This is a genomic window from Streptomyces sp. DSM 42067, from assembly GCF_055792885.1.
On record NZ_CM147706.1, the window covers coordinates 7,017,782 to 7,075,452 of the forward strand.

44 protein-coding genes (2 of these 44 running past the window's edge) are annotated in these 57,671 nt (G+C 70.1%); 15 read left to right on the forward strand and 29 right to left on the reverse strand.

Going from position 1 to position 57,671, the window contains the following annotated elements; all coding sequences use genetic code 11:
* From ACSMXV_RS31735 to ACSMXV_RS31770, 8 genes are all read left to right on the forward strand, one after another.
* Window positions 1–346, forward strand: partial view of a carbohydrate ABC transporter permease gene (locus ACSMXV_RS31735; RefSeq protein ID WP_473174573.1) — the 3' portion only. 593 nt of this gene lie to the left of the window's left edge; only the last 346 of its 939 coding nucleotides appear in the window; its start codon lies beyond the left edge, outside the window; it ends in the stop codon at window positions 344–346.
* Window positions 347–579: 233 nt separating this feature from the next.
* Entirely contained in the window at window positions 580–1,779 is a 1,200-nt protein-coding gene (locus ACSMXV_RS31740; RefSeq protein ID WP_181658626.1) for an ROK family transcriptional regulator, read from the forward strand.
* Between the two features lie 133 nt (window positions 1,780–1,912).
* Complete coding sequence (locus ACSMXV_RS31745) at window positions 1,913–3,019, forward strand: substrate-binding domain-containing protein (protein ID WP_473179117.1); 1,107 nt, start codon at window positions 1,913–1,915, stop codon at window positions 3,017–3,019.
* A 284-nt stretch (window positions 3,020–3,303) separates the two neighbouring features.
* Window positions 3,304–4,092 carry an ATP-binding cassette domain-containing protein gene (locus ACSMXV_RS31750; RefSeq protein ID WP_473174574.1) on the forward strand — a complete coding sequence of 263 codons (789 nt, stop codon included), beginning with the start codon at window positions 3,304–3,306 and terminating at the stop codon, window positions 4,090–4,092.
* Entirely contained in the window at window positions 4,089–5,390 is a 1,302-nt protein-coding gene (locus ACSMXV_RS31755; protein WP_473174575.1) for a sugar ABC transporter permease, read from the forward strand. Before ACSMXV_RS31750 ends, ACSMXV_RS31755 begins: the two co-directional genes overlap by 4 nt.
* 319 nt (window positions 5,391–5,709) lie before the next feature.
* Window positions 5,710–7,695, forward strand: a complete 1,986-nt coding sequence (gene dxs, locus ACSMXV_RS31760; protein WP_473174576.1) for a 1-deoxy-D-xylulose-5-phosphate synthase — start codon at window positions 5,710–5,712, stop codon at window positions 7,693–7,695.
* Window positions 7,696–7,864: 169 nt separating this feature from the next.
* Window positions 7,865–9,343, forward strand: a complete 1,479-nt coding sequence (locus ACSMXV_RS31765) for an amino acid permease (protein WP_473174577.1) — start codon at window positions 7,865–7,867, stop codon at window positions 9,341–9,343.
* 130 nt (window positions 9,344–9,473) lie between these two features.
* A complete protein-coding gene (locus tag ACSMXV_RS31770) occupies window positions 9,474–10,955 on the forward strand; it encodes an ArnT family glycosyltransferase (RefSeq protein ID WP_473174578.1) in 1,482 nt (493 codons plus the stop codon).
* Between the two features lie 21 nt (window positions 10,956–10,976).
* Here ACSMXV_RS31770 and ACSMXV_RS31775 read toward each other — a convergent pair whose 3' ends face one another.
* The gene (locus ACSMXV_RS31775; protein WP_473174579.1) at window positions 10,977–11,351 is read right to left on the reverse strand and encodes a PIN domain-containing protein; all 375 of its coding nucleotides are present in this window, start codon (window positions 11,349–11,351) and stop codon (window positions 10,977–10,979) included.
* A gap of 348 nt (window positions 11,352–11,699) precedes the next feature.
* Between ACSMXV_RS31775 and ACSMXV_RS31780 the strand changes: the two genes are divergently transcribed.
* Window positions 11,700–12,776, forward strand: a complete 1,077-nt coding sequence (locus ACSMXV_RS31780) for a DUF8189 domain-containing protein (protein WP_473174580.1) — start codon at window positions 11,700–11,702, stop codon at window positions 12,774–12,776.
* Window positions 12,777–12,895: 119 nt separating this feature from the next.
* Here the strand turns inward: ACSMXV_RS31780 and ACSMXV_RS31785 are convergent, their stop codons facing one another.
* Window positions 12,896–14,008 carry an LCP family protein gene (locus ACSMXV_RS31785; protein WP_473174581.1) on the reverse strand — a complete coding sequence of 371 codons (1,113 nt, stop codon included), beginning with the start codon at window positions 14,006–14,008 and terminating at the stop codon, window positions 12,896–12,898.
* Window positions 14,009–14,390: 382 nt separating this feature from the next.
* Here ACSMXV_RS31785 and ACSMXV_RS31790 point away from each other — a divergent pair, with 382 nt between their 5' ends.
* Window positions 14,391–18,467, forward strand: coding sequence for a CDP-glycerol glycerophosphotransferase family protein (locus tag ACSMXV_RS31790; RefSeq protein WP_473174582.1), 4,077 nt, complete (start codon window positions 14,391–14,393; stop codon window positions 18,465–18,467).
* 151 nt (window positions 18,468–18,618) lie between these two features.
* On the opposite strand, the gene ACSMXV_RS31795 is transcribed toward ACSMXV_RS31790, so the two are convergent.
* On the reverse strand, window positions 18,619–19,470 hold the full coding sequence (locus ACSMXV_RS31795) for an endonuclease/exonuclease/phosphatase family protein (protein ID WP_473174583.1): 852 nt from the start codon (window positions 19,468–19,470) through the stop codon (window positions 18,619–18,621).
* Window positions 19,471–19,661: 191 nt separating this feature from the next.
* On the opposite strand from ACSMXV_RS31795, the gene ACSMXV_RS31800 reads away from it, so the two are divergent.
* The gene (locus ACSMXV_RS31800) at window positions 19,662–21,179 is read left to right on the forward strand and encodes a hypothetical protein (RefSeq protein WP_473174584.1); all 1,518 of its coding nucleotides are present in this window, start codon (window positions 19,662–19,664) and stop codon (window positions 21,177–21,179) included.
* 78 nt (window positions 21,180–21,257) lie between these two features.
* Here ACSMXV_RS31800 and ACSMXV_RS31805 read toward each other — a convergent pair whose 3' ends face one another.
* The 11 genes from ACSMXV_RS31805 to ACSMXV_RS31855 form a co-directional block, all read right to left on the reverse strand.
* Window positions 21,258–23,387, reverse strand: a complete 2,130-nt coding sequence (locus ACSMXV_RS31805; RefSeq protein WP_473174585.1) for a 3-hydroxyacyl-CoA dehydrogenase NAD-binding domain-containing protein — start codon at window positions 23,385–23,387, stop codon at window positions 21,258–21,260.
* Entirely contained in the window at window positions 23,384–24,604 is a 1,221-nt protein-coding gene (locus tag ACSMXV_RS31810) for a thiolase family protein (protein ID WP_473174586.1), read from the reverse strand. Before ACSMXV_RS31810 ends, ACSMXV_RS31805 begins: the two co-directional genes overlap by 4 nt.
* Before the next feature lie 231 nt (window positions 24,605–24,835).
* Entirely contained in the window at window positions 24,836–26,284 is a 1,449-nt protein-coding gene (locus tag ACSMXV_RS31815) for an alkaline phosphatase PhoX (protein WP_473179118.1), read from the reverse strand.
* A 146-nt stretch (window positions 26,285–26,430) separates the two neighbouring features.
* Window positions 26,431–27,045: a response regulator transcription factor gene (locus ACSMXV_RS31820; protein ID WP_473174587.1), complete on the reverse strand. Its 615-nt coding sequence runs from the start codon at window positions 27,043–27,045 to the stop codon at window positions 26,431–26,433.
* Window positions 26,967–28,475 carry a HAMP domain-containing sensor histidine kinase gene (locus ACSMXV_RS31825; protein ID WP_473174588.1) on the reverse strand — a complete coding sequence of 503 codons (1,509 nt, stop codon included), beginning with the start codon at window positions 28,473–28,475 and terminating at the stop codon, window positions 26,967–26,969. The genes ACSMXV_RS31820 and ACSMXV_RS31825 overlap by 79 nt, the downstream gene beginning before the upstream one ends.
* 100 nt (window positions 28,476–28,575) lie before the next feature.
* Window positions 28,576–29,049: a hypothetical protein gene (locus ACSMXV_RS31830; protein ID WP_473174589.1), complete on the reverse strand. Its 474-nt coding sequence runs from the start codon at window positions 29,047–29,049 to the stop codon at window positions 28,576–28,578.
* Complete coding sequence (locus ACSMXV_RS31835; RefSeq protein WP_473174590.1) at window positions 29,046–31,370, reverse strand: SulP family inorganic anion transporter; 2,325 nt, start codon at window positions 31,368–31,370, stop codon at window positions 29,046–29,048. The genes ACSMXV_RS31830 and ACSMXV_RS31835 overlap by 4 nt, the downstream gene beginning before the upstream one ends.
* Window positions 31,371–31,648: 278 nt before the next feature.
* Window positions 31,649–34,117, reverse strand: coding sequence for a SpoIIE family protein phosphatase (locus ACSMXV_RS31840; RefSeq protein WP_473174591.1), 2,469 nt, complete (start codon window positions 34,115–34,117; stop codon window positions 31,649–31,651).
* Between the two features lie 225 nt (window positions 34,118–34,342).
* Entirely contained in the window at window positions 34,343–35,638 is a 1,296-nt protein-coding gene (locus ACSMXV_RS31845; protein ID WP_473174592.1) for an HRDC domain-containing protein, read from the reverse strand.
* 117 nt (window positions 35,639–35,755) lie between these two features.
* Complete coding sequence (locus ACSMXV_RS31850) at window positions 35,756–36,418, reverse strand: response regulator transcription factor (protein ID WP_030687574.1); 663 nt, start codon at window positions 36,416–36,418, stop codon at window positions 35,756–35,758.
* 486 nt (window positions 36,419–36,904) lie between these two features.
* Entirely contained in the window at window positions 36,905–37,564 is a 660-nt protein-coding gene (locus ACSMXV_RS31855; protein ID WP_473174593.1) for a DUF3000 domain-containing protein, read from the reverse strand.
* A gap of 185 nt (window positions 37,565–37,749) precedes the next feature.
* Here ACSMXV_RS31855 and hemE point away from each other — a divergent pair, with 185 nt between their 5' ends.
* The gene (hemE, locus tag ACSMXV_RS31860; protein WP_473174594.1) at window positions 37,750–38,868 is read left to right on the forward strand and encodes a uroporphyrinogen decarboxylase; all 1,119 of its coding nucleotides are present in this window, start codon (window positions 37,750–37,752) and stop codon (window positions 38,866–38,868) included.
* A 61-nt stretch (window positions 38,869–38,929) separates the two neighbouring features.
* On the opposite strand, the gene ACSMXV_RS31865 is transcribed toward hemE, so the two are convergent.
* Window positions 38,930–39,748, reverse strand: a complete 819-nt coding sequence (locus ACSMXV_RS31865) for a rhomboid family intramembrane serine protease (RefSeq protein ID WP_473174595.1) — start codon at window positions 39,746–39,748, stop codon at window positions 38,930–38,932.
* 142 nt (window positions 39,749–39,890) lie between these two features.
* Between ACSMXV_RS31865 and ACSMXV_RS31870 the strand changes: the two genes are divergently transcribed.
* Window positions 39,891–40,229 carry a hypothetical protein gene (locus ACSMXV_RS31870; RefSeq protein WP_473174596.1) on the forward strand — a complete coding sequence of 113 codons (339 nt, stop codon included), beginning with the start codon at window positions 39,891–39,893 and terminating at the stop codon, window positions 40,227–40,229.
* Window positions 40,230–40,369: 140 nt separating this feature from the next.
* Here ACSMXV_RS31870 and ACSMXV_RS31875 read toward each other — a convergent pair whose 3' ends face one another.
* Both ACSMXV_RS31875 and ACSMXV_RS31880 read right to left on the reverse strand, forming a co-directional pair.
* Window positions 40,370–41,746, reverse strand: coding sequence for an FAD-dependent oxidoreductase (locus ACSMXV_RS31875; protein ID WP_473174597.1), 1,377 nt, complete (start codon window positions 41,744–41,746; stop codon window positions 40,370–40,372).
* Between the two features lie 134 nt (window positions 41,747–41,880).
* The gene (locus ACSMXV_RS31880) at window positions 41,881–43,002 is read right to left on the reverse strand and encodes a DUF4349 domain-containing protein (RefSeq protein WP_473174598.1); all 1,122 of its coding nucleotides are present in this window, start codon (window positions 43,000–43,002) and stop codon (window positions 41,881–41,883) included.
* 159 nt (window positions 43,003–43,161) lie between these two features.
* On the opposite strand from ACSMXV_RS31880, the gene hemG reads away from it, so the two are divergent.
* Window positions 43,162–44,664 (forward strand): protoporphyrinogen oxidase, encoded by a 1,503-nt coding sequence (gene hemG / locus ACSMXV_RS31885; RefSeq protein WP_473174599.1) that lies wholly within the window; start codon window positions 43,162–43,164, stop codon window positions 44,662–44,664.
* Between the two features lie 4 nt (window positions 44,665–44,668).
* Window positions 44,669–45,415: a hydrogen peroxide-dependent heme synthase gene (hemQ, locus tag ACSMXV_RS31890; RefSeq protein ID WP_473174600.1), complete on the forward strand. Its 747-nt coding sequence runs from the start codon at window positions 44,669–44,671 to the stop codon at window positions 45,413–45,415.
* Window positions 45,416–45,486: 71 nt separating this feature from the next.
* On the opposite strand, the gene ACSMXV_RS31895 is transcribed toward hemQ, so the two are convergent.
* The 12 genes from ACSMXV_RS31895 to ACSMXV_RS31950 form a co-directional block, all read right to left on the reverse strand.
* Window positions 45,487–47,205, reverse strand: a complete 1,719-nt coding sequence (locus ACSMXV_RS31895) for an alpha/beta hydrolase (RefSeq protein WP_473174601.1) — start codon at window positions 47,203–47,205, stop codon at window positions 45,487–45,489.
* Window positions 47,206–47,365: 160 nt separating this feature from the next.
* Entirely contained in the window at window positions 47,366–48,205 is an 840-nt protein-coding gene (locus ACSMXV_RS31900) for a TIGR04222 domain-containing membrane protein (protein WP_473174602.1), read from the reverse strand.
* Between the two features lie 164 nt (window positions 48,206–48,369).
* Complete coding sequence (locus ACSMXV_RS31905; protein ID WP_473174603.1) at window positions 48,370–49,206, reverse strand: DUF4142 domain-containing protein; 837 nt, start codon at window positions 49,204–49,206, stop codon at window positions 48,370–48,372.
* 119 nt (window positions 49,207–49,325) lie between these two features.
* The gene (locus tag ACSMXV_RS31910; RefSeq protein WP_473174604.1) at window positions 49,326–50,351 is read right to left on the reverse strand and encodes a TIGR04222 domain-containing membrane protein; all 1,026 of its coding nucleotides are present in this window, start codon (window positions 50,349–50,351) and stop codon (window positions 49,326–49,328) included.
* A gap of 4 nt (window positions 50,352–50,355) precedes the next feature.
* Window positions 50,356–51,789, reverse strand: a complete 1,434-nt coding sequence (locus ACSMXV_RS31915; RefSeq protein ID WP_473174605.1) for a multinuclear nonheme iron-dependent oxidase — start codon at window positions 51,787–51,789, stop codon at window positions 50,356–50,358.
* 258 nt (window positions 51,790–52,047) lie between these two features.
* On the reverse strand, window positions 52,048–52,809 hold the full coding sequence (locus ACSMXV_RS31920) for a DUF4142 domain-containing protein (RefSeq protein WP_473179119.1): 762 nt from the start codon (window positions 52,807–52,809) through the stop codon (window positions 52,048–52,050).
* A gap of 225 nt (window positions 52,810–53,034) precedes the next feature.
* Window positions 53,035–53,742 (reverse strand): peptidyl-tRNA hydrolase, encoded by a 708-nt coding sequence (locus ACSMXV_RS31925; RefSeq protein ID WP_473179120.1) that lies wholly within the window; start codon window positions 53,740–53,742, stop codon window positions 53,035–53,037.
* 167 nt (window positions 53,743–53,909) lie between these two features.
* Window positions 53,910–54,137 carry a hypothetical protein gene (locus ACSMXV_RS31930; protein ID WP_473174606.1) on the reverse strand — a complete coding sequence of 76 codons (228 nt, stop codon included), beginning with the start codon at window positions 54,135–54,137 and terminating at the stop codon, window positions 53,910–53,912.
* Between the two features lie 48 nt (window positions 54,138–54,185).
* Entirely contained in the window at window positions 54,186–55,094 is a 909-nt protein-coding gene (locus ACSMXV_RS31935) for a polysaccharide deacetylase family protein (protein WP_473174607.1), read from the reverse strand.
* A gap of 213 nt (window positions 55,095–55,307) precedes the next feature.
* Complete coding sequence (locus tag ACSMXV_RS31940; protein WP_473174608.1) at window positions 55,308–55,577, reverse strand: DUF1876 domain-containing protein; 270 nt, start codon at window positions 55,575–55,577, stop codon at window positions 55,308–55,310.
* 254 nt (window positions 55,578–55,831) lie between these two features.
* Complete coding sequence (locus tag ACSMXV_RS31945; protein ID WP_473174609.1) at window positions 55,832–57,325, reverse strand: PhoX family protein; 1,494 nt, start codon at window positions 57,323–57,325, stop codon at window positions 55,832–55,834.
* 126 nt (window positions 57,326–57,451) lie between these two features.
* Window positions 57,452–57,671 carry the end of a slipin family protein gene (locus ACSMXV_RS31950; protein ID WP_473174610.1) on the reverse strand. Its footprint extends 824 nt past the window's final position, so only the last 220 of its 1,044 coding nucleotides appear in the window; its start codon lies off the right edge, out of view; it ends in the stop codon at window positions 57,452–57,454.

Consider the following 57,671-nt stretch of genomic DNA (forward strand, 5'->3'; position numbering starts at 1 on the left):
CCACGAAGCGGCCGTTATCGACGGGGCCTCGCACTCCCGGGTCTTCTTCCAGGTGATGCTGCCGATGGCCAAGCCCGGTCTGATCAGCGTCGGCATCTTCAATCTGCTCGGCCAGTGGAACCAGTACATCCTGCCGCTGGTCCTGATGCAGCAGCAGAGCGGCTTCGACCCGGACCGCTCGATGCTGACGCAGGGCCTGGTGCTGCTGAACCAGCAGCAGGGATATGCGGGCGACCTTCCGGTGATCTTCGCGGGTATGACGATCGCGATCCTGCCGGTCGTCGTGGTCTATCTGTCCTTCCAGCGACAGGTCCAGTCCGGCCTGACCGCGGGCACGCTGAAGTAGCCCCAGGCGACCGTCCCGACAGCCCCGGTCTCCAGGGAAGCCTGGAGGCCGGGGCCTCGGCCTGCCGTAAGACGGTCGCGCTTGGGAAGCGATTTCCGTCAAGGACTTGACTGCGGTAACCGGTTCAGCACAGCTTGGAGTTCACAACTTGTACGTGGCCCCGTTCACAGCTGCCGTGAACCGGGCCCTCGGGCGGCATCGCTGCCCGTCCTAGGGCAGGAGTGGATGGGTCGATGGAGACTCCGGGGTCGCAGTCGTCGCTGCACCGGGCCAATCTCGAGCGGGTCGTACGTGCCGTGCGGCTGGCCGGGTCGCTCACGCAGGCCGAGATCGCAAGGACGACGGGCCTGTCCGCAGCGACGGTCTCCAACATCGTGCGGGAGCTCAAGGAGGGCGGAACCGTCGAGGTCACGCCCACCTCGGCGGGCGGCCGTCGGGCGCGCAGCGTGTCCTTGAGCGGTGACGCCGGAATCGTCATCGGCGTCGACTTCGGGCATACGCACCTGCGCGTCGCGATCGGGAACCTCGCCCATCAGGTGCTGGCCGAGGAGTCCGAGCCGCTTGACGTGGACGCCTCCGCCGCGCAGGGCTTCGACCGGGCGGAAGAGCTGGTCAGCCGCCTGATCGTGGCCACGGGGGTCGACCGATCCAAGATCGCGGGCGTCGGACTCGGCGTGCCGGGACCGATCGACGTGGAGTCGGGCACGCTGGGCTCGACGGCCATCCTGCCGGGCTGGACCGGCACCAGACCCGCCGAGGAGCTGCGCGGACGGCTCGGTGTCCCGGTTCACGTCGACAACGACGCCAACCTGGGTGCGCTCGGCGAGTTGGTCTGGGGCAGCGGGCGCGGCGTGAAGGACCTCGCGTACATCAAGGTCTCGAGCGGTGTGGGCGCCGGCCTGGTGATCGACGGGAAGATCTACCGGGGTCCCGGCGGAACCGCGGGCGAAATTGGACATATCACTCTGGATGAGTCCGGCCCGGTCTGCCGCTGCGGCAACCGCGGCTGCCTGGAGACCTTCACGGCCGCCCGCTATGTGCTGCCGCTCCTCCAGCCCAGCCACGGCACGGATCTGACCATGGAAGGCGTCGTCAGGCTGGCGCGCGACGGCGACCCGGGCTGCCGACGCGTGATCGCCGACGTCGGGCGCCACATCGGCAGCGGCGTGGCCAACCTTTGCAACCTCTTGAACCCGTCCCGGGTGGTGCTCGGCGGCGATCTCGCCGAGGCCGGTGAGCTGGTGCTGGGTCCGATCCGGGAGTCCGTCCGTCGGTACGCGATCCCGAGTGCCGCGCGTCAACTCTCCATACGCCCGGGGGCCCTTGGCGGCCGGGCCGAGGTGCTCGGCGCCCTTGCGCTGGCGCTGAGCGAGATGGGCGATTCGACCCTTCTGGACGGCTCGCTCGCCGTGGCCACTCCTGCCTTCACTTAGTTCACGCATGGCACCGTTGTCATCTCGTTAAGGATTTACTCCTTGACGGCAACCGTTACCGCCGAGTTGACTTCGAGCACCTCGGCCGCAGCGACGCGGCCACGTCAGGGAGGTTTCTGAAGTGAACACGCGTATGCGTCGTGCCGCCGTTGCCATTGCCGCTTCCGCGATGGCCGTTTCGCTCGCCGCCTGTGGCAGCGCCAAGGAGTCCGGCGAGGGCAGCGACAAGGCCAGCAGCTCGGACAAGGGTGACGCGCTGAAGATAGGCCTGCTCCTTCCGGAGAACCAGACCGCGCGTTACGAGAAGTTCGACAAGCCGCTCATCGAGAAGAAGATCAGCGAGCTCACCAACGGCAAGGCGGAGGTCACGTACGCCAACGCCAAGCAGGACGCCACCACCCAGAACCAGCAGGTCGACACGATGATCACCAACAAGGTGGACGTGCTGATCCTGGATGCGGTGGACGCCAAGGCCATCGCCGGCTCCGTCAAGAAGGCCAAGGACGCCGGCATCCCCGTCGTCGCCTACGACCGCCTCGCCGAGGGCCCGATCGACGCCTACACCTCGTTCGACAACGTCCAGGTCGGCAAGGTCCAGGGCGAGGCTCTCCTCACGGCCCTGGGCGACAAGGCCGAGGACGGCAAGATCGTCATGATGAACGGTTCCGTCACCGACCCGAACGCCAAGCAGTTCAAGGACGGTGCCCACTCCGTGCTCGACGGCAAGGTCGACATCGGCAAGGAGTACGACACCAAGGAGTGGAAGCCGGAGAACGCCAACGCCAACATGGAGGGCGCGATCTCGGCACTCGGCAAGGGCAACATCGTCGGCGTCTACTCCGCCAACGACGGCATGGCGGGCGGCATCATCACCGCCCTGAAGGCCGCGGGCCTGTCCAAGCTCCCGCCGGTCACCGGCCAGGACGCCGAACTCGCCGGTGTGCAGCGCATCGTGGCGGGCGAGCAGTACATGAGCGTCTACAAGCCGTACGCCCCGGAGGCCGAGGCCGCCGCCGAGATGGCCGTCGCGCTCGCCAAGGGCGAGAAGCTCGACTCCATCGCCAAGGACACGGTCGACAGCCCGACCACCAAGGGCATCCCCTCGGTCCTGGTCGCCGTCACCTCGCTGACCAAGGACAACATCAAGGACACCGTCATCAAGGACGGCGTCTACACGGCCAACGAGATCTGCACGACCAAGTACAAGGCCGCCTGCGAGGAGCTCGGCCTCCTCGGCTGAGGCCCTTCTGAGGCCCTTCTGCGGTCTTCTCAGGCCCTTTTGAGTCCCCTTCAGGGGCCACTCCCGAGTCCTCCTTCCGAGATTTCCCTCTCCGAGTCCCTTTGCGCGTACGGGAGTTCATTCCAGAATTCCGGTACGGGCCTCGTAAGAGGGCTCCTTCAGGACTCGTACTGAAGCCGTCCGGCGCCCCGGTTCCACCACCCCCGCTGTTCCATCGGGGCGTCGGACGGCCCACCCCCCTTTCATTTCTGCACAACCTCCCGCCGGGTCAGGCGGCGAAGGAGATGGTTCACGTGTCCGCTACGCCTGTGCTGGCGTTGCGCGGGGTCTCCAAGCGGTTCGGTGCCGTTCAGGCGCTCACCGACGTAGAGCTCGAGGTCCACGCCGGCGAGGTGGTCGCCCTCGTCGGCGACAACGGCGCCGGAAAGTCCACGCTGGTCAAGACGATCGCCGGCGTGCACCCCATCGATGACGGCGTCATCGAGTGGGAAGGCCGTTCTGTTTCGATCAACAAGCCGCACGACGCCCAGAACCTGGGCATCGCGACCGTCTACCAGGACCTCGCGCTGTGCGACAACATCGACGTCGTCGGCAATCTCTTCCTCGGCCGCGAGATCAAGCGCCGCGGTGTCCTCAACGAGGTCGAGATGGAGCGCCGCGCCCGCGAGCTGCTCACGACGCTCTCGATCCGCATCCCCAGCGTGCGGATCCCGATCGCCTCGCTCTCCGGCGGTCAGCGCCAGACCGTGGCCATCGCCCGCTCGATGCTCGGGGAGCCCAAGCTGGTCATCCTCGACGAGCCCACCGCGGCCCTCGGCGTCGAGCAGACCGCGCAGGTCCTCGACCTGGTGGAGCGGCTGCGCGAGCGCGGTCACGCCGTGATCCTCATCAGCCACAACATGGCCGACGTCAAGGCCGTCGCCGACAAGGTGGCGGTGCTCCGGCTCGGCCGCAACAACGGCGTCTTCGAGGTCAAGAGCACCTCGCAGGAAGAGATCATCTCCGCCATCACGGGTGCCACGGACAACGCCGTGACCCGTCGTGCGGCGCGCAATGGGGAGGCTCAGAAGTGAGCATCGACAAGACCTCCGCGAACCCGGGTACGACCGCCGACCACGTCGTGGAGAACCCCGAGGCCGCCGCCGACGCCGTGACCGCCGTGGACCCCCGGCTGCTCGTGCGCGAACAGGGCCTCAAGGGCTACGTCACCGAGTTCAAGCGCAAGATGCGCGCCGGCGACCTGGGTTCCATACCCGTCGTCATCGGCCTGATCATCATCTGGGCCATCTTCCAGAGCCTGAACTCGAACTTCCTCTCGGCCGAGAACCTCAACAACATCGCCATCGCGATGGTCGCCACCGGCATGATGTCCGTGGGCATCATCTTCGTGCTGCTGCTCGGCGAGATCGATCTGTCCGTCGGCTCCGTCAGCGGTGTGTCCGGCGCGCTCATGGCGGTGCTCAGCGTCACGCACGGCGTGAACGAATGGCTGGCGGTGCTCGTCGCCATCGCCGGAGGCGCCCTCATCGGCGCCATCCATGGCTTCTTCTTCGCCCGCGTCGGCGCGCCCGCCTTCGCTGTCACCCTGGCCGGCCTGCTGTTCTGGCTCGGCTTCATGCTGCAGATCCTCGGTGACAACGGCACGATCAACATCGACTCCGAAGGTGTCGTGGGCCGGCTCACCACGTACTACTTCTCCGACATCGCGGCGGCCTACGGGCTCGCGACGGTCGCGGTCGTGGTGTTCTTCATCACCTCCTTCCTGGACAGCCGCCGCCGCGAGGCCGCGGGTGTGCCGTCGCGGCCGCTCAGCGAGATCGTGCTGCGCACGGCGGTCCTCGCGGTCATCGGCTTCTCCGCCGCCGCCATGTTCAACCAGTACAAGGGCCTGCCCCTGGCGCTGGTGCTGTTCGTCGCGGTGCTCGTGCTGACCGACTTCGTGCTGCGGCGCACCGCGTACGGGCGGAAGGTCTTCGCGCTCGGCGGCAGCGTCGAGGCGTCCCGTCGTGCCGGCATCAACGTCACCGCGGTGCGGATCTCGGTCTTCGCCATCGCCGGCACCTTCGCGGCCATCGGCGGTCTGTTCTGGGCTTCCAAGATCGCCGCGGCCAACCAGAGCGCCGGCGCCGGTGACCTGCTGATGAACGTCATCGCGGCGGCCGTCATCGGCGGCACGAGCCTCTTCGGCGGCCGCGGCCGCACCTGGAACGCGCTGCTCGGTGTCATGGTGATCACCTCGATCCAGTACGGCCTGGCCCTCGAGGGCATCGCCACGCCGATCCAGTACATGATCACCGGCGGTGTGCTTCTCGCCACGGTCGTCATCGACTCGGTGACCCGCAAGACGCAGAAGACGGCCGGCCGAGCGTAGTCGCTCCGCTGGGAGAGCCGGGAAAGTAGGGTCGTCCGTCGGCTGCGGGTCGGTTGTGGCTGGTCGCGCCCGCGCGGCGGAGCCGCATGATGTCACGGCCCCGCGCCCCTAAGGGGCGCAGCCCCTCGACCTGTGCCCGGCACCATTGTGGTGCCGGGCACAGCGGTGTCCGGTGCGCCCTCAAAACCGCGCTTTCCTGTCCCTCGTACGGCCGAGGGCGTGACGTACGACGCACGGCCCGGACGTCGGCGGGAACAGCGGAACATTAGACTCGTCAGGCCCGCGAAGGCTCGAACAGCTCTACTGCAAGGAGGCACGGGTGCCGCTGCTGACCCGCATCAGGGGACCGCGCGATCTGGACACGCTCAGCCCGGAGCAGCTGGACCAGCTGGCCGAGGAGATCCGGACGTTCCTCGTCGACGCGGTTGCCAAGACCGGCGGCCACCTCGGCCCCAACCTCGGCGTGGTCGAGCTCACCATCGCCCTGCACCGGGTCTTCGAATCCCCGAAGGACAAGGTGCTGTTCGACACGGGCCACCAGAGCTACGTGCACAAGCTGCTGACCGGTCGCCAGGACTTCTCCGGGCTGCGCACCAAGGGAGGCCTGTCCGGCTACCCGTCGCGCGCCGAGTCCGAGCACGACGTGATCGAGAACTCGCACGCCTCCACCGTGCTCGGCTGGGCCGACGGCCTGGCGAAGGCCAACGAGGTGCTGGGCAGGGACGACCACGTCGTCGCCGTGATCGGTGACGGCGCGCTGACCGGCGGTATGGCCTGGGAGGCGCTGAACAACATCGCGGACGCCAAGGATCGCCCGCTCGTCATCGTCGTCAACGACAACGAGCGCTCCTACGCGCCCACGATCGGCGGTCTCGCCAACCACCTCGCGACGCTGCGCACGACGGACGGTTACGAGCGTTTCCTGGCCCGCACCAGGGAGCTCCTCGAGCGCACCCCGGTCGTCGGCCGGCCGCTCTACGACACGCTGCACGGTGCCAAGAAGGGCCTGAAGGACTTCATCGCCCCGCAGGGCATGTTCGAGGACCTGGGCCTGAAGTACGTCGGCCCGATCGACGGCCATGACATCGCGGCGCTGGAGTCCGCGCTGTCCCGCGCCAAGCGGTTCGGCGGCCCGGTCATCGTGCACTGCCTCACCGAGAAGGGCCGCGGCTACAAGCCCGCCGTCGAGGACGAGGCCGACCGCTTCCACGCCGTCGGCGTCATCCACCCCGACACCGGACTGCCGATCTCTGCCGCCGGTCTCGACTGGACGTCCGTCTTCGGCGAGGAGATGGTCAAGCTCGGCCGGGAGCGCGAGGACATCGTCGCCATCACCGCGGCCATGCTGCAGCCGGTCGGCCTGAAGAAGTTCGCGGAGGAGTTCCCCGACCGCGTCTACGACGTCGGCATCGCCGAGCAGCACGGCGCCGTCTCGGCCGCGGGCCTCGCCACCGGCGGCCTGCACCCCGTCTTCGCGGTGTACGCCACCTTCCTCAACCGCGCCTTCGACCAGCTGCTGATGGACGTGGCCCTGCACAAGTGCGGCGTCACCTTCGTCCTGGACCGGGCCGGCATCACCGGCACCGACGGCGCCTCGCACAACGGTATGTGGGACATGTCGATCCTGCAGTGCGTGCCCGGAGTGCGGATCGCCGCGCCGCGCGACGCCGACCAGGTGCGCCTGCAGCTGCGCGAGGCGGTCGAGGTCGACGACGCGCCGACCGTCGTGCGCTACTCGAAGGGCGCCGTCGGCCCCGCCGTACAGGCCGTGGGCACGGTCGGCGGCATGGACGTGCTGCGCGCGGCGGGAACGGACCGGCCGGACGTGCTCCTCGTCTCCGTCGGCGCGCTCGCCCCCATGTGCCTGGAGGTCGCCGACCTGCTCGACAAGCAGGGCATCTCCACGACCGTCGTCGACCCGCGCTGGGTCAAGCCCATCGACGAGGCGCTGCCGCCGCTGGCCGAGCAGCACCGCGTCGTGGTGACGGTGGAGGACAACTCACGTGCGGGCGGCGTCGGTTCGGCGATCGCACAGGCCCTGCGCGACGCAGGCGTCGACCTGCCGCTGCGCGACTTCGGCATCCCGCCGCGCTTCCTCGACCACGCGTCGCGCAAGGAGGTCCTGGCCGAGATCGGGCTCACCGCCCCGGACATCGCGCGCCAGGTCACGGGCCTGGTCGCGAAGCTCGACGGCCCGTCCTCCCAGTCGCCACTCCGTTCGACCGGGAGCACCCCGGCCGCGCGCACGGCGACCGAGCGCACCGCTGCGGACGGGGTGGACTCGGTGGAGCCGGTGCGGGACTGATCCGCCGGATGCCTGTCTGCTGTTTCACCTGATTCACCGGCGAATGGGCCGGTCCCGCCCCTGCACGGGTGGTGGGACCGGCCCATTCGCATGAAACCGCCCACGACGTGGCATACGGACCGTACCCGCTCTCGACCGAGTCGAGGCGACAAGCGTGGGAGGTCCAGTCTTGTTCAGCGCCCTCTTCCGGACGAAGAGTGTCGAGCAGTCGATCCGGGACACTACAGAGCCGGAGCACGCGCTCAAGAAGTCCTTGTCCGCCCTCGATCTCACCGTCTTCGGAGTCGGTGTCATCATCGGCACCGGCATCTTCGTGCTCACCGGCCAGGTGGCGAAGGAGAACGCGGGCCCCGCCACCGCCATCGCCTTCGCCGTCGCGGGCATCGTCTGCGCGCTCGCGGCCCTGTGCTACGCGGAGTTCGCCTCGACCGTGCCGGTGGCCGGATCCGCGTACACCTTCTCCTACGCCTCGCTCGGCGAGCTGCCCGCCTGGATCATCGGCTGGGACCTGGTGCTCGAGTTCGCCCTCGGCACCGCCGTGGTCGCCGTCGGCTGGTCGGGCTACATCCGCTCGCTGATGGACAACGCGGGCTGGCACCTGCCCGACGCGCTGGCCGGGCCCGATGTCGCCGAGGGCTTCGGCTTCGACATCCTCGCCTTCGCGCTGGTGCTCGTCCTGACCGGCATCCTCGTCCTCGGAATGAAGCTGTCCGCCCGCGTCACCCAGGTCGTCGTGGCCATCAAGGTGACCGTCGTGCTGATCGTCATCATCGCGGGCGCCTTCTTCATCCAGTCCGAGAACTACTCACCCTTCATCCCCGAAGCGCAGCAGATCCCGGCGGGGGGCGGCCTGCACGCCCCGCTCGTCCAGCTGCTGTTCGGGTACGCACCCACCAACTTCGGTGTGATGGGCATCTTCACGGCCGCCTCCGTCGTCTTCTTCGCCTTCATCGGCTTCGACATCGTGGCCACCGCAGCAGAGGAGACCAGGAATCCGCAGCGGGACATGCCGCGCGGCATCCTCGGCTCCCTCCTCATCTGCACTGTCCTCTACGTCCTGGTGTCGATCGTGGTCACGGGCATGCAGCACTACAGCAGGCTGTCCGTGGACGCCCCGCTCGCCGACGCCTTCAAGGAAACCGGGCACCCCTTCTACGCGGGCATCATCAGCTTCGGCGCAGCCGTCGGCCTCACCACCGTCTGCATGATCCTGCTGCTCGGCCAGACCCGCGTCTTCTTCGCGATGAGCCGGGACGGACTGCTGCCCCGGTTCTTCTCCCGCGTCCACCCCAAGTACAAGACGCCGCACCGGCCGACCATCCTGCTCGGCGGGCTCATCGCGATCCTGGCCGGCTTCACCAGCCTCAGCGAACTCGCCGAGCTGGTGAACATCGGCACGCTCTTCGCCTTCGTCGTCGTCGCGCTCAGCGTCATCATCCTGCGCCGCACCCGCCCCGACCTGCACCGGGCGTTCCGTACCCCCTGGGTGCCGGTGGTGCCCATCCTGTCGGTGGCGGCGTCGCTGTGGCTCATGCTCAATCTGCCGGCCGAGACCTGGCTGCGGTTCGGCATCTGGATGGCGCTCGGCTTCGCCGTCTACTTCCTTTACGGGCGCACGCACAGTGAGCTCGTCAAGCGACGGAAGTAGCCGCCCTTGTCCTCGCTCGCCAGCCATCCGGCCCCGTATGTCCTGCTTCGGTAGGAGCTGCGGCGCCGGATAGCGTGCCCCTATGCTCGCCGAGCCCACAGCTTCGCCACGTTCCGTAATCGAACCGCGGATGCCGCGGACGCCCCGGCCGCGGCAGGCGCCCCTGCCGCCGCGGCCGCCGGCACCGCGCGCGGAGCTGCCGGCCCGCTCCCGGTACCGGTACTGGACGCGACTGCTCCCCGCCCTGGCCGCGCTGGCCTGCGTCACCCGCGTACCGGCGTTCCTGCAGCCGCTGTGGAACCCGGACGAGGGCTATCTGGCCGTGCAGGCGCGGATACTGGCCGACGGGGGAGAGCTGTACGAGTCGGTGGTCGACCGCAAACCGCCGCTCGTGCCCTGGCTGTACGCGGGCGCGTTCGCGCTGTTCGGCGACGCGTCACTCACCTCCGTACGGGTGCTGGCGCTGCTCGCCCAGCTCCTGACCGCCGTCCTGCTGGCCTCGCTGGCCCGGCGCCGCTGGGGCGATGCCGCGGGCCGCACCGCGGGCGTCCTGTACCTCCTCGCGTCCATCGGCCTCAATCCCGAGGACGCCCAGGCAGCCACCTTCGAGGTCTTCATGCTGGCGCCTACGGCCGCGGCCATGTGGTGCGCGGACCGCCGCCGCTGGGGCGCCGCGGGCGCCGCCGTGGCCTGTGCGTTCCTGGCCAAGCAGACCGGCGGGGCGGTGCTGGTGCCGGTGGTGTGGTTGCTGTGGCACTCCGCTCCCTCGCGAAGGGGCGTGCTGCGCCTGGTAGTCGGGGTCGTGGTCCCGGTGCTGGCGGTGGCCGGGGTCACCGATCCGGCCGGATTCCTGTTCTGGACGGTCACCGGCTCCGGCGCGTACGCCTCCTTCACCGGGTCCGAACTCCACGTACTGGCGCGAGGGCTGGTCAACACGGCGATCCTCGCCGTGGCCTGCGCCGGGCTGATCCCCCCGGTCGTACGTGTCCTGAGGATCGCCAGGACCGGATCGGCGGAACTGTGGCTGTGGCTCGGATCCTCGGCCGCCGCGGTCCTCGCCGGCTTCCACTTCTTCGGCCACTACTACCTTCAAGTCATCCCGCCGCTGGCTCTGTTGGCCACCGCCGCACTGCAGATCCTGCCTCGCGACCGGCTGGCGACGGCCCTGTTCACCTCGGCCTGCTGCTGCACGCTGTTCCTCGCGTGGGGAGTGCTGGCGCCCCGCCCCGAGCTGGCCCACGCTCAGCGCGTGGCGGACGCGGTGGCACACCGCACGGCACCCGGGGACCGGGTCCTCGTCTGGGGCATACACCCGGAGACGTACTGGCTCGCCGACCGCGCCCCCGCCAGCCGCTATCTGACGGCCGGCCTGCTCACGAACTACAGCGGCGGCCGCAACGGCCCCCAGGTGGGGGAGAAGTACGCGGTCGCGGGCACCTGGCCGGTCTTCCGCGAGGAGATGAGGACCCGCACACCGGCACTGATCGTCGACGACTCCCGCGGAAAGCCGTACGCCCCGGACCGCGTGCCGTCACTGGGTCACCTGCTGGCGGCGGAGTACGAGGTGGTGGGGGTGGTGGATGGGGCGGTGCTGTATGCGCGGGTGGAGTGAGCAAGGTGAGCCGATGAGCTGTCAGCCGTCATCCCGGACCGTGCGCGGCCCGGCGGTCTCGGCCCCCAACTCGGCCACTCTCCACTTCAGTTCACGGTCAGCCGTGACGACGAGACAGGGGCGGCCCTGTGCCTCGCCGACCAGCTCCACGATGCGGTCGTCGCCGCTACCGGGTGCCGCCTCGACTCGAACGCCGGGCACGGATTCCACCCCGCGGGCCGCGCCTTCCACCACGAGCACGATGTCCACGGGGCCCGGGCGGCCGGGGAGCCCGTCGGCGGCGAAGCGCACGAGCCGGTCCCTGAGCCGCTCCACGGCCGCGTGCCGGTCGCGCCACCAGCCGTCGGGGACGGAGCCTACGACGTTGGCGGCGTCGATGATCACCAATGTCTTCACGGTCGGTCCTCCTCCACTCGCCGGTTGTCATCGGGCCATGCGTCGATTCTGCGTCATGGCGCTCGCTCGGGAGGGTGTCGAGGCCTTCTGGCCAACTGGCGAGCGCGCCGCACACGTATGAGGTGAGCAAATTAGGTGACCAAACCAACCCAACTGCCTTGAAAATGGGTAAACGCCACACTTTCGAGGTGAGACGTGGGGTGACCGGGGCTCTGCGAACTGGTGAACGAGCGGCATAATGATGTGGTGAAATCAGGCTTCCCGTGTTCACGATGCGGGTGGGTTTCAGGAAGGTGACGCCAGGCCATGCGGAGAAGGTCGGCACGCTCCGCGGGCTCCGCCCGCCCAATGGGCGCAACTGCTACGACGGATCGGGGGCGTCTCGCTTCCGGGACTGCCCACGGGAACTGGCTCACCCTCGGCAAGGACGGGCGCCTCACCCTGTACGCGCCCACGGAAGGCGGGCTGCTGCGCTGGACCGAGACGACGGTCGGCGGGCCGCACTGGAGTGGACCCCACTTCGTGGCAGTGGCCGGACTGACCGACGTGACGGTGGCGCAGGGCGCTGACGCGTATGTCCACTTCCTCGGGCGTCGGCAACGCACCGGCGCCGACGGCTCCGTGAGCGTGGACATCGTGCACGCCATCCAGTACCAGACGGGACGTGCTTTCACTGACTGGCGTTCGCTCGGAAACCCGCACCAGGACCGGGAGCAAGGCCGGGCGCTGGGCGTGCCGGTGGGCGCGATCGCCTCGGATGGCACCGTGCACGTCTTCGTACGCGGTGCACACCGCGGCCTGATGCTGCGGCGAGAGGCCCCGAACGGCAAGTGGAAGGCATGGGAGGACCTCCTCGGCCACGGCATCGATGCGTTTCCAGCACCCGTCGCCCTCGCGGGCGGAAGGGTCGAGGTGTATGCCGGCGCAGAGACCGGTGTACTGATGTGGCGGCAGATGGAGGCAGGCGGAAGCTTCGCCCCGCCGCGTGGCTTCGCGCTCCGGCCGGCCTCAGGCACCGTCGCGGCCATGGAGACCGGTCCGGACCGTGCCACGGTGTTCTGGACGGATCCTGCGGACGGCACCGCCGTGGCCTGGCGGCCGGGCGGCTGGCCCATCACGCTGGGCGGTTCCGCGGCCGAGCGGCCGTATGCCGCGCTGCGCACCTCGTTGGACGGCTACGACTGCGTGGTGCTCGCCTGCCGGGCACAGGACGGCGCGGCCGTGGTCGGCGTGGGTGGTACCGAGAACGAGTCGAACGGCTTCTGGTGGTACGCGCTGGCCGAACGCTGCCAGGGCGCACCCGCGCTCGCCCGGGACGGCCGGGGCCGTGTGGTGATGGCGTTGATCGACTCGGAGGGCGTGCCCCTGATTGCCCGCCAAGAGGACAGCTCAGGCCTCGCACTGACCCGCTGGGAGCGGCTGTGACTGCCGGCAGCACCGACGTGTGATCGCTCCTGTGGCGCCTCACCTCCCGTGGAACGCGTGCACCGAGGGTCGGGGCATCCTGCCGATCCCGCAATCCTCGGTGCACGGTTCTCTGCGGCTCAACCGCCCGTCGCGGGCGACTTCTTGGCCGACTCGGGAATTTCGGAGTCCGTGCGGATCGCCTTCCACAGGTTCGTCGCCTGCGGCTCGGCGGCCACTACCCGGTTGGGATCGGTCTTGTCGTACGCCACCGGCAGCATGATCGTCTCCATGGTGGACGGGTCGACCCCGTTCATGCTGCGTCCGAACTCGGCGAGCTTCGTCAGCGAGGCCAGCTCCGAATCCGTGGTGAGCGCCTCGGTCAACGTGTCGGCGATCTTGTACGTCTTCGTGGGGCTGCCCAGCAGGTCCTGCTTCTTGATCTCGGAGAGCAGGGCGACCATGAACTGCTGCTGAAGGCCTATCCGGCCGAGGTCGCTGCCGTCTCCGACGCCGTGCCGGGTCCGTACGAAGGCGAGTGACTCGGTGCCGTTCAGCTTGTGCGTACCGGCGCTCAGGTCCAGGCCGCTGGACTCGTCCTTGATGGGCTCGTCGACAGTGACCGTCACGCCGCCGATGGCGTCGACGAGGTTCTTGAAGCCGGCGAAGTCGATCTCCACGAAGTGGTCGAGCCGCACTCCCGACATCTGCTCCACGGTTTTGACCACACAGGCCGGACCGGCAAGCGCGTACACGGAGTTGAACATCACACGCTTCGCCGACGGGAGCGTCGAGCCGTCCGACTTGGTGCATTCGGGACGGGTGACCAGGGTGTCCCGGGGGATGCTGACGGCGGTGGCCTGCGTGCGGCCCTCGGGTATGTGCATCACCAGAGCAGTGTCGGAGCGCGCTCCCGAGACGTTGCCGGTGCCCAGTGAGGCGTTGTCCCCCGAGCGTGAATCAGACCCCAGGACGAGGATGTTCTGACCCGAAGTCGGCAGTTTCTCGGGGCGGTCTTCACCGAGTGACTTGTTCAGGTCGACGCCCTCGATGTTGCCGTCGATGCTGCTGTAGAGCCAGTAGCCGGTGCCGCCAGCGGCCAGGACGAGGACCGCCAGCGTCAGCAGAATGATCCGGCCCACTCGCCGCTTGCCGCGCCGCTCGGCGCGCCGTCGCCTGCCGCCCTCGGGCTGCCGCCCTCCGGGTGCTGCCCTGTGGCCACGCCGTGACTCGGTGGTGGCGCTGTGCGTCATTCTGTTCGGTCCCTCTCCTCACGGGCTCCGCGATGGGCGGAGTGTGGAGACCGGGTGGGGGGAGGCCGGCCCACTGACGTCGTCGATTCAGTGCGCACTATATGCATTCTCTTAAGGGGCGCGGACCTTACCGTACCTCAGTGATGAACAGCGCATGACTCACTGTTGACCACCCATAAGACTGACTTAAGATGTGTGAACCTTGTGACTGATGTTCGGTCGCGAAGCGAGACGAGTCTGATCGGCTGGGGGGTTGATCCGGGCACGTCATTCAGGGAGGGGCACCCAGAGATATCCGGCCAGAGCTGTCCGGTGGTCACCGGGTGTGACGAGTGTCTGGTGGGAGTGGATCTTGACTGTGCGGCCGCGTCTGAGTGTTGTCGTGCCATTTCAGGATGTTGAGGTCTATCTCGCCGAGTGCCTGGAGTCGATTGCCCGGCAGTCATTCAAGAACTTCGAGGTGATCCTCGTCGATGACGGTTCGACCGACAGATCCACGGAGATAGCGGCCGACTTCTGCGCGCGCGACCCGCGTTTCCGGATGATCCGGCAGGAATCCCACGGGCCTGGCCAGGCCCGGAATGTTGGTATCCGTGCCATGCATCCCGAAGGTGAGTTTCTCGCCTTCGTCGACGGCGACGACGTCATCCCCGAGTACGCGTACGAGCTGCTGATCCGGACCCTCGAGGAGTCCGGCTCGGACTTCGTCTCCGGCAATGTGCAGATGATGAACTCCACCAAGAAGTGGCAGTCTCCGCTGCACAAGGGCCCCATGCAGCGCAATCGGCGGGGCACGCACATCACCAAGTTCGATGCGCTCATCTACGACCGAACCGTCTGGAACAAGGTGTTCCGCCGGTCCTTCTGGGACTACCACTACATCGAGTTCCCGGAGGGCGTCCTTTACGAGGACTCCTGGGTCAACATGTTCGCTCACTTCCGGGCCGCCAAGGTCGACGTGATCACGGACATCGTCTACTTCTGGCGGCGCAGGGAAGGCGGCGCGGCTCCGTCCATCACCCAGCGCCACACGGAGCTGAGCAACCTGCGCGACCGGGTTGCAGCGGTGCAGTCGGTGAGCCGCTTCCTGGCCGAGCGCCGCTCACGTACGTATGTCGAGAGCAAGCGCAAGTACGACCTGGCCTGTCTCAAGTCCGACCTGATGCTGCATCTGAAGGTCCTGCCCGACGCCGACGACGAGTACCAGGACGCGTTCATGGACTGGGCCAACCAGTTCCTGGACGAGGCCGACCCCGACATCATCGACGAGCTTCCGGCCGACGCCCGGGTGAAGTGGCTGCTCGTGCGCGAGTGGCGGCTCGACGAACTCCTCGATGTGATCGAGTTCGAGCGGCGCGGCGGGCCCCTACCGGTGCAGAGACGCCTTCGGCGCTATCTCAACTACCCGTATCTGGGAGACCGCAAGGTCGGTATCGACAAGAAGGCCTACCGGCTCGACAAGGAATTCTCGCTGCACGGCTCGGTCAGCGGCGCGCAGTGGAAGTCCGAGTGGCTGGTCCTCACGGGTGCCGCGTATGTGCGGTTCATCAATGTGCACAAAAAGCACATGTCGGTGAAGGCGCTGGCTCTGCGCAACAAGAAGCAGGGCCGCATGGTGATCGCACAGGCGAAGACCACCTATGCGCCGCAGGCCACGGAACATTCCAACCAGAACCGCTACTGCTACGACTGGGCCGGCTTCGAGGCCCGGATCGACACCACCCGCCTCAAGCGCAAGGGCGAGTGGGTCGAGGGCACCTGGGACGTCGCCGCAGGAGTGCTCAGCCGGGGTCTGTTCCGCTATCGCGGCCTCGACCGGGGCAGCGCCGGTACGGCAGCCAACCCGCCATACCGCTACGTCGACAAGAACACCCGCATCCTGCCGCTCTTCCTCCAGGGCAAGCTCAAGCTACGCGTGGAGATCGTGCGCTGCCGCATCACCCGCCACCGTGTCGTGGGCGATCAGCTCGAACTCGGGGGCGTCTACCTCGGCCCCAAGGTGCCCGAATGGGGCAAGCTTCGGGTCGGCAGCATGAGCGGCGCGGGGCGGCACGACGCCTGGGTCCGTTTCAGCGCGGGCGGTGAGGGCTGGTGTACCTGGACCACTCGCATTCCCCTGCGCGACCTGGTGCCGGGATACCGGACCGAGGCGCGGGACGGGGCCGAGATCCCGCAGTCCTGGAGCATGGGCAGCAACGGCTGGAAGACCACCTTCCACGTCGAGGGCCGCAAGATGACCATCTATCCCGTCATGGCGGAGGAGACCCCGGACGGGCACTACCGCATGCCGGCTTCGCTGCAGACACGCGAGGGCGACCGTGAGGTCGTCGTGCATCGCAACGGGTCCGGATACCTGGTCCTGTTCGAGCGGGCCACCCTGCCCACTGTCACCCGCTTCGGGTGGTCGGAGGACGGATCGCTGGAGATCATCGGCCGCTACCAGGCCGCTGACCGGCTCTCGGCCGCGGAGTACAGGGCGGCGCACATGGTGGTGCGTTCGCGGGCCCACGGTGCCGAGCGTGCCGTCCCGCTCGCCTGGAACGGCAACGAGTTCCGTTGTGTGGTGACGCCCGCGGCCATGCGGACACTGGCCGGTGACATTCCGCTCGCGGCCGGCCGCTGGGACTTCTTCCTGCGGCGCCAGGACCACTCGGCGGTCGCTCCCGAGGACCGCCTCGAGGATCTGATGATGAAGATCGAGCAGGATCTCATCGGCGCCTTCCCGCAGGAGTACGAGGAGAGCGAGCGCCGCTACGAGCTCCAGGCCGAGGCATACGACCGGCTGTCGCTCCTGTCCCACTCCGCCATGCCGGACGAGGCCCGTGGACCGTACCGCCAGAAACTGCTGCGTACCAAGGCCTATCCCGCGGCCCGCCGCAAGAAGGTGCGTCCCGCGATTCTCTTCGACGCCTTCAAGGGCACCCAGTATTCGGACAGCCCCCGGGCCCTGCACGAGGAGCTGGTGGGGCGCGGCGTCGACCTCGAGCATCTGTGGGTGGTGCGTGACGACCAGGTCGAGGTGCCGCCCACGGCGACTCCGGTACGTATGTGGTCGCCCGAGTGGTACGACGCACTGGCCAGGTGCCGGTACGTCATCGCCAACAACCACCTCCCGGACTGGTTCCAGAAGCGGGACGGGCAGGTGGTCGTGCAGACCTGGCACGGCACCCCGCTGAAGAAGATCGGCCACGACATCGAGGCCATCCACTTCGCCGACCAGCGCTATCTGGAAAGGGTCGAGAAGGAGGTGCAGAACTGGGACATGCTCGTCTCGCCCAACAGCTTCTCCACCCCGATCCTGCAGCGCGCCTTCGGATTCCCGGGCGAGATGGTGGAGTGCGGCTATCCGCGCAACGACATCCTGCGACGGCCGGGCATGGAGCGGCGGGAGCAGGAGGTCCGCCGCCGTATCGGCCTGCCCGCGGGCAAGCGCGTCATCATGTACGCACCCACGTGGCGCGACGACCAGTTCTACTCACCGGGCAAGTACAAGTTCGACTTCCGCATCGACCTCGAGGACGCACGGGCGCGCCTCGGCGCCGACCATGTGCTCATGGTGCGCCGCCATCCGAACGTGGTGGATCCGGTGCCGGGGGCCGGCGACGGCTTCGTCTACGACGTCTCCGACTACCCGGACATGGCGGACCTCTCCCTGATCACCGATGTGATGATCACGGACTATTCGTCCCTCATGTTCGACTACGTCAACACCGGCCGTCCGATTCTCTTTTTCACCTACGACCTGGACCACTACCGCGACACGCTGCGCGGCTTCTACTTCGACTTCGAGCAGAGCGCACCGGGACCTCTGGTGTACAGCTCTCCGGAACTGGTGTCCGCCATCCGCGACATCGACCGCATCCAGGCCGCCTACGCCGATCGCTACCGCTGGTTCCAGGGCGAGTTCTGCGATCTGGACGACGGTTATGCCTCCGCACGGCTGGCCGACCGGCTGCTGATCGAGGGCGGCGACATGGCGCCGGAGGACGCCAATGCCCCGGCCGTCGGCACGGTGGACACCCGGCACGCCGGGCGCGCGCTCACGCCGATCCAGTGGAGGGCGCAGCAGTGGTTCGCCCCCCAGGGGCAGCAGCAGGCCGCGCCTCCGCGGTCCGCCTCGGCGAACGGCCGTCTCATGAACGCCGTGCCCGCACAGCCGGGTGCGACCGGGCCGGCGCAGCCGTACCCGAGCGGGCAGGGGCAGTCGTACCCGCCTCAGGGGCAGCAGCCGGTGCTTCCGCAGTCGGCCGCGGCCGAGGGGCGGCCGATGCACGCGATGCCCGCGCAGCACCACCCCAACGGTTACCCCGCCGCCCAGCAGGCGTACGCGCCCCAGCAGGGCGACCACGGCCAGCCCCAGTCACCGCGGTTGAGGCCGGCGCGGCTCCAGCTGCCGCCCGCCCAGCAGCAGTCGGTGCAGCCGCATGACGGCCGGACGTACGAGGGCGTGATCGTGTGACCCCGGTGCAGGACCCCGACCCCCGGCCGCGGCTGCGCCCACCCGAGCCGGACGGCCGCAGCGATCCATGACCGCCCACACGAACGCGCCCCAGGCGCTCGACGCAACCACCGCCCACCGCGGGCGGGTCGAGCGCCTCTCCGGCGTTCGCTCAGCTGGTGCCCACCCGGATGAGCAGCGCCCGGTGGTCGGAGGCGCCGGTGTCCCGCACCGTGCAGCCGGACCTGGACAGCCCGGTGAAGAGGTAGTCCAGCTTGTGCCCGGAGTCATGAGTCGCCCGGCCCGAGCGGGAGGAGCCGGAGGACTGGTCGCACTCCTTGTGGGTGCGGTACGGGGCGGTCGGCCACACCCAGTCGGTGGCGTGGTTCACACCCGGCGGATCCACGTTCAGGTCACCGCCGTAGACCGTGCGCCGCTTGGGCACGGCGGCCACCAGCGTCTTCAGTTGGTCGTCGCGGTACTCCCAGCCCGGATGCGCCCGGTCGCTGCCGGGCGTACTCAGATGGGCATTGCACACGGTGAGGCGGTGCGCGGCCACCCGGGCGCAGAGGATGCCCCGCTGCAGTCCGACGCTCGGCTGCCGCGAGGCCGCCACGGTGACGTCGGACAGGGCGGACGCCGACAGAATCGCGAAGCCGGCCGCGCCCTGCCCCCGCGCGGCGCACCGTACGGTGCTCGTACGGCCCTTGGCGTCGCGCCACTCGTACGCCTTGAACTCGGTGCGCCAGGCCGGTCCGAGTGCCCCGCGCACCGACTCCAGGTCGTTGGCGCAGGTCTCCTGGAGGAGGATCACCCGGGCTCCCGCCTGCGTGGCCAGCAGCTTCAGCTGGCGCTTCTTCTCGCTGCGACTGCCGGTTCCCGCGCAGTTCCACTGCTGTACGCCGCACATGTTCCACGTCGCCACGGTCACCTTCCTGTCGGAGGCGAACGAGCGGGTCGGCGCGGCGCTCTGGGTCAGCGTCACCGCGGTGGCGAGTCCCAGCAACGCGAGCACCGCGACCACGATTCCGATCCCTCGGCGCCTGCGCCGTTCGGACGCGGACCGGGAAGCCATCAGCAACATTCCGACATCATGTCTGATGAGCTGACGGGGCGCCAATGTGATGACGTATCAACCCGTATCCGACATTCAACCCCTGGTGGGGTACCGCACCCGTCCGACGCCGAAGCACCTCATGAGAGTGGAATCCGTACATGTCTAAGCCAACTTCGAATGGGCGGCAGCTGCTCAACGGGATCGATTCCTCCGGGACGTACCCGGTCGAGTACCGGTTCGCCCACGCCCAGAAGGGCAACAGACACCTGGTCGTCGTCTTCGCCAACTTCGCCGCGCCCGACGAGTACGGCTGGTCGAACGGAGTCTTCGACAAGCTCCGGTCGAACATCCTCTGGATCCGCGACAAGTTCGACGGCATGAACAGCTACTACCTGTGCAGGGACATGGACTTCGCCCTGGAGCGGTCCGTCATCACGCTGATATCGAACGTGATGAAGTCCCTTGACCTCACTCCGGACCAGGTCACCATGTGGGGTGGTTCGAAGGGCGGCAGCGCGGCGCTCTACTTCGGGTTGCGGTACGGCTTCCGGAACATCGTCTCCATCGTTCCCCAGTTCCGGATCGGGACCTACGTGCTGAGGATTCCGACGGTGGCCCAGTTCATGATGGGCGACGGGCCGCGCGAGGAGAACGTGCGGATGCTGGACTCGATCATTCCCGACCTGGTGCGGTCGGAGGCGAACCGGAGCGCCAACATCTACCTGCTCACGTCACCGCAGGACGAGCAGTACACGGACCAGGTGGAGCCGTTCCTCGGCCTCTTCCAGCGGTACGAGAACTTCAACCTCATCTACAGCGAATCTCCCTTCATCAGCAACCACACCGATGTGACCAGGAGGAACGTTCCGATCCTCATGGGGCTCGTCAACTTCCTCATCGACGGCATCGCACCGCGGCTCGGCTACGTGCGCAACGGCTACGAGGAACCGGACCGCGACCGGTCGGCCATCGACAGCTACCTCGCGTCCACGTCCATGGTGAAGAGCGGATCGGACTTCCCGCCCCCGGTCGTCCTGTCACCGGCGTACAACGAGGAAGTGCACACCACCAACGTGCGCCTCTCGGGCACCGCCCGAGGTGCCGTACGCGTGAGTCTCTGGGAGCACGGCAAGTTCCTCGGATCGCCCACCGTCGCAGCGGACGGCAGCTGGTCCTGGGAGCGGGACAAGCCGTGGACCAAGGGGAAGCATCTCGTCAGGCTCTTCGGGGTGGACGCCGTCGGCTTCCACTCCGAGCGGACCGAGATCCCCTTCACCGTCTCGGAGAACGCTTCGGCGCAGGGTGTCATGCCCGCCGCTCCGCTGCCCGGGGCCGTGATGCCCGCTGCCGGGCAGGGGGTGCAGACTCCGGTCGTCTCGATTCCGGCCGCCTATGAGCAGGTGATGGGCGCGGCGGTCGGTTTCGCGGGGACGGCCGGGGGCGCCGCGCAGGTGGGATTCAGGGAGAACGGTGCGTTCCTGGGAGCGACCGCGGTCTCCCCGGACGGCAGATGGTCCTGGGAACCGGGCTGGGCGTGGAACGACGGCATGCACCTCATCGAGGTCTTCGCCGTGGACGGGGCCGGTGCCGAGTCCTCGGCGGCCCAGGTCCCGTTCACGGTCATGAGCGTGTCGGCCGGGGCGACGCCGGCCGCGTACTACGGCCAGAACTACTGATTCCGGAGCAGTCACACGAAAGCGGGTTGTACGGGAGGACATCCCGTACAACCCGCCCGTGTCTGCGGCGTGTTGGTGTTACGCCGGAACCGAAGCCACCCCAGGCTCCAGGAACCGCTTCCCGTTCACCCGCTCCGAGACGCCCTCCCGGTCCAGGTAAGGCGTGATCCCACCCAGGTGGAACGGCCACCCCGCGCCCGTGATCAGGCACAGGTCGATGTCCTGGGCCTCGGCGACGACGCCCTCGTCGAGCATGAGCCCGATCTCCTGGGCGACGGCGTCGAGGACGCGGGCGCGCACCTGCTCCTCCGTCAGGACGACGTCGCCCTGCTTCAGCAGAGTCGCGACCTCGGGGTCCAGCTCGGGCTTGCCGCTGTCGTAGACGTAGAAGCCGCGCTTGCCCGCCTCGACGACCGCCTTCAGGTTCGGGGAGACCTTGAAGCGGTCCGGGAAGGCGCCGTGCAGCGTCTCCGAGACGTGCAGGCCGATCGCCGGGCCGACCAGCTCGAGGAGGACCAGCGGGGACATCGGCAGGCCCAGCGGCTCGACCGCCTTCTCGGCGACCTCGACCGGGGTGCCCTCGTCGATGACGTTCTGGACCTCGCCCATGAAGCGGGTGAGGATGCGGTTCACGACGAACGCCGGGGCGTCCTTCACCAGAACCGCCGTCTTCTTCAGCTTCTTGGCGACGCCGAAGGCCGTGGCCAGCGACGCGTCGTCCGTCTTCTCGCCGCGCACGATTTCGAGCAGCGGGAGGACCGCGACCGGGTTGAAGAAGTGGAAGCCGACGACCCGCTCGGGGTGCTGCAGCTTCGACGCCATCTCCGACACCGACAGGGAGGAGGTGTTCGTCGCCAGGATCGCGTGCGCCGGGGCGACCGCCTCGACCTCCGCGAACACCTGCTGCTTGACGCCGATCTCCTCGAAGACCGCCTCGATGATGAAGTCGGCGTCGGAGAAGCCCTCCGCCTTGTCCAGGACACCGGAGACCAGCGCCTTCAGGCGGTTGGCCTTGTCCTGGTTGATACGGCCCTTGCCGAGCAGCTTGTCGATCTCGGCGTGGACGTAGCCCACACCCTTGTCGACGCGCTCCTGGTCGATGTCCGTCAGGACGACCGGCACCTCGAGGCGGCGCAGGAAGAGCAGCGCGAGCTGCGAAGCCATCAGACCGGCGCCCACGACGCCGACCTTCGTCACCGGACGCGCCAGGCTCTTGTCCGGCGCACCGGCCGGGCGCTTGGCGCGCTTCTGGACGAGGTTGAAGGCGTAGATGCCCGCGCGCAGCTCGCCGCCCATGATGAGGTCCGCGAGGGCCGTGTCCTCGGCGTCGTAACCCTGCTGCAGATCGCCGTTCTTGGCCGCGGCGATGATGTCAAGGGCGCGGTACGCGGCCGGGGCCGCGCCGTGCACCTTGCTGTCGGCGATGAACTTGCCGCGCGCCACGGCCTGGTCCCAGGCGTCACCGCGGTCGATGACCGGGCGTACGACCTCGACGTCGCCCTTCAGGACATCGGCGGTCCACAGCAGCGACTGCTCCAGGAAGTCCGCGCCCTCGAAGATCGCGTCGGCGATGCCGAGCTCGAAGACCTGCTGGCCCTTCAGCTGCTTGTTCTGGTTCAGCGAGTTCTCGATGATGACCGAGACCGCGCGGTCCGCGCCGATGAGGTTCGGCAGCAGCGTGCAGCCGCCCCAGCCGGGGACCAGGCCGAGGAAGACCTCGGGGAGGGAGAAGGCGGGCAGGGCCTTCGAGACCGTGCGGTAGCTGCAGTGCAGACCGACCTCGACGCCACCGCCCATCGCCGCGCCGTTGTAGTACGCGAAGGTGGGCACGGCGAGAGCCGACAGGCGCTTGAAGACCTCGTGGCCGCCCTTGCCGATGGCCAGCGCGTCCTCGTGCTTCTTCAGCAGCTCGACGCCCTTGAGGTCGGCGCCGACCGCGAAGATGAACGGCTTGCCGGTGATACCGACGCCGACGATCTCGCCGTCCGCGGCCTCCTTCTCGACCTGGTCGATCGCGGCGTCGAGCTTCGCCAGCGAGGCCGGGCCGAAGGTGGTCGGCTTGGTGTGGTCGAGGCCGTTGTCGAGGGTGATGAGGGCGAAGCGGCCCGCACCCTTCGGCAGGTCGAAGTGGCGTACGTGCGCCTGGGTCACGACCTCGTCCGGGAACAGCTCGGCCGCACCCTTCAAAAGCTCAGCGGTGGTGCTCACTTGCTGCCTCCGTCGAAGTGGGGGTTCTCCCAGATGACCGTCGCGCCCATGCCGAAGCCGACGCACATGGTCGTCAGGCCGTAGCGGACCTGCGGCTGCTCCTCGAACTGGCGGGCCAGCTGCGTCATCAGACGCACGCCGGAGGAGGCCAGCGGGTGGCCGAACGCGATGGCGCCGCCGTACTGGTTGACGCGCTCGTCGTCGTCGGCGATGCCGTAGTGGTCGAGGAAGGCCAGGACCTGGACGGCGAACGCCTCGTTGATCTCGAAGAGGTTGATGTCCTCGATCGACAGGCCGGCCTTGGCGAGGGCCTTCTCGGTCGCCGGGATCGGGCCGTAGCCCATCACCTCGGGCTCGACGCCCGCGAAGGCGTACGAGACGAGGCGCATCTTGACCGGGAGGTTGTTCTCGCGGGCGAAGTCCTCGGACGCGATGATCGAGGCGGTCGCGCCGTCGTTCAGACCGGCCGCGTTACCGGCGGTGACCCGGCCGTGGACGCGGAACGGCGTCTTGAGGCCGGCCAGGTTCTCCAGCGTCGTACCCGGGCGCATCGGCTCGTCGGCGGTCACCAGGCCCCAGCCGGTCTCGCCCGCCTCCGCGTTGGTGCGGCGCACGGAGACCGGCACCAGGTCGGCCTGGATCTTGCCGTTGGCGTACGCCTTGGCGGCCTTCTCCTGCGAGCGCACGGCGTACTCGTCGGCGCGCTGCTTGGTGATGTGCGGGTAGCGGTCGTGCAGGTTCTCCGCGGTCATGCCCATGAACAGGGCCGACTCGTCGACGAGCTTCTCCGACACGAACCGCGGGTTCGGGTCCACGCCCTCGCCCATCGGGTGGCGGCCCATGTGCTCGACACCACCGGCGATGACGGCGTCGTACGCGCCGAAGGCGATGGAGCCCGCGGTGGTCGTCACGGCGGTGAGCGCGCCCGCGCACATGCGGTCGATGGAGTAGCCGGGCACGGACTGCGGCAGGCCCGCGAGGATGCCGGCGGTGCGGCCGATGGTCAGGCCCTGGTCGCCGATCTGCGTGGTCGCGGCGATGGCGACCTCGTCGATCTTGGCCGGGTCGAGGCCGGGGTTGCGGCGCAGCAGCTCCCGGATGGCCTTCACGACGAGATCGTCGGCGCGGGTCTCGTGGTAGATGCCCTTCGGGCCCGCCTTGCCGAACGGGGTGCGGACGCCGTCTACGAAGACGACGTCCCTGACGGTACGAGGCACGATGGCTCTCCTCCAGGGTGCGGGATGGCACTGCTGCGGGCGCACGCCACTGAGCGCGCGCTCACCCACTCATGCTACTTGCGGGTAACCAGGCTGCCCAGTCCCCCCGGCCGGAGCGGTGAAGGTCACATCGACGGCGAGCGCCCAGCCCCCCGTATTCCCGGGGCCGGGCGCTCATCGTCGATCTTCAGGTTCGGCGCGGAGGCCGCAGACGGTTACCGTCGGTCACTCTCAGTCGTCATCGCCGTCGCCGTCACCGTCCCAGGGACCCGTGATGGCGACCAGGATCCCCGGGTCCTGGATGTTGGCGAACAGGGTCTTGCCGTCGGCGGAGAAGGTGACGCCGGCGAACTCGCTGTACTCAGGTGCCTCGGCGGTCCCGACGTTGAGCTCGTTGCGGGCGATGGGGTAGGTGGTGCCGTCGAGCGTGGCGCCGAAGAGGTGCGACACGCCGTCGCCGTCCTCGGCGATCACCAGGCCGCCGAACGGCGAGACGGTGATGTTGTCCGGGCCGTCGTAGGCACCGTCCTTGGACACGTCCGGGTTGACCGCCAGAAGCACCTTGAGGGTGATGGTGCTGGTGCGCGGGTCGTAGAACCACACCTGGCCGTCGTGCGGCGTGCCGGGGCTCTCGGTACGGGCGTAGCTGGAGACGAAGTACGCGCCGCCGTCGCCCCACCACATGCCCTCGAGCTTGCGGGAGCGGGTGATCTCACCGGCCAGGAACTGCTTGCGCACGGAGGTGGTGACGGCGTCCCGGTCCGGGACCTTCACCCAGTCCACGCGGTACGCGGTGCCGACCTGCGTCGCCCGGGAGAGGTCGTCGACGTACTGGCCGGCGGAGTCGAAGCACTTGAACGCCTCGAGCACGCCCGCGTCGTCGGCCAGGGCCCGCAGCTTGCCGGGGCCGTGCGTGAAGCCGACCGGCGGGGTCCAGCGGTAGAGCAGGCCGTTGGGCTTGGAGGCGTCCTCGGTGAGGTAGAGGTGGCCGCGGTAGCTGTCGACCACGACGGCCTCGTGGGCGTAGCGGCCGAGGGCCTTGATCGGCTTGGGGTCGAGGTTGGCCGGGCTGCCGTGCTTCGGGTCGACCTCGAAGACGTAGCCGTGGTCCTTGATCATGCCGTTGACGCCGGCCTTGTCCTCGGTCTCCTCGCAGGTGAGCCAGGTGCCCCAGGGGGTGACGCCGCCGGCGCAGTTGGTGGAGGTGCCGGCGATACCGACCCACTCGCGTACGGAGTCGTCGGATACCTCGACGACCGTGCAGCCGCCGGCCGCCGCCGGGTCGTACACCAGGCCGTCCAGGTGCGGCACGGGGTCACCGGCCACGCTCAGCGGGTCGTCGATCTCGTGGTTGTTCACCAGCAGGGTGACGGCGTCGTCGTCATCGTCGCCGCCGGCCGCGAAGGCGCCCGTGCCGTCGTGGTTGCTCGGGGTGGTCTGGCCGGACTCCAGGGTGGTGACACCGGTCTGCGTGAGGATCCGGTACGAGAAGCCCTCCGGCAGGGAGAGCAGGCCCTTCGGGTCCGTGACCAGAGGGCCGTAGCCGACGGCGCTTCCCGCCTCGGCCGTGTCGGCGATGGCGCCGGGCGCCGCGAACAGCGCCTCCACGCTTCCGACGAGCATGACTCCGGCGCCCGCCATCGCGGACCGGTTGAGGAATTCCCTGCGGTTGAGCGGCATTTCGTCTCCCGTACGAATGGACTCGGCCGACACCTGGGGGGTCGGCGTGGCGCCCATCCTCAGCAGGCCAGAAGAATTCGGAAGAAAGCCGTGGAGAAGCGGAGAGTTCACTTGGACCTCACCGTTCTCATGCTTCTCATCTCCGGTCAGTCCCGGTCCGGCAGGTCCAGCCGATAGCCGCGGCCGCGGACGGTGGTGATGCAGCCGGTGCCGAGTTTTCGGCGGAGGTAACGCACGTACACGTCGACGATGTTGGAGGCTTCCTCGGCGTCGTATCCCCACACTGTGGCGAGCAACTGCTCGCGGGGCACCACGCGTCCGGCGCCCCGCATCAGAACCTCCAGGAGCGCGAACTCCCGCGGGCTGAGGTCGACGATCCTGCCGTTCACGCGGGCCTGGCGGGTGCGTCTGTCGAGGGCGACACCGGCGCGGTACAGCGCCGAGTTGTCGCCGTCCTGCAGTCGGAGCCGGATTCGGGCGAGTAGTTCCTCGAAGCGGAACGGTTTCGGCATGTAGTCGTTGGCGCCCTCTTCGAGGCCTTTCACCGTGTCCGTGAGACCGGTGCGTGCGGTGAGGATGATCACCGGCAGCGGGCAGGACACCGCTCGGAGCTGGGACAGGACCGCGAACCCGTCCTCGTCCGGCAGGCCGAGGTCGAGGACGAGGAGGTCGAAGTCCCCGGTCAGGGCCTGGTGGCGGGCGTCTGGTCCGTTGGTGACGACGGTGGTGAGGAAGCCGTGGGAGCGGAGCCCTTTCTCCACGAACGACGCGATGTGGGCTTCGTCTTCGGCGATGAGGATATGGGCGGAAGGGTTCTCTGCTGGTCGCATGGCACCTTGTGAAGAGGGATTCTGAGGGTGAAGGTGGCCCCGTGACCGGGACGGTTGTCCAATGTGACCGTGCCGTTGTGCGCTTCGGCGATGGCCTTGACGATCGCCAGGCCGAGGCCCGCGCCGCCGGATCCGCGCGCCCGGCCGCCGCGCGCGAACCGCTCGAAGATGCGCTCCTGTTCGGCGGGGGGCACGCCGGGTCCGCTGTCCCGGACCCACAGCTCCGCGACGCCGTCGTGTGCTCGTCCGCCGATCCAGATGCGCGCGTGCTCCTCCGTGTGCTGGGCCGCGTTCTGCGCGAGCTGGATCAGCGCCTGGGTCAGCAGCTGCCGGTCGCCGCGCAGCAGCCATGGGCGCGTGTCGTCGGCGAGTTCGAGCAGCCAGCGGCGCGACGCCAGGGCCGACGCCTTGACGTACACCTCCTCGACCAGCTCCGGCAGCACGACGTTCCCAGGCTTCAGGGACTCGGGGCGGCGTGCCTGGGCGAGCATCAGCAGCTCCTCCACGATGCGGTTCATCCGGCGCAGTTCGTCGGTGGCAACGTCGACGGATCGCTGGCGGGCCACGGGGTCGTCGTCGAGCAGCTCCAGATGACCGAGGATGATCGTGATCGGGGTGCGCAGCTCGTGACCGGTGTCGTCGATGAACTGCCGCTGCGTGGCGAACGACTCCTCGAGCCGGTCGAGCATGGCGTTGAAGGTCGTCGCCAACTGCGATATCTCGTCCTCGTCATGGACCGCGATACGGGCCGTGAGGTCGGACTCGTTGATGGACCGGGCGGTGTCCCGGAGCAGAAGGAGCGGGGCGATGAGGCGTCCGGCGAAGACCCAGCCCACTCCGGCGGCAAGGAACAGCGCGCTGAGGCCGAGGAGTACCTCCACGCGGATGGTGTCGTTGATGTCGGCGCGCTCGTTCTCCGTGAACGTGGCGACGACGAGGACCCCCTGAGAGGGATCCCCTTCGACCGTGACGGGTACGGTCACGTACCGGATGTGCCCGGCCGCGGTGGTGGCGTCGCCATAGGTGGGCCGGGTCGCGTCCGCGAACCCGGCCACGAGGGCGGGGTCGGTGTCCAGCCGGGCCGGCGGTTCGATGCCCGTACGGCGGAAGGGCGTCCCGTCGACGAGGGTGAGGATCGTCTGGTGCCGATCGGGAACCTGGTTCTGCAGGACGGATACGAACAACTCGCGGACGCCGGACCGCGGCTGGTCCGTGCTCGGGGGATGGGCCTTCGCGAAGGCCCGGAACTCGCGGATCTCGTTGGCGAGTTCTGCGTCGACGCGCTCCTTCATGCGCGCTGAGAGAATAAAGCTCTCGGCGACCGTGATGAGGCCGAGTGTCAGACCGACGAGCAGCAGCATGCGCCAGAGCAGCCGCAGCCGGATCGAGCGGAGCCCGCGGCGTCGGAGAAGGCCCGGGCCGGCACTTACCTGCTGCGGCTGCTCTGGTGGTTGTGGCCCGTCAGCCGTCGTCACCGCCGCCGCCGTCACTTTCGTCGTCGTCTCCGCTGCTGGAGGTGGGGGTCACGGTCGGTGTCGAGGTCGGGGGTTCCGTATCCCCGCTGCTGGCAGGGAGCGGGGATGCGGGGGACACCGGCTCCGCCTCCGATGAGGAACGGCTGTCCGACATGCCCGACGGCCGGGTCGGGGATGCCTCGGACATATCTGACGCGTCGTCATCTGACGGGCCGGTGCCGGTCGGCTGCCCCGGCTGCGGTGGTGAGCCGACCGACGGCGGGTACGTCTCCAGCCCGGCGCCTTCCGTGTGCGGTCGCCCCGACGGTGCCGCGGCCGACGACTGGGGGGCGCGCTCGACGACCACCGGGTCACCGAGTTGCGGGGCCGGGGCCTGCTCCGCACTGATCACCGGCACGGCGGTGATCAGTGACAGGGCGAGCGCGGCGATGACCGTACGAATGCGTCGGGCTCTGGTCATGCGGGCACGTGCTCCCGCGAGTGGTCACGGTCGGCCGCGGCGGCTGTGCCGGCGGAGACCTTCTTGGCGCCGACGGGGGTGAAGGTGCCGGTGGCCGGGTCCAGCAGGTACATCTCCGCCGCGGCGATGTCGAAGAACATGCCGGTGAGCTGCAGTGTCCCGGCTTCGACCCGCTCGCTGACGCACGGGTAGGCGAGCAGATTGTCCAGCTGCTGGATGACGTTGAGCCGTCCCAGCTGGTCCTGCTCCGAGCCGGCCGCTTTCCCTGCGTCCTCCGTCGCGGAGTCGACGCGGAACCTGGCGATCGTGTGGCCGCCGTGCGACAGCCATGCATCCAGCGGACGGTCCTGGCGCGCCGCTCCGTCGAGCAGAGCGCCCATGGCGCCGCAGCTCGAGTGGCCGCACACGGTGATCGTACTGACTCCGAGTACCTCCGTGGCGTACTCGATCGCGGCAGCAACGGACACGTCTACGTTGTCGAACGCACCGTCTTGCCCGGGACGCGGAACGAGATTTCCCACATTGCGCACGGTGAACAGGTCACCGGGGCCGCTCGCCGTCATCAGATGCGGCACGAGGCGGGAGTCCGAACAGGTGATGAACAGTTGGGAAGGGGACTGGCCCTGCTCAGCGAGTTCGGCGAGGACAGGCCGCACCAGGGGTGCGGTGACGCGCTGGAACTCGCTGACTCCGTGCAGCAGATGGGCCTTCGCGGCCGCCTCGGGCCGCCGGTGCGTCCACGGGAAGAGCCAGGCGGCGCCGGTCACGATGGACTTGCGGCCGGCCGGGGTGCCCGACACCGCTTCCTCGTACCAGTTCTCGTGCACCTCGTCGACGTCCACGCGGCCGCCCAGACGCTCGTGCGTGACGCGCCAGTTGTGCAGGGCCTCGAATGCGGCGTGGTCCAAGTAGTCCACGTTCAGGTCGACATCGACGCGCGCGCCCGCCGGGATCTCCGCCAGGGTCCGGTTCAGCCGGGGCACGGCGGCGAAGGTCAGGGAGCCCTCGACTACGACGTGCCAGTAGTCGTCCTTGTGCTCGGTACTCATCTTGGTGTGGGTGAGCCGGTAGAGCGCCTGCAGTATGGCCACGACGATGCCGAGCGCCACACCCTCCAGCAGGTTCAACTCCACGACGGCGAACGCGGTGACGACGTAGACCGTCAGTTCGCGGTGGCGCCTGAGCTCGCGGATCTCCTCGGGCTTGACCATCCGTATGCCCATCACGACCAGCAGCGCGGCCAGAGCGGCGAGGGGGATCTGTTCGATCAGCCCGGCGGCCAGGACGACGAAGACGACGACCCATATGCCGTGCAGGATGGTCGAGGCACGGGTCTTGGCTCCGGCGGCGACGTTGGTGGTGCTGCGGACGATCACGCCGGTGACGGGCAGACCGCCCAGGAGGCCGGACGTCGAATTGGCCAGGCCCTGGCCGATCAGCTCGCGGTTGAGACGGGCGCGCGGGCCTTCGTGCATCCGGTCCACCGCGACGGCGGAGAGAAGGGACTCGATGCTCGCGATCACCGCCATGGTGAGAGCGGCCAGGGCGATGGCGCTCCAACTTCCATGGGGCATCTCGGGGGCCAGGCCCAGGTCCAGGACGTTCTCGGGCAGGTCGACCCGTACGGCGTCCAGGCCCAGCATGGTCGCCGCCGCGGTGGCCACCACGATCGCCACCAGGGCGGCGGGCACCGCGCGGACCTTCGGCAGCTTCGGCCACAGCAGCATGACGGCGATCACCATCGCGCCGACGATCGCGGCCCCCGGGTTCGTGTGCATGATCTGGCCGGGAAGGGCCGTCATGTTCTCGGTGGCGGAGCTGTTCGGCTTTCCGCCGAGCACGACATGGATCTGGGCCAAGGTGATCGTGATGCCGATACCGGCCAGCATGCCGTGCACGATGGCCGGCGAGATGGCCAGCGCCGCGCGGGCCACACGGAGGAAGCCGAGTGCGATCTGGATGAGGCCGGCCGCCACGGTGATGGCGCAGGTCGCCGCCCATCCGTACTCGTTGACGAAGCCGGCGACGACCACGGTCAGGCCCGCCGCGGGTCCACTGGCCTGGAGTGCGGAGCCGCCGGCGGCGCCGGCGACGATGCCGCCGACCGCGGCGGCGATCAGGCCCGCGGTGATCGGGGCGCCCGAGGCCAGGGCGATTCCGAGCGACAGCGGGATCGCGACCAGGAAGACGACGATGGAGGCGGGCAGGTCGTAACGGAGGTTGCCGAACAAGCCCGCCTTCGGTGATCGGGCAGGACGGTTCTGCGCCTGGTCGTCCGGATGGTTCTCTGGGGCGGTGGTGCGTGAGCTGTGCGACGGCATGGTGCGTCCTCTACTCAGGCATACGGATACGGACAGCACCCAGAGAACTGCGGCGCGTTGAACCTGCCTGGCTGGGGACCGGGACGCGGATTTGCGATTCGTTTACCCGTGCATGAAGTTCCCATGAGGGAACTCTCATGGACTCGGGCCAGGGAATCGGGCCCCCGGGCTACGGAACTCCCATGCTGCCGCCCGGCACGGCGGCCCCTGGGAACAGGACGGCGACGGGACCGAAGACCTCTCTCAGCGCAGCTGCCGCTGTCGCTCCAGGGCCGTGGTCACCCCATACGCTCCGTCAGCGGCTGCTCCGCCCAGATGATCTTGCCGTTGGTGGTGTAGCGGGTGCCCCAGCGCCGGGAGAGCTGGGAGACCAGGAACAGCCCCCGGCCACCCTCGTCGGTCGTCCGCGGGTGGCGCAGGTGCGGTGCGCTGCTGCCGGTGTCGGAGACCTCGCAGATCAGGGCGCGTTCCATGATCAGGCGCAGCCGGAGCGGGCCGGAGGCGTGCCGGATCGCGTTGGTGACGAGCTCGCTCACGACGAGCTCCATGGTGAAGGTCAGGTCCTCCAGGCCCCATGCGGCCAGTTGGCGGGCCGTCGTCTGACGGGCCTGCGCGACGACCGCCGGATCCGCGGGCAGGTCCCAGGAGGCCACCCTGTCCGCACCCAGGCGGCGGGTCTTCGCCATCAGCAGTGCCGCGTCGTCGTGCGGTTGCGTGGGGACGAGGTCGTCCACGATCGTCCGGCACAGGTTGTCGAGCGGCAGGTGGTGCGCCTCCAGCGCGCGGCGCAGCCGCTGCTTGCCCGCCTCGGGGTCCGGAACCGTGCCGGGTGCTCCGTGGGTGGCCACCAGGCCGTCGGTGTGCAGCGCGAGCACGCTGCCCTCCGGCAGATGGAACTCGGCGCACTCGAAAGGAAGGCCGCCCACGCCCAGCGCCGGCCCGAGGGGCAGTTCGGCGAAGGTGACCGTGCCGTCGGGGGCGACGATCGCGGGCGCGAGATGGCCGGCGCTGGCCATGACACAGTCGCCGCTGACCGGATCGTAGACCGCGTACAGACAGCTCGTCCCCACGGTGTGGGCGCCTCCGGCGGGGGCGCCGGGGCCCGAGCCCGCCTCCCGCGCCGCCCGGCTGATCAGGTCGTCGAGGTGGGCGAGCACCTCGTCGGGCGGCAGGTCCAGATCGGCGAGGGTCTGTACGGCGGTGCGCAGCCGTCCCATGGCGGCGGCCCCCTCGATGCCGTGCCCGACCACCTCGCCCACCACCAGTGCCACCCGTGCGCCGGACAGCGGGATGAGGTCGAACCAGTCGCCGGCGAGGCCGGTCAGCTCGTCGGCGGGCCGGTAGCAGGTGGCCACGTCGACGGCCTCCTGCTCGGGGACGCCGTGCGGCAGGAGGTTCTGCTGCAGTACGAGGGCCGCGTCCCGCTCCCGCGTGTAGCGGCGGGCGTTGTCGAGGCAGACGGCCGCACGGGCGACGAACTCCTCGGCCAGACTGAGGTCGTCGGCCTCGAACGGATCCTGGGTCTGGCGCCGGAAGAACGTCGTGATGCCGAGTGTGGTGCCGCGCGCGCGGATCGGCACGATCATCACGCTGTGCAGCCCCAGATCGAGGAACGTGGCGGCCCGGCCGCCGGGAAGGTCGGTGGCCCACTCCCTGGCCAGCGGGTCCAGCCGCTCCTCGCGCCATGACTTGCCGCTGTTCAGGCACTCGATCGGCGGCGAACCGGCGTGATAGCGGGCCACGCCCCCGATCTCGACGACGGCTTCCGGAACCCCCGGCCGCACCGACTGGTGGCCGGCGCGGCGCAGCGGGATGACCTCCGGGTCATCGAGGGGACGGTGGGCCGGCTCTGCCCCCTTGAGTACGGACTCCAGCAGGTCGACGGCGACGAAGTCGGCGATTTCCGGCACCGCCGAGTCGGCGAGTTCCTGCCCGGTCTGCATGACGTCGAGCGTGCGTCCGATCTGCTCGCCCGCCCGGTCCAGCAGGGCCAGGCGCTGCCGCGCGCGATAGCGGTCGGTGATGTCCGTGACCGTGTAGTACACGCCCACCGGGTGTCCGTGGTCGTCCTCGAGCCGGATGAACGACATCGAGTGGGCGACCTCGCGCTGCGGACCGGACCGCAGCCGGCCCACGTGCTCGTAACCGATCACCGGTTCACCGGTCTGGAGCACCTTGCGCATCTGCGCCTCGATCGCCTTCACGTCCAGATCCGGCTGGATGTCGCCGAGCCGCCGCCCGAGGCGGTGCTGCGGCGGCCCTCCGCTGAACTTCTCCAGGGCCGGGTTCGACCACACGTACCGGAGGTCCGTGTCCACGACGGCGATGCCCACGGGCGACTGCGAGGCCATCCGCTCCAGCAGGTGCCGGCTCATGTCCCACCCCGGGGCCCCGGTCATGTCGCCGGCGAGGACCATCCAGCGCGCACTGCCGCCGGGCTCCTTCACCGGGATCATCCGCACCATCAGCCTGACCGGCCGGCCGTCCCGGTGCCGTGCCGAGAGCAGCCCACTCCAGCCGCCGTCCTGCCGGCACCGTTCGGTGATGGCCGGAAGCCGTGCCGCGTCCTCGTCGGCGAGGAGGGAGGTGACGCTGCGGCCCAGCAGGCCCTCCTGCGTGTATCCGAGGAGCCGTCCCGCGTTCCCACTGCAGCTCAGCACCACACCCCCAGCGTCGAGCAGCAGTATCGAGGCATCCGCCACATCGAATGCGGCCTGGCGTCGGGTGGGGTCTCTCTCCTCGCGCATCCCCACGGCTGCCCTTTCGGTTTGGAGTGCTATACGGCCTCTTTCCCGATTTGTTCGCGTCGTTACCCTGCCGGTTCGGGCCGCTCGTTCTGCGCCGCCGCCGGTGGCCGGGGTTCGGTTCGCGAGCGGCTGCCGCCCGGCGGGTGCTTCGCCACCTGCCGGTGGGCGGGTCGGGGCCGCGCCGGGATGTACCCCCCCGGTGCGCGTCGAAATGAGAGGCCTGCGTCAGCCCTTCGTGGCCTTCAGTGCCGCCACCAGGACTGGCGTGACCTGTTCGATCTGCCACGGCCGGGCGCCGTATCCCGCGAGGGCCTCCGCGACCGAGGCCGCGGACGGCGAGACCGGCGGCTCCCAGCACACCCGCCGGACCGTGTCCGGAGCGATCAGGTTCTCCTGCGGCATGTTCAGCTGCTCGGCGAGCGCCGAGACCGCGGCGCGGGCCGCGGACAGTCGCGCGGCAGCGGCCGGATCCTTGTCCGCCCAGGCGCGCGGCGGAGGCGGCCCGGTCACGGGCTGCCCCGGCTGCGGGAGGGACGAGTCCGGCAGCGCCCTGGCGCGGTCCACCGCCGCCTGCCACTGCTCCAGCTGACGCCGCCCCATACGGTGCCCGAAGCCGTTCAGCCCCGCCAGGGCGTGGACGTTCGGGGGCATCGCGAGCGCCGCCTCGACGATCGCCGTGTCGCCCAGCACCTTGCCGGGCGACACGTCGCGCCGCTGCGCGATCCGGTCCCGGGCGTTCCACAGCTCCCGTACGACCGCCATCTGCCGACGGCGGCGCACCTTGTGCATGCCCGACGTACGGCGCCACGGGTCCTTGCGCGGCGCCGCGGGCGGCGCCGAGACGATCGCGTCGAACTCCTGCTGGGCCCACTCCAGCTTGCCCTGCCGGTCGAGCTCCTTCTCCAGCGCGTCGCGCAGGTCCACGAGCAGCTCGACGTCGAGGGCTGCGTAGCGCAGCCAGGGATCGGGCAGCGGCCGCGTCGACCAGTCGACGGCGGAGTGCCCCTTCTCCAGTACGTAGCCCAGTACGCCCTCGACCATCGCGCCGAGACCGACCCGCGGGAAGCCCGCGAGGCGTCCGGCCAGCTCGGTGTCGAAGAGGCGCGTGGGAACCGTGCCTATTTCGCGCAGGCACGGCAGGTCCTGGGTGGCGGCGTGCAGCACCCATTCCGTATCGGCGAGCGCAGCGCCGAGACCCGAGAGGTCCGGGCAGGCGATGGGGTCGATGAGCGCGGTGCCGGCGCCCTCGCGGCGCAGCTGTACGAGGTAGGCCCGCTGTCCGTAGCGGTAGCCGGAGGCGCGCTCGGCGTCGACGGCGACGGGTCCGGAGCCGTCGGCGAAGGCCGCGATCACCTCGGCGAGGGTCTCTTCGTCGGCGACCACCGGAGGGATGCCGTCACGCGGCTCGAGCAACGGAATCGGCGTCCCGTCGACTACGAGGCCTGCGACGCCGTCGTCCGGAGGGCCGCCCCCGGTGGTTCGCAGTGAACTGGCTGCTGCGGTGTCTTGGGCGTCGGTCACCTGTCAAGGGTATCTGTGCATGCACAGCGCCCGTCGTCGGAACGTTCCGTCGGCGGGCGCGGGAGGGACGTAAACCAGTCAGGGCGGTGAATGATCCCGGTCAGTGGGTGAATTCGGTCAGTGGATGATTCCGGTGCGCAGGGCCACGGCGACCATCCCTGCCCGGTCGCCGGTGCCGAGCTTGCGGGCGATGCGGGCGAGGTGGCTCTTGACGGTGAGTGCGGACAGGCCCATCGAGACGCCGATGGCCTTGTTGGACTGGCCTTCCGCCACCAGTCGCAGCACCTCGACCTCGCGGCCGGACAGCTCTCGGTAGCCGCCCGGGTGGCTCGGGGCGCCCGGGGGGCGGCGGTGCATACGGGCGGCGGCCGACCCGATGGGGGCGGCGCCGGGGCGGGTGGGAAGGCCCACGTTCGTGCGGGTGCCGGTGACGACGTAGCCCTTCACACCGCCCGCGAGGGCGTTGCGTACGGCGCCGATGTCGTCGGCGGCGGAGAGGGCCAGCCCGTTGGGCCAGCCGGCGGCTCGGGTTTCGGACAGCAGGGTGAGCCCGCTGCCGTCGGGAAGGTGGACGTCGGCGACGCAGATGTCGCGCGGGTTGCCGATCCGGGGGCGGGCCTCCGCGATGGACGACGCCTCGATGACGTCGCGCACTCCGAGCGCCCACAGATGACGGGTGACGGTGGAGCGGACACGCGGGTCGGCCACGACCACCATGGCGGTCGGCTTGTTCGGGCGGTAGGCGACCAGGCTTGCGGGCTGCTCGAGGAGAACGGACACCAGGCCTCCTGGGGGTGCGGGACGGGACCGGCTCGGGGATGAAGCCGGGACGAACCGTGCTTTCAAGGTCACAGACCTCTTCGGCACCAAACCCGTCCTCCTTTAGAGAAAGATCACGATTTGGTGAGTAACAATTCGTGCAATTCAGACATGCGAGCGATCATGTCAGAGATCAAATCGAGCCGAGGCAGGTCGTAATCCATCCGCTTCGCGTCCGTATCGGGCCGCAGCGTGTCCCGTACGCGTCGGATACGCGTCTGGAATTGCATCGCCTGGGGGAGGGGCCGGTGCTTCTCAGGCGTACGGACGCCCCCGCGCGATGAGGGCTGCCACCGCGCGATGTCCCTGGCCTGCGCAGCCCGCGGCCGGCACCCGGCAGCACGGGCAGCAGCCCGGCGGCAACCAGGCCCGTGTGCATGACACGCGCACGGGCCTGCCAGGGCGAGCAGCAGGCTCGGCCTCCGCGTCAATGCCTCGGCGCCGCTCTCAGCGTGTCTGCGGCCCCCGCCGCTGCGGCAGCGACACCACCGACGCATCGCCGGGACCGGCCGGCGGCAGCCCGGCGACCTGGCACAGCAGGTCGCACCATGCGTTGAGATGCGCCGCCGTGTCCGGTACCCCGCCGAGGCCCTCGCGCGGCGTCCAGGACGCACGGATCTCGATCTGCGATGCCGGCGGACGCTCGGCGAGCGCGCCGAAGTAGTGCGAACCCGCGCGCGTGACGGTGCCGCTCGGTTCCCCGTACGACAGCCCGCGCGCCGTCAGCGCGCCCGTCAGCCACGACCAGCAGACCTCGGGCAGCAGCGGATCAGACGCTATTTCCGGCTCCAGCTCCGCCCGTACGAGTGTGACCAGCCGGAACGAGCCCTGCCAGGCCTCGTGCCCCGCCGGGTCGTGCAGCAGGACGAGCCGTCCGTCGGCGAGGTCGTCCTCGCCGTCGACGACCGCGGCCTCCAGCGCATGGGCGAAGGGGGCCAGGCGCTGGGGCGGGCGTGCCGGGGAGATCTCGATCTCCGAGCGCAGTCGCGCACCCCGCAGCGCGTCGACAGCCGCGCGGAAGGGCAGCGGAGACGAGTCCGCCGCATTGCCCTCCGTACCGTCCCTATCGTCAGCGTCGTCCGACAGTCGTCCCTGAGCCGCAGCCATGCGGGGAAGATTAAGGGGAACGGAGGCTTCGCGCAGGGAGAGACACCCGGCAGCGCGACCGCTGTCCGGTTCACGCCCCCATGAATACGCCACGCGCCAGTCCCCATTCGGATGAACGCCCCGGGTGGCGTGCGGCCGCTGTCCCCGGGGACGGGCGGTGTCCGCTGCATGCGAGACTTTCCGACGTGAGTGCCAACGAGAGCCCCGCGGGCCACCAGCCGACCACGCCGCACGACCACGTCAAGCGCGATGCCAAGGACGTCAAGGACGTGCAGGAAGTCCAGGAATCAGCCTTCCTGAAGGCGTGCAGGCGCGAGCCCGTGCCGCACACGCCGGTGTGGTTCATGCGGCAGGCCGGGCGCTCGCTACCCGAGTACCGCAAGGTCCGCGAGGGCATCCCCATGCTCGAGTCCTGCATGCGGCCCGAGCTGGTCACCGAGATCACACTGCAGCCGGTCCGCCGCCACGGCGTCGACGCCGCGATCTTCTTCAGCGACATCGTCGTACCGCTCAAGGCCATCGGCATCGACCTCGACATCAAGCCCGGCGTCGGCCCGGTCGTCGAGTGCCCCATCCGTACGCGCGCGGACCTCGCCCAGCTGCGGGATCTCACGCCCGAGGACGTCTCCTACGTCACCGAGGCGATCGGCCTGCTCACCGCCGAGCTGGGCGCGACCCCGCTGATCGGTTTCGCGGGTGCGCCGTTCACCCTCGCGAGCTACCTCGTCGAGGGCGGTCCGTCACGCAACCACGAGCACACCAAGGCGCTCATGTACGGCGACCCGCAGCTGTGGGCCGACCTGCTCGACCGGCTCGCGGAGATCACGGCGGCGTTCCTGAAGGTGCAGATCGAGGCGGGCGCCTCGGCCGTGCAGCTCTTCGACTCGTGGGTGGGCGCCCTCGCGCCCGCGGACTACCGGCGCTCGGTGATGCCCGCTTCGCGGAAGGTCTTCGAGGCGGTGGCCGGATACGGGGTGCCGCGCATCCACTTCGGTGTCGGCACCGGCGAACTCCTCGGGCCGATGGGCGAGGCCGGTGCGGACGTCGTCGGCGTCGACTGGCGCGTCCCGCTCGACGATGCCGCCCGCCGGGTCGGCCCCGGCAAGGCGCTTCAGGGCAACCTCGACCCGGCGGTGCTCTTCTCGTCGACCGAGGCGGTCGAGCAGAAGACCCGTGAGGTACTGGACGCGGCGGCCGGGCTCGAGGGCCACGTGTTCAACCTCGGACACGGCGTCCTGCCGACCACGGAGCCGGACGCGCTCACTCGCCTCGTTGAGTACGTGCACACGCAGACGGCGCGCTGACGCCTGCCGTCGCGCCTCACGTGGGCCGGTCGGTTACCAGTCCTGCCGTCGGCCCCGTCGGTCACCAGTTGTGCCGAGCCTGTCTGCCCCACAGCATGCGGCTCGGCTCAGGTGGTGGCTGTGTGCCGCGGCGCAGCGGCCAGGCGAGGAGCATCCCCGCCAGGAAGCCGACCACGTGGGCCACGTAGGCCACGGTCCCGGCCTGCGTGACCGCCGCGCCGTACGAGTACACCGCCTGCAGCACGAACCACAGGCCCAGCACGATCCACGCTGCCAGCCGCAGCGGCAGGAACAGCAGGAACGGCACCAGCACCCACACCCGCGCCTTCGGATACAGCACCAGATAGGCGCCCAGGACCCCGGCGACCGCTCCGGACGCGCCCATCAGGAGGGCGCCGGAATCGGGGTTGACCAGTGCGTATCCGTAGCCGGCGGCGTACCCGCACACGACGTAGAACAGCACGTACCGCACATGCCCGAGGCGGTCCTCGACGTTGTTGCCGAAGACCCACAGGAACAGCATGTTGCCGAGCAGGTGCAGCCAGCTGCCGTGCAGGAACATCGAGGTGAGGACGGACAGCGGAGGGTACTTCTCGTAGTCGGGCGGTCCGACCACGCAGCCCGGCCCGGACGGACCCAGGCCCACATCGCCTGTGGGCACCGCACGCGGCATCCGCAGACGGATCAGCTCCTCCGGCACGGCCGCCCAGTGCTCCATGAACGCCCGCAGCTCGCACAGCTGCGCAAGGCTGCTTCCGCCCGTCAGCGAGCCCGCCATTCCCGGAGTACGCAGGAAGACGACGACATTGGCGGCGATCAGCGCGTACGTCACCCAGGGCGTGCGCCGCGCCGGATTCACGTCATGGACGGGGATGACCACATCTGATCCCTGCCCGGCAGGGGCCGCGCGAACCCGGGCGCTCCGCTGAACGGGAACGGACATGCTCCCGTATCACTCTGCGTCCGCCCCGGCCCGGGGACGGGCACTCCCCACCGGGGGTTCCGAGACGTGAGGACGGCCCATGACCGATCCCAGCAACGACCCCAGCAGTCTGCCGCTTCAGGCGCTGCCTGACGGAGACGCGGAAGTCCGTCTGGTGTTGCGCCTGCAGTGGGAGGACGTCGCCGCGCTGGGCCAGGAGGCCGGCCGGCTCGCGGCGCGCCTGCAGCGCCCGGTGAGCCTGGACGAGGCCGCGAGCCATCGCCTGCGCACCCGGCCGCCGGCGGCACACGCGAAACCGGCGTCGCAGGAGCGGCCGGCGCAAGCCGTCGCCCCGGCTCCCGTGTCGTCCCTCACGGGCCGCTCGCCGGGGGACCAGGCCCGCCAGGCGATCGAGAGGATCAACGGCACGACCGCGTGATCCAGCCGTCCGGCAACCAATCAGCCCGCGCGGCAACCACTCAGCCCGTCTGGGGGCACCTCCCAGCGTTAGCTGGGGGAGCTTGAGGACGAGCCCGTCAGGGCGACAGGGGGTCGAAGGGGCGGGATGGTGGAAGAACCTCAGTCGCCCGCCACCCGCACCGCCACCGAAGCCTTCCGCGCAGCGATCAGCACCGGATCCCACACCGGCGAGAACGGCGGCGCGTACCCCAGATCCAGCGCGGTCATCTGCTCCACCGTCATGCCCGCGGTGAGCGCGACCGCCGCGATGTCCACCCGTTTCGCCGCCCCCTCACGGCCGACGATCTGCACGCCGAGAAGCCGCCCCGTACGGCGCTCCGCGAGCATCTTCACCGTCATGGGCGCCGCCCCGGGGTAGTAGCCGGCCCGGCTCGTCGACTCGACGGTGACCGTCACGTACTGCAGCCCGACGGCCCGCGCGTCCTTCTCGCGCAGCCCCGTACGGGCGATCTCCAGATCGCAGACCTTGCTGACCGCCGTACCGACGACACCGGGGAACGTGGCGTACCCGCCGCCCACGTTCGCCCCGATCACCTGCCCGTGCTTGTTGGCGTGCGTGCCCAGGGCGATATGCCGCTCGCGGCCGGAGACGAGGTCGAGGACCTCCACGCAGTCACCGCCCGCCCAGACGTTGTCGTGGCCGCGCACCCGCATCGCGAGGTCGGTGAGCAGACCGCCGTACTCGCCGAGCGGCAGCCCCGCCGCGCGAGCGAGGGCGGTCTCCGGGCGTACGCCCATGCCGAGCACCACCACGTCAGCCGGGTACTCGGCGTCGTCCGTGGCCACCGCGCGGGCCCGGCCCTCCGCGTCCGTAAGGACCTTGGTGACCTCGGCGTCGTCGACCATGGCGATGCCGAGCCCCGTCATCGCCTCGTGGACGAGACGGCCCATGTCCGGGTCGAGCGTGGCCATCGGCTCCTGGCCGCGGTTGACGACCGTGACGTCGTAGCCGCGCTTCATCATCGCCTCGGCCATCTCCACGCCGATGTAGCCGGCGCCGACGACCACGGCCCGGCGGCCCTCCGTCCCCTCCAGGGTGTCGAGCAGCGCCTGACCGTCGTCGAGTGTCTGCACCCCGTGGACCCCGGGCGCGTCCATGCCGGGCAGCGGTGGCCGGTCCGGCCGGGCCCCCGTGGCGATCACGAGCTTGTCGTACGCCGTCCACTCCTCGGCGCCGGACTCCAGATCACGGGCGCGGACACGGCCGCCCGCGACATCGATCTCCGTCACCTCGGTGCGCATCCGCAGGTCGATCGCGCGGGCCCGGTGCTCCTCCGGTGTGCGCGCGATCAGATCGTCCCGCTCCACGACGTCGCCGCTGACCCAGTACGGGATGCCGCACGCCGAGTACGACGTGAAGTGGCCGCGCTCGAACGCGATGATCTCCAGCTCATCGGGGCCTTTGAGCCTGCGGGCTTGCGACGCGGCCGACATGCCCGCCGCATCTCCGCCGATGACCACCAGTCGCTCTCGCATTGCCTGCTCCTCGGGAAGCGTCTGAACGCAGCACGGCACGGTAGGCACCGCACAGGCGAGCGTACGGCGAGACGCCCGGGCGGCAGGAGACACAGAGGCCGCCTGCCGCCCGAAGGCGAGATCACTCCGCCAGGTCACTCCTGCTTGGCGGAGTCGCCTCCCTGCTCCTCATCCCCGCCGGCTGCGCGAGCCGCGGGCGCAGTGGGTGCCGCGGGCCCCGGGCCTGCCGCGGGCGCCGCAGACGTCGTACCTGTCGCTGGGTCCCCCGCCGGACCGCCCGCCTGCAGAGGTGTCCGCGCACCGCGAGGCAGCCGGGAGCGTACGACCCGCAGCCACACCAGAATGATCAGAGCCGCCGCAGCCACGAACGGCAGGGCCGCGCCGAAGGCGACCGCTATCCAGCGCAGCAGCGTGACGAACGCGTGCCAGCCGCCCGCCAGCGCATCCAGGAACCCGGGGTCGTCGTCCTTCTTCACGACCTGCTTCTTCGGGTTCTCGTAGAACGTCAGGGTGATCGTGGCCAGGCTCGTGCGGTCCTTGAGCGACGCCTGCTGGGCCAGCAGCGCCTCCAGGTCCGCCTGACGGCTGCTCAACTCGCCTTCCAGCGCGACCACATCGCTCAGCTTCGTGGCCTTGTCCATCAGCTCACGCACGCGTTCCACGCTCGCGCGCATCGTCTTGATGCGGCTCTCGACGTCGACGACCTGGTCGGTGACGTCCTGCGCCTTGACCTTGCGCTCCATGAGCTTTCCCGTGCCCTGCAGCTCGTTGATCACCTCCTCGTACCGCTCCGTGGGAACGCGCAGTACGACGCGGGACTCCTCGCGGCTGTCCTCGTCGCGGATCGTGGACTCGTTGCCGACGATGCCGCCCGCGCCCTCGGCGGCCGAGCGCGCCTCGTCGAGCGCCTTCTGCACGTCCTTGACCAGCACGGTGAGCGATGCGGTACGGATGACGTGGGTGCCGGTGAGCTTCGGCGGGGTGGTCGCCTTGTCGCCCGCCTGCTCGCCGGAACCGCTGTCGGCCTGGCCGCCGGGAGCGGCCGCGCCCTCCCGGGCGTTCCCGGCGCCCGGAGGGGCCGCCTTGGCGGCGCTGTCGGCGGAGCTGCCGGCGCTGTCATTGGCCCCGCATCCCGCCAACGCGAGCGCCGCCGCCAGCAGGACGGCCGACAGCGCCTGGACCGATCGGTGCCTGGACGGGCCGTGTCGGTGTATGGACGTGCCGTCTCGGTGCCTGGACGTGCCACGAGCGAACATCTCGGCGTACCCCCGGGGTTGGTGAGGACTGGTGCTCCTTCGACGCCCGGGGCTCTGGTTTCGTTGTCGCTGTCCGGTCCCGATGGGGTCACGGTCGGGACTCGTCGGGTCCACCGGTGCCGGGTCTGGCCGCCATGCGCGGTTTGAGAGAGTGGAGGCATGCGCGAAGGGGACACACGTACGGGTTCGGGTCATGTCGTCGTCATCGGGGGTGGAATCGCCGGCCTGGCCGCCGCCCACCGGTTGCTCGGCTCACCTGGCGGCTCTCCCGGCGGCCCGCCCGACGGCTCGCCCGTGGGCGCCACGCGCGTGACCGTGCTCGAGGCCTCGGACCGCATCGGCGGCAAGCTGCACGCCGGGGAGATCGCGGGCGCGCGTGTCGACCTCGGCGCCGAGTCGATGCTCGCCCGCCGCCCGGAGGCCGTCGCCCTCGCCCGCGAGGTGGGCCTCGGCGACCGGCTGCAGCCGCCCGCCACCGCGACCGCGTCGATCTGGACCCGCGGCGCGCTGCGGCCCATGCCGAAGGGGCACGTGATGGGCGTGCCCGGCACCGCCGACGCACTGTCCGGCGTCCTGTCCGACGAAGGGCTGCGCCGTATCGAGCAGGACCGCGATCTTCCGCCCACCGAGATCGGCGACGACGTCGCGGTCGGCGGTTACGTCGCCGAGCGCATCGGCCGCGAGGTCGTCGACCGGCTCGTCGAGCCCCTGCTCGGCGGCGTCTACGCAGGGGATGCGTACCGCATCTCGATGCGCTCCGCCGTCCCGCAGCTCTTCGAGGCCGCCCGCTCCCACACCTCGCTGACGGAAGCCGTCCGCGACATCCAGGCGCGCGCCGCGCAGAACCAGCAGACCGGCCCCGTCTTCATGGGCATCAGGGGCGGCATCGGCGAGCTCCCGTTCGCGGTCGCGGAGTCGGTACGCGCGCGTGGCGGTGAGATCCGACTGAACAGCCCCGTCCGCGGCCTTCGCCGGACGCCCGACGGCTGGGAGGTGCGGGTCGGCGACCACGTCGAGACGGCCGACGCCGTCGTCCTCGCCCTCCCCGCGCCGGCCGCCGCCGCGCTGCTGGCCTCGGAGTCGCCGGCCGCGGCCGCCGAGCTGCGCACCGTCGAGTACGCCTCCATGGCGCTGATCACCCTCGCGTACCGGCGGGACGAGGCCCGGCTCCCCGAGGGCAGCGGCTTCCTCGTGCCGCCCGTCGACGGCCGCACCATCAAGGCGTCCACCTTCTCCTCCCAGAAGTGGGGGTGGATCGCCGAAGAGAACCCGGAGCTGCTGGTGGTGCGCACCTCTGTCGGCCGGTACGGCGAGGAGCAGGACCTCGGCCGCGAGGACGCCGAGCTCGTCGCGCTCTCCCGGCACGATCTGCGCGAGGCCACTGGCCTGAGCGTCGCCCCCGTCGCCACCCGCGTCACCCGCTGGCGGGGCGGCCTGCCGCAGTACCCGGTCGGCCACCACGCGCGCGTGGCCCGTATCCGCGAGCACGTCAGCAAGCTGCCGGGGCTCGCGGTGTGCGGGGCGGCGTACGACGGCGTGGGCATCCCGGCGTGCATCGCCAGTGCGTACGCGGCCGTGGACCAGCTGGCGGGCGACCGCCGAGGTGTGCAGGAGCTCACCGCGAACCCGGTGCAGAGCCTGCACGGCGGAGCGGGAGAATAGCCCCATGAGTGACGACGCCCCCATCACCGAACCCGGCACCACCGAGTCCGGCAGGATCCCGAACAAGGGCAAGCTGGCCAAGGACCTCAACGAGGTCATTCGCTACACGCTGTGGTCCGTCTTCAAGCTGAAGGACGTGCTGCCCGAGGACCGCGCCGGTTACGCCGACGAGGTCCAGGAGCTCTTCGACCAGCTCGCCGCCAAGGACGTGACGATCCGCGGCACGTACGACGTGTCCGGTCTGCGCGCGGACGCCGACCTGATGATCTGGTGGCACGCGGAGACCAGCGACCAGCTCCAGGAGGCGTACAACCTCTTCCGCCGCACCAAGCTCGGCCGCGCGCTCGAGCCGGTCTGGTCGAACATGGCGCTGCACCGCCCCGCCGAGTTCAACCGCTCGCACATCCCGGCGTTCCTCGCCGACGAGACGCCCCGCAACTACGTGAGCGTCTACCCCTTCGTCCGCTCCTACGACTGGTACCTGCTGCCGGACGCGGAGCGCCGCACCATGCTCGCGGACCACGGCAAGATGGCCCGCGGCTTCCCGGACGTGCGCGCCAACACGGTCGCCTCGTTCTCGCTCGGCGACTACGAGTGGATCCTCGCCTTCGAGGCCGACGAGCTGTACCGCATCGTCGACCTGATGCGCCACCTGCGCGGCTCCGAGGCCCGCAGGCACGTACGCGAGGAGGTCCCGTTCTACACGGGCCGCCGCAAGTCGGTTGCGGAGCTGGTGGCAGGCCTGGCCTGACCGGCTTCCGTTGTGGGCAGGCGTTCCGCAGGGCGGAACGGGTGGGCACAACCCCCGACGTACAGCAGGCTCTACGTCGGGCCCGCTCCCGTTGAGCCGGAGCGCAGCGACAACGGCTTCGGCTCGGCATGCGGGGCGCAGCCGGCGCGGAGCGTCGGCAGGCGCCCCGCCAGCAGATACGCGTCCAGGTACCCGTTGACGCACTGGTTGGCGCCGCCCCCGATGCCGTGCGTGCCCGCGCCCCGCTCCGTCACAAGGACGGAGCCGGGCAGCCGGAGCTGCAGTTCCTGCGCCCCCTGGTAGGGCGTGGCCGCGTCCCGCTCGGCCGCCAGGATCAGGGTCGGCGGCAGCGCGCCCTCGGCGGTGCCCACGTCGACGGGCTGCTGCCGCGGCGCCGGCCAGAAGGCACACGGCAGGTTCATCCAGGCGTTGTCCCAGGTCGTGAAGGGCGCCACGCGCGCGAGACGGGTGTTGTCGCGGTCCCAGGTCGCCCAGTCCGTGGGCCAGGGCGCGTCGTTGCACTCGACCGCCGTGTAGACGGCGGCGCTGTTCTCCTCCTCGCCGGCCACCTGCGGATGCGGGGCCGCCTGGCCGATCAACGGCTGAGGGTTGCCCCTCAGATACTCGGTGAGCGCGGCGGCACGCATCGGCCAGTAGTCGTCGTAGTAGCCCGCCTTCAGATACGCGGCCTGCAGCTGGCCGGGGCCGACCTTGCCGCCCGCCGGCCGCCGCGCGAGCTCCGCCCGTACCTTCTCGTAGCTCAGCTGCACCGCCTCGGGCGTGGCGCCCAGGTGGTACGTGCTGTCGTGCCTGGCCACCCAGGTGCGGAAGTCCTCCCAGCGCTGCTCGAAGGCGAACGACTGGTCGAGGTTGTTGCGGTACCAGATCTGCCGCGGGTCCGGATCGACCGCCGAGTCGAAGACCATGCGGCGCACGTGCGAGGGGAAGAGCGTGGCGTGGACGGCCCCGATGTACGTGCCGTAGGAGGCGCCGACGAACGTCAGCTTCCGCTCTCCGAGCGCGGCGCGCAGCACGTCCAGATCCCGGGCGTTGTTGAGCGTCGTGTAGTGCCGCAGCGCGGTCCCCGCCCTGCGCGCACAGCCCTGGGCGTACGCCTTGGCCTCCGCGATGTGCTGCTTCTTGTACGACTCGGAAGGGTGCGTAGGCGCTTGCGTCGGCGCCTGCACGAACTGCTTCGGGTCCTGGCAGGACAGCGGCGCCGACCGGCCGACGCCGCGCGGGGCGTAGCCGACCAGGTCGTACGCGGCCGCGATGCGCTGCCACTCGGGCATGCCGCCGGCCATCGGGAAGTACATGCCGGAGGCGCCGGGGCCGCCGGGGTTGAAGACGAGTGCCCCCTGGCGGGCGACCGGAGCGCTCTTGCCGCCGCCCTTGCCGTTCCTGCCGTTCCTGTCGTCGCCGCCGGTGACGGGCGCATTGCCGGCGGCCTCGACCCGGCCGGTGGCCTCGACGCGGCTGACGGTCAGTTTGATCTGCTTGCCGTCGGGGTCGGCGTAGTCGAGCGGCACGGTCACCGTGCCGCACCGGATGTGGTCAGGGAGGTTCTCCACCTCGGGACAGGCGCCGAAGCGGATACCGGCGGCCGCGGCGCGCGCGGCGGCGACAGCGGTGCCGCGCATCTCCGCTGCGGCGCTGTCGGCCGAGGTGCTGTGGGCCGAGGTGCTTGTGGCCGAGGTGCTCCCGGTCGGGGTGTTGCTGCCCGCGGGTGCTGCGACGAGGGCCGTGAGGACCATGGACCCGGCGACTCCGCTGATGACGGCTGCTCTCATCGCTCTTCGGCATCCCTTCGTTCGGCTCGTCCGGCGCATGGGCGCTCATGCCGCCGACGGCTGATGGAACGTCAGAAGGCCGATGTCAGGGACCAACTGAACAAAAGGGATAATTAGATCGGTGAACGGTGAAGTAAAGCACCGGACCGCCGGTGTCGGGTCAATGACCCCGTTGCGTCGCCTCCCGGTCGGACGCGCCATGCGCGAACGCCGCCCTGAGGTCGGGATCGGGGACGGCGTGGATGCCCCGGACGGCCACAGTCGTGAGATACGCCCGGTCGTCGGCGGCACCGTCTTGCGGCGCCAGACTCCCCAGCAGTCGCTGACCGGCCGGTGACGCCCAGCGCGTGTACGGATGCACTTCAAAACGGGCGATGGCCAGACAGCCGAGCGTGAGCAGCAGAGGCAACGCGAACCAGGCCACGACCGGAACGCGGTAACCCTGCGCCACCTGCTCCGTCGGCATCAGCAGCGCGACTCCCCCCAGCACCGCCACGGCCACCGCGGCCGCCTGCACCTGGCGCACCGCGCCCGCCACCGTCGTACGCGCCCCGTCCGGCACGGCGAGGCCCGCCGCGACCAGCCGGTCGGCGAGTGCGCGCACCGCCTCCGCGGCCGCAGCCGCGGAACGTATCGGCGCTATCCGGGACTGGCCACCGGGGCCGATCGCTCCCAGCACCGACCGCTCCATGTCGTCCCGCCCCTGCGCGTCGACCACGGTCGCCCAGCCGGTGTGCGCGAGCAGCAGCCGGCGCTGACGGGCCATCGCCACCAGGGTCAGGTCGGCGACCCGGTAGGGGCCGCCGGACAGGAAGGCGGCCTCGTAGAGCGTCAACTCACGGTCGTGGCCACCGAGGTGGTCATGGTCGCGGCCGGTGACGGATTCCGCCGCCGCGGTGTCCGCCTCGAGGGCGGCGGCACGGAGGGCCGCCAGACACAGCCGGGCGCAGGAGACGCCGGCTGCGGCCCAGGCGAGAAGCAGGAGAGGGACCCAGAACATGGCGGCTTTCTATGCGATGAAGTCGCCGTTGGCCATGGTGTGTTCAGGATGTGGACGGAGTGTGTTCCATAGGTGACGTTCTGTCCGCTCCGGCCGCCGGGCCGCCTGCTCGTCGCAGGATTTCCGGAGCCTCAGCCTGGGCCTTCTCGGCGGCCTCGACCTGACTACTCGTCCTTCTCCTTCTCCTCCGTGTCCTTCTCCTCGCTCTTGTCGTCCTTGTCATCCTTGCTCTTGCCCGGGTCGGTGCTCTCGTCGCCCGTGTCCGCCGGCTTCGGCCGGGACGCGGCCGGAGGCAGCGAGAAGGAGTCGGAGGGAGTGACCGGTACGGGCGGGCTGGGGGAACGGGCCGGGCCGGGCGGCGCGGGGGAACTGGTCACCGGTTGCGGGCCGGTCGTGGCGGCGTCCCTCGCTATCGCGTCGAAGTCCACGAGCCCCGTGTCCTCGAGCACCGTGATGTGGTCCAGGACCGTGGTGTTGGCGTCGTCGGCGAGGTCGCGGACCAGCGAGTTGCGGGTGGTGGCGCGCACCTGCGCCACGACGGAGAAGACCTTGCCGTGGGCGCGCCGCAGGATGTTCGCGAACAGCGTGTCGTACGCGTCGCCGCGTGCCGCACTCAGCTCCGTGAGCCATGCGCGCTGCTGGGCGTTCGGCTGGTTGGGCAGTTCGAGGCTGAGCTGTGCGGCGACCTCGCGTACCCGTGCGTCCAGAAAGGTGTGACCCTCGATCAGGTGCTCACCGGCGGTCTGCACGGCCTTCGTGGTGCCGCGCTCCTCGGCCTGCTGGCCCGCGGGCAGCTCCCACAGGCCCGCGAGCCGCACCTTGGTGATGAAGTCCCGGTCCAGAGCGGACAGCGGGCCGTATCTGGTCGAGACGGTCTGGGCGTTGAGCGTGTCCAGGCCGGTGCCCGAGCGGTCCGCGTAAGACCAGATGGGGAAGATCAGCGCGACCAGTGTCGCGGTGAGCCCCGCGACGATCAGTCCGGTGCCGTTGATGGATCGCATGGTGCCTCCTGTTGCGGCACCGCACGCTAATGCGCTTCGGGTACGCGCTGTCGCCATACGCGCATGAGTACGTCAACTTCGGTACGCGGTGCGCCGCAGGAGGGCTACGAGGAGCTTCCTCAGCTCGATCCACCGCCGCCGCAGCTCGACCCACCGGACGACCCTCCGCAGCTCGACCCACCGGACGACCCTCCGCAGCTCGAACCGCCCGAAGAGCTCCCGCAGCTGGACCCTCCGCAGCTCGAACCGCCGCACGAGGAACCACCGCCGGAGCCACCTGCTCCGCCTCCGCCGCACCATATGACGGTGCCGCCGACCCACAGCGAGGCGTCATGGGAGGCGGACGAGGAGGAGCCGGAGGACGAGCTGCCGCCCACGCTCACCCGCGTCCGAGCGGCCGCCGCCAGCCGGGTCCGCAGCTCCGGGTCTGGCACCGCGCGCGGGCCGCCCATAGCCACCAGGTGCGCGGCGCCCCCGGTTCGGGCGGCGGGGGATGCCGCGTACTGGCGCAGGGCACTCCGGCCGGCGCCGGTCAGCCGTTTCCCGGCACGGGCAGAGCACACCGCTCCGACCACGATGCCGAACAGCACGGCAGGGAAAACCTGGAAGACAAAAGGCAATGCGAAGTCGTACCCGTCATAGTGTGCGAACTGTACGAAGGTCAGGACGATCGCAAGCGGGAAACCCGCCAGGCACAGCAGGATCTGCGTGATGGCCCAGCGGCGGATCGGGCGCAGCGCGCCGGGCTGGATCAGCAGGCCGCGTGCCGCGAGCCCGTCGCCGATCGACTGGACGGCGGGACTGCGCATCACGCCGACGCGCAGCTGGTGCAGGGCGCCGTTGGGAGCGGCGGAGTGTGCTGTGATCAGCGCGCTCTCAGCGGTGTTGTGGGCGGCGGCGCCCTGCCGGATCGAGACGATGCCCGGCCATCCGACGATCAGCCGCCCGTCCTCGTGCATTGCGCTGATCACCGTGTCCGCGACCCGGCCGGGCCCGCCGGACAGGAAGGCGGCTTCCAGAGCGTCGTGCAGGAACGCGCCGACGGGCGCACCGCCGCCGTGCGACCTGGCGAGCGCGATGATCAGGGCGATCGAGGAACCGCCGATGAGCACGTAGTACAGGATCGAGATCGTCACGGTGTCCATGACGTCACCCCCGGTGCAGCGCGAGGCGGGACGCGGCGGCGCGGACCAGGCGGGCCACGGGGCGCGGGGACGGCGGCTTCGGACCGGTCCGTTCGAGCCACCACTCCGTCAACTGCCGCCTGGTCTCGGCGTTTTCGAGCTTCCCGGCGAGCAGCAGATGCTCGGCGAAGCCGAGCGCGTCACGACGGTAACCAGCGGTCATCGGTTGCTTCCGGGCGTACGCGAAGAAGGAGGCGCGGTACGTGTCCCCGAGGATTCCCGGAAGTTCGGGCGCGACCTTGGCGATGACGTCGGCCCGCTTGGAGGTGAGCGCTTGGGACTGCACCTTCAGCCGCGCCCGGTCGAACCCCTCGGGGACGGGCGTCCCGCCGACCAGCGCGGACAGCAGCGAGGCCTGCGCGAGCGCGACGCGCTGGCGTGCCGCGCCGGCTCCACGGCTTTCGTCCGGGAGGGCGGCCTCTGCACGAGTGTCCGCCGGGACGACCTCACCACGGGCTTCCGCCGGGACGGCGGCCTCCGCACGGCTTTCCGTCGGATCGGCGGCCTCCGCACGGCCTTCCTTCGGGGCGGCGGCCTCCCCACGGTTTTCCTTCGCGTCGGCGACCTCCCCCGCCGATGCCCGCGACACTGTCGACCGGATCGCGTCGAGCTCCGCCTCCAGCTCCTCCGTGTCCGGGAAGTTCTCGTCGCGCTCCAGCAGGACGCCCGGCGGGGTCACGCGGGAGGCCAGGTCGGCGAGGATGTCGAGGACCGGCTCCGGGACCGGGTGGGCGTGGCTGTCATGCCACACGCCGTCGCGCTCGAAGCCGCCCGCCACATGGACGTAGGCGATGGCCTCGACGGGCAGTGTGTCGAGTGCCGCCGACGGGTCCTCACCTCGGTTGACGTGGTTGGTGTGCAGGTTCGCCACGTCGATGAGCAGACGTACGCCGGTGCGCTCCACCAGTTCGTACAGAAACTGCCCCTCGGTCATCTCCTCGCCCGGCCAGGAGATCAGCGCCGCGATGTTCTCCAGGGCCAGCGGCACCGGCAGTGCGTCCTGCGCGATCCGTACGTTCTCGCAGAGCACGTCCAGCGCGTCGCGGGTGCGCGGCACCGGCAGCAGGTGCCCCGCCTCCAGCTGCTGCGAGGCGGTGAGCGCGCCACCGGCCCGTACGAACGCGATGTGCTCCGTGACGAGCGGGGCGCCCAGGGCCCGCGCGCGCTCGGCGAGGGCGGTCAGCCGCTCCTCGTCGGGACGGTCCGCGCCGCCCAGGCCGAGCGACACCCCGTGCGGCACCACCGTGACACCGCGCTCGCGCAGCCGCCGCAGGGACTCGGGAAGGTGCCCTGGACACACGTTCTCCGCGACGACCTCGACCCAGTCGATGCCCGGCATCCGTTCCACCGCGTCGGCGATCTCCGGCCGCCAGCCGATTCCGGTACCCAAGTGCTGCATGTTTCCCCCTCCTTCACTCAGACCCTGTGTGGCCTCCGCCGGCAGCCGATACGCGGCGTGCCGATGTGACGGAGTCATGGCCCCGGTGCCTGGCACCGAACCCACGTACGGGGACGTTCAGAGCAACATTTGAGGTTCCGGCGCCAGGGAGGCCAGGGAGACCCGCACTGCCTGGGACCGGTCGTGGGAGTGGTCGGCCTACTCGGGACCGGGCTACTCGGGACCGGGCTACTCGGGACCGGGCTACTCGGGACCGGGCTACTCGGGAGCGGGCCGGTCCGTGTTGACCTGTCCCGGCGCCGTGGGCGACGGCCGTGAGGTGACCGAGATGTCGCCGGTCGGGCCGGCCGGCGGTGCCGACGGTGCGATGCCGGAGGGCGGCGGAGGCCCGGTGGGGCTCGCGGTCTGGGTGGCCGCGGAACCGTTCGCTATCGCGTCGAAGTCGACCATCCCGGTGCTTTCGAGCATCGTGATGTGGTCGAGCACGGTCTGATTGGCGTCCGTGGCCAGCTGCCGGATCAGGGCGTTGCGGGTGCTGTCGCGCACCTGGGCGATCACGCTGAACACCTTGCCGTGCGCGGCACGCAGCAGGTTGGCGAACTTCCGCTCGTACTCCTGTCCCTGCGCCTCCGTCAGCTCGCGCAGCCAGCCCTGCTGTTGTTCGGTCGGCTGGTTGGGCAGCTCGATGTTGAGCTGCGCGGCGACGTTCCGTACCCGCTCGTCGAGATCGGTGTGGCCGACGATCAGATGGTCACCCGTCGCCTTGATCGCCTCGGTGGGCGCCCGTTCCAGGGCCTGCTGGCCTGCGGGTATCTCCCACAGGCCGGCGAGACGCACCTTGACCACCAGTTCGCGGTCCAGGGTGGAGAGCGGCCCCCAGCGCGTGGCCACGGTGCCCGCGGCCAGGTTGGCGGGGCCGGTGCCCGACCGGTCGGCGTACGACCAGACGGGGAAGGCGAGAGCGCCGATGGTGGCGACGAGTGCCGCGATGACGAGTCCCGTGCCGTTGATCCGCCGCAGCAAATGAGCCTCCCGGTGTGCCAGCTGCCTCTGCTCGATCACCTGAATCAACCGCCGCGTGCAAAGCACTTCAACCTACTTGGCGGTATCGAGAGGTACGTAGGCAGTGGCCGGGATGTTCACCGGGATATTCACCGGCATGTTCGAGGGCCGGTGAACGGGTCGGCGCCTTGTCTCGGGCCGCGTCCTGCTTCGGCCTGCGGACAGTCCGGGGCCTTCGCCCGGTCAGCGACGCCGGTGCAGCGCCGGATGGTCCGCGACCACTGTGCACGAGCCGGGGGCGATCTCCGTGAAGCCCGCGTCGCGCACCACCGGCAGTCCGCCCGAGGTGAGTTCGTCCCAGTGAGCGGGGTCCGCCGTCCGTACGGACAGCGTGAAGCCCGCGTCGCGCCAGGCCGTGCGCTCCTCGTCCGGCAGCCCCCACCACGCGAGTTGGGCACCGTGGCCCGCCTGGGCCATCGCCTTGCCCGCCGACATCTCGACGCCGGGGTTCAGCCACAGCACAGGAGCGCTCCCATCGGCGTCGGCCGGGGGCTCCGGGTCGTCGAGGTCCGTGCCCGACACCTGCAGACGCGCCAGGTCCTTCGGCCAGCCGTCCAACGGCACCGGCGGGAAGACCCGCACCTCGGCGGACTTGCCGGGGACCGTGATGCCGGGCAGTGCCTCGGCCCGCCGCCACTCGGACCCACGCGCTCGCCGCACCACCTTGCGGATCCGCGCGTCCTCCCAGTCCCGCACCGCCTGTGCCCACGCCCCGTCGCCCAGCGACCGCTCGTCGCTCAACATCCTCAGGACGGCACGGGCGGCGGTCTCCAACGCGTCCGTACGGGCCGGGGGAGCGGCGCGCTCGATGCGTACCACCAGGGGCAGTACGAACTGGGTGACGGTGTCGCGCACGGTGCGCCCGGAACGGAAGGGGCTCTCCGGGGCCACGCATCCGGACTCCGTGGTGCTCGAGGCGCGTGGGGGCGCGGATGCGGTGGTCGTGTCGGTGTCGGGCGCATTGGGGGCGTCGTGGCTGCTCACCGGTCCAGTCTGCCAGGGGGATGATCGGTTCTTCCGGCCTGGCCGGGCCGGCCGGTACCGTACCGGCCGGCGCCTCAGCCGGAGCAGGCGCTGCGCTGCGCCTCCTGCCACTCGCAGACCGGGCACAGCGTGATGCCCTTGTACGACTCCGGATACTCGGTGGGCTCCCGGCACAGTACGCACTCGGCGAAGGGAGGGCCGTCCGCCTTCACGTGCGTGGCGGTGCCGGGCGCGGCCGCGGCGGTGTCGGCGGCGGCGTCCGGGCCGGTCGCGCTGCCGGTGGTGCAGTAGGAGTCCTCCATGCCGCCAGCCTAGAACGCGACGCCCCGGGCCCCTCGCCGGTCGACCGCCTATCCGCGGCCGCCGGCCTCCGCCCCGATCAGCTCCGACACCTTCACGAAGCGGAACCCGCGGTCCCGCAGCTCCGGGACGATCGTGCGTACCGCCTTCTCCGTCGCCGGAGCCGCGCTGCGCGTGCAGTGCATCACCACGACGGAACCGGGCCGGACCCCGTCCAGCACCTGCTGCGCCACCGCATCGGCATCCGTCGCGAACGCGTCGCCGCTCACGACGTCCCACTGCACGGCCGTGACGCCGACCGGGGTCAGCTCCCGGAGGGCACGGTCGTCGTAACAGCCGCCCGGGAAACGGAAGTACGGCATCGCGTGCGCCACGCCCGCCTCGCGGAACGCCGTGAAGGCGCGCTCCACGTCGGAGCGCATCCGTGCGGTCCCGATGGTCGGCAGGCCGTAGCAGTCGGAGGTGAAGGCGTAGTGGCTGTACGAATGGTTGGCGATCTCGAAGAGGGGGTCCTGCGCAAGGGAACGGGCCTCGTCCGGGTACTCCTCGGCCCACCGTCCGGTCATGAAGACGGTCGACGGCACCTTCAGGCGGCGCAGTGTGGCGACGAGCTCGGGGTTGTCGAAGCGTTCCCCGGCTGCCGCGCGTGAGCCCTGGTCCGCGGTCATGTCGGCGTCGAAGGTGAGCGCCACTGTTTTCCCGCCGGTGCGCGGACCGTTCGTGAACACCGGGGTCAGTCCGGCGGGGCCGGGCGCGAGGGTGGGCGGCCGGGACGACGTGGCCGAGGGCGATGCGGTGGAGGCCGGCGATGCGGTGGTGGCGGCCGGCGGGCCTGGGCGCTCCGGGAGTCCGGCGTCCTGCACGCCGTGGGCGCCGCACCCGACGAGTGCGGCGCCCAGCGCGCAGAGCGAGGCGCTCCACGCACGGCGCGTGATGATTCTCCGTGCAGAGGTGATCACCCAGCGAACATATAGTGCTAAAACCGACCTATCGGCGAGGCGAAGCGCCGTACGCCCTCGTTCGCCCCGCCGAAGTCACCCGCTCACCGGAACCGGACTCACCCGCTCGCCGGAACCGGAGTCATCGCTCACCGGAATCGAGTCACCCGGCCACCGGATGCACAGTGAGCCGTCTGCCGCGTCCGCGGTTGGCCAGACAGCGGCCTCACGTGATCACGGGTGCGGATGCGCCGGCACGTGCGTGGACTCCTCGATCTCATGGGCCGCCTTGCGCAGCAGCTGCCGCGCCAGGTCGTTGAGCGCCCGTGCCGCGGCCAGCTCCTCGCCGACGCGATTCTGCACCGGGTCGTCCGGGTGCCGTTTGGCATGCCCGTGAGCCTTGAGCTCGGTGCTGTCCGGAAGCCTCAGCGCCGCGTTGGCCCCGGTGTCGTTGCCGTCTTCCTGGATGCCCAGATCCACATGCCAGGTTGCGTCGTTCTGCATGGCGATCGCCTTCTTTCCTACGTGCTCGCCATCGCGTTGCACCGCTGCGGGACGCCCGGAATCCCCGTATTCAATCCTGTACGTCCGAAAGGGTGTCGTCCAATCCTGTACGCCCCCGAATGCGCAGGCGCAAGCCGTGGAGGGACGCGGTGACAGTGCGTACCGCACGGGAGCTCTGAGTGCCGCAAGGCGGAGGCTGTGGGTGCCGGAGCGGCCCGGGCGCACGGGCCCGGGCCGCTCCTGGTTCCGGACTGTTACCAGGGCCCCGTCACCGCGAAGGTCGTGCCGGGCGTGTAGCAGTTGACGTACATGGTGTCGCCGTCGGGGGAGAAGGTCACGCCGGCGAACTCTCCCCACTCCGGCGCCTCGGGTGTACCAATGTTCTGACGCCCGCGCGCCATCGCGTAGACCTCGCCGCGCCGCGTCACGCCGTACACGTGCTGGGCGCCCTCGCCGTCCTCGCAGACCATGAGGCCGCCGCTGGGCGCCAGGCAGATGTTGTCCGGTTCCTCGCCGGGCAGCTGCACATCGGTGCCCGGGCCGAAGACGATCACCAGGGTGAGGCGGCGCCGGGCGGGGTCGTACCGCCAGATCTGCCCGAAGTGGTCGGCGGCCGAGCCCTCGCGGCTGCGCGCGTACGACGAGACGAAGTACACGGACGTGCCGCCCCAGTAGCAGCCCTCGAGCTTCTGTGCGTGCGTGATGCCCTTCGGGCCGAAGTCCTGGAGGCGGATGGGTGTCGAGGTGGCGAGCGGGTCCGGGACGTCGGCCCACTCGATGCCGTCGAACGTCGTGCCCGTCTCCTGGATGGCGGAGAGGTCCGGCACCCCCGGTACGCGCATGGCCTGCAGCCTGCCGCCCGCGCGAAGGGAGCCGAGCCCGCCCTCCGGCTTCTCGGGCAGGAAGCGGTAGAAGAGGCCGAAGGGTTTTTCGAAGGCGTCCTCGGTCTCGTAGACGATGCCGCGCTGCGGATCGACGGCGATCGCCTCGTGCTGGAAGCGGCCCATCGCGGTCAGCGGCACGGCGCCGGAGCGGCGCGGGTCGGACGGGTGGACCTCGAAGATGAAACCGTGGTCCTTGGTGTAGCCGTTGGTGCCGGCCTTGTCCTCGGTCTCCTCGCAGGTCAGCCAGGTGCCCCAAGGGGTCGGCCCGCCCGCGCAGTTGACGGCGGTGCCGGCGATCGCGACGCGCTCGTCCAGGACGTCGTTGCGGCCGTCGAGGGTCAGCGCGGTACAGCCGCCCTTGGCGGCCGGGTCGTAGGTGAGGCCGTCGACCGTCGGCACCGGGACCCTGCCGGTGACGCGGTTCTCGTGGTTGCGCACGAGGTGGACGCGGCCCTGTCTGCCGGCGAAGGCGGCCATGCCGTCATGGTTGCTGGGCACCATGCCCTCACCCGAGCGCAGGGGGTCGCCCTCGCGGGAGAGCACCTTGTAGCGGAACCCTTTCGGGAGGTCGAGCAGGCCGTCCGGGTCGGGTACGAGGGGGCCGTATCCGGTCCTGCCCTGGGCGGCGGCCGTACCCGCGAAGAGTTCGGAGAGTGCGCCGGTGAAGGCGATCCCCGCGCCCACCGCGCCGGTACGGGCGAGGACTTGGCGTCGTGTCGCGGACTGCTGTCCCGAGGGCCGGCTGCCCTCCGATGGCCGGTGCTCCGAGGGGCCGTGCTCCGAGGGGCGGTGTTCCGACGATCGTCGTTCCGCGGACCGTTGTTCCGGGAAGCGCGCGGACGCGGGCTGTGCGGACGCAGACATGGTTCAACCTCCTGCTGGCGGACAGGAACTGTGACCCGCCTGTGTGTAGCACGCACCAAGGGTCTCGGGAACCACGCCTGTCGCCGGAGACCACGCCAGTGGCCTCCGGCGGCTCGTCCGGCCTTATCAGGCCTTGGCCTTGTCGGCCTTGTGGGAGGAGGGCTCAGGCGTCTCGAGAGTGGCGTTCAAGGGTGTCCAGGAGGGCGCCTCGAGCTCAGGCGACTCGTCCGGCGTGCCGGTGCCGGTGCCGGTGCCGGTGCTGATGCCGGTCGGTGCATCGGCTTCGGCTTCGGCCGGTGCCTCTGCTCGGGTGGACGCGTCCGCTTGGGTCGCTGTATCCACCTGG

Coding starts and splice junctions, on each gene's coding strand:
- ACSMXV_RS31740 (WP_181658626.1), top strand. CDS start 580: ATGGAGACTCCGGGGTCGCAGTCGTCGCTGCACCGGGCCAATCTCGAG.
- ACSMXV_RS31745 (WP_473179117.1), top strand. CDS start 1,913: ATGCGTCGTGCCGCCGTTGCCATTGCCGCTTCCGCGATGGCCGTTTCG.
- ACSMXV_RS31750 (WP_473174574.1), top strand. CDS start 3,304: ATGGTTCACGTGTCCGCTACGCCTGTGCTGGCGTTGCGCGGGGTCTCC.
- ACSMXV_RS31770 (WP_473174578.1), top strand. CDS start 9,474: ATGCCGCGGACGCCCCGGCCGCGGCAGGCGCCCCTGCCGCCGCGGCCG.
- ACSMXV_RS31780 (WP_473174580.1), top strand. CDS start 11,700: ATGGGCGCAACTGCTACGACGGATCGGGGGCGTCTCGCTTCCGGGACT.
- ACSMXV_RS31785 (WP_473174581.1), bottom strand. CDS start 14,008: ATGACGCACAGCGCCACCACCGAGTCACGGCGTGGCCACAGGGCAGCA.
- ACSMXV_RS31800 (WP_473174584.1), top strand. CDS start 19,662: ATGTCTAAGCCAACTTCGAATGGGCGGCAGCTGCTCAACGGGATCGAT.
- ACSMXV_RS31815 (WP_473179118.1), bottom strand. CDS start 26,284: ATGCCGCTCAACCGCAGGGAATTCCTCAACCGGTCCGCGATGGCGGGC.
- ACSMXV_RS31825 (WP_473174588.1), bottom strand. CDS start 28,475: ATGCTGCTGCTCGTCGGTCTGACACTCGGCCTCATCACGGTCGCCGAG.
- ACSMXV_RS31830 (WP_473174589.1), bottom strand. CDS start 29,049: ATGACCAGAGCCCGACGCATTCGTACGGTCATCGCCGCGCTCGCCCTG.
- ACSMXV_RS31835 (WP_473174590.1), bottom strand. CDS start 31,370: ATGCCGTCGCACAGCTCACGCACCACCGCCCCAGAGAACCATCCGGAC.
- ACSMXV_RS31840 (WP_473174591.1), bottom strand. CDS start 34,117: ATGCGCGAGGAGAGAGACCCCACCCGACGCCAGGCCGCATTCGATGTG.
- ACSMXV_RS31855 (WP_473174593.1), bottom strand. CDS start 37,564: ATGGCTGCGGCTCAGGGACGACTGTCGGACGACGCTGACGATAGGGAC.
- ACSMXV_RS31870 (WP_473174596.1), top strand. CDS start 39,891: ATGACCGATCCCAGCAACGACCCCAGCAGTCTGCCGCTTCAGGCGCTG.
- ACSMXV_RS31875 (WP_473174597.1), bottom strand. CDS start 41,746: ATGCGAGAGCGACTGGTGGTCATCGGCGGAGATGCGGCGGGCATGTCG.
- ACSMXV_RS31880 (WP_473174598.1), bottom strand. CDS start 43,002: ATGTTCGCTCGTGGCACGTCCAGGCACCGAGACGGCACGTCCATACAC.
- hemG (WP_473174599.1), top strand. CDS start 43,162: ATGCGCGAAGGGGACACACGTACGGGTTCGGGTCATGTCGTCGTCATC.
- hemQ (WP_473174600.1), top strand. CDS start 44,669: ATGAGTGACGACGCCCCCATCACCGAACCCGGCACCACCGAGTCCGGC.
- ACSMXV_RS31895 (WP_473174601.1), bottom strand. CDS start 47,205: ATGAGAGCAGCCGTCATCAGCGGAGTCGCCGGGTCCATGGTCCTCACG.
- ACSMXV_RS31900 (WP_473174602.1), bottom strand. CDS start 48,205: ATGTTCTGGGTCCCTCTCCTGCTTCTCGCCTGGGCCGCAGCCGGCGTC.
- ACSMXV_RS31905 (WP_473174603.1), bottom strand. CDS start 49,206: ATGCGATCCATCAACGGCACCGGACTGATCGTCGCGGGGCTCACCGCG.
- ACSMXV_RS31910 (WP_473174604.1), bottom strand. CDS start 50,351: ATGGACACCGTGACGATCTCGATCCTGTACTACGTGCTCATCGGCGGT.
- ACSMXV_RS31915 (WP_473174605.1), bottom strand. CDS start 51,789: ATGCAGCACTTGGGTACCGGAATCGGCTGGCGGCCGGAGATCGCCGAC.
- ACSMXV_RS31930 (WP_473174606.1), bottom strand. CDS start 54,137: ATGGAGGACTCCTACTGCACCACCGGCAGCGCGACCGGCCCGGACGCC.
- ACSMXV_RS31940 (WP_473174608.1), bottom strand. CDS start 55,577: ATGCAGAACGACGCAACCTGGCATGTGGATCTGGGCATCCAGGAAGAC.
- ACSMXV_RS31945 (WP_473174609.1), bottom strand. CDS start 57,325: ATGTCTGCGTCCGCACAGCCCGCGTCCGCGCGCTTCCCGGAACAACGG.